The following is a 57,671-nucleotide window of genomic DNA, read 5'->3' as shown; positions in this document are numbered from 1 at the left end:
CAATATTTAAAACAAAATGAGATGTGGTCCAGTGATGCCCCGCCCAGTGAGGCGATGGCATCGGATATACCATTTGCCGCCGATACAATGACCTTCGAACAATGGTTGCAGTTTACGTTTTTGCCACAGATGTACCACTACAGCGAACACTACGAAAATGTACCGATTAATATGGCTGTAGCGCCCATGGCGCAACAAATGTTAGGCGCCGACCATAACAAGCTGGTTCATCTGCTTTTGACGTTAGACAACTTGAGCGAAATACAACATGGATGAATTATTACCGCATCAGCATCTTTCAGTCATTTACCAGGACGACTCCCTCATCGCCATCGATAAACCGCCAGGACTTCTGGTTCACCGCAGCCCTATCGATAAACGCGAGACACAGTTCGCTGTACAACAGCTTCGAGACCAGATAGGCCGACATGTTTTTCCGGTACACAGGCTCGACCGGCCAACCTCCGGGATATTATTGTTTGCCTACGATGGCAGCACAGCCAGCGAACTGGGCCAGCAAATGATGGCTCGGAAAGTCCAGAAAACGTATTTTGCCATCGTGCGGGGCTTTATTATTGGCAGCGGGTTGATCGATTATGCCCTGCGTTTCAAACCGGATAAAATAGCGGATAAACACCGGGGGGAAATCCCGCCTCAGCCAGCGACAACTGAGTATCATTCGCTGGCACATTATGAACTGCCCATTGCATCGGGGCGCTACGCGACCTCTCGCTATACAGCTGTGAAACTACATCCCGTTACCGGGCGTAAACATCAGCTTCGACGTCACCTGGTACATTTGCGGCATCCGATTCTGGGAGATACGACACATGGGGACGGAAAACAAAATAAATTTTTGAAATCACGGTTTGGTTTTGAAAATTTGGCCTTAACTTGTACCAGATTAGTGATTAAACATCCCGTCAGTGGCAAGGTCATTGAAATTAGCACCACGCCCCGAGAAGACATGCGCAATTTACTCTCAGGCTGGCGTGATTATCGGGTCAATCTTGAGATATAAAAGGAAACAAACTATGGCGAAACTGGGAATATTCTGTGGAAGTGTGTACGGCAATGCCCAGCACGTCGCAGAACAGGTGGAAGAAAACTTATCGACGCAGGGTTACGACTGTGAGTTATTTCAGGATGCTGCGGTCACGGACTTTACAGAGTCAGACGCGATTTTGGTGGTGACCTCTACCACCGGACAGGGTGACGTGCCCCCAAATCTTGAGTTCACTTATATGGATCTTAAGGATGAGTTTCCCTTATTGACGAACAAACCGTTTGCTGTGGCAGCATTGGGCGATAGCAGCTATGAAAATTTTTGCGGCGGTGGCCGGCACTTCCAGGAGTTGTTGACGGAGCTGCAGGCTAACCCGGTAGCCGATATGCTGGAAGTCGATGCTATTGAAACACTGGAACCTGAGCAGGATGTAGTTGACTGGGTAAACGGAATAAAAGATAAGTTATTTTCATCTGAGGCGTAAAAGATAAAAAAAGCGGTCAAAAAGACCGCTTTATCCAGCTTTACTCAGCGCTTCTCAACAGCGCATTGATACCAATCTTAGCGCGCGTTTTAGCGTCTACCTTTTTCACTATAATCGCTGCATACAGACTATAGTTACCATCCTTGCCGGGTAAGTTACCAGGCACGACAACCGAGCCTGCCGGCACACGGCCATAATGAATCTCACCGGTCTCCCGATCGAAGATCCGAGTGCTTTGTCCGATATACACGCCCATTGAAATAACCGCGCCTTCCTCGACAATAACACCTTCAACAATTTCTGATCGTGCGCCAATAAAACAGTTATCTTCAATAATGGTCGGATTCGCCTGGAGCGGTTCCAGTACGCCACCGATACCCACACCACCGGATAAATGCACATTTTTGCCAATCTGGGCACAAGAACCTACTGTTGCCCAGGTATCAACCATGCTGCCTTCACCCACGTAAGCACCAATGTTGACGTAAGAAGGCATCACAACGACATTCTTACCAACAAATGAGCCTGTTCTAACAGCTGCCGGTGGAACGATGCGAACACCCTCACTGGCAAACTGCTCAGCGGTATAATGACGATATTTAAGCGGCACTTTGTCAAAAAAGCGACTTTCGGCGCCATCAATAACATCGTTGTTATGTAAGCGAAAATACAGTAGTACAGCCTTTTTAAGCCATTGGTGGACCGTCCATTCACCATCAATTTTTTCCGCCACCCGAGCTTCGCCACTATTTAGCAAATCGATGGCTTTGGTGACTGCGTGCCTTACCTCGTCAGGAGCATCAGAAGGGGAGAGGGCATCACGATTATCGAATGCCTGTTCTATAATAGATTTTAATTCACTCATGGTATGTTGATATCTTCAAGTTGATCAAGTTTAAATAAAATTCGCTGTTTCAGCGCCACTTGTTGTTCCTGTGTCAGCGCTTTTCCATGTTCGTTACTGACGATAAAAATATCTTCCGCTCGCTCACCGATGGTGGCAATTTTGGCCAGCTTGAGGGTCACATTGCAGTCTACAAACGCATGTCCGACCTTCGCCAGAATACCCGGTGCATCCAGTGCTTCCAGTTCAACCAGAGTACTGTCCTCTAAAGAGAAAAACCGTACTTTGGTAGGCACATCGAGCTGTCGCATCTGGCGCGGAAGTTTGCGGGTATTGCTATGGGCAAAACCGGGCCGGTTTAGCTGCGCGATTATGGCTTGCTCTAAGTCACGGGTACGTGCATCGGATGATAAACGGCTGCCATCATTTTCCAGCACGAGCATACTATCAAAACAAAATCCGTCACGGGTGACAGTAATATGCGCATCGTGAATAGAGCAATTACGACTGTCTAAAACAGAAGCTACCTGCGCAAACAGAGCCTGACGGTCCTTACCGTAGGTGAGGATTTCAGTGCCGCCTTTAGCGATTCTGTCATTAGCCCGTATCAGCAGTGTATCTGGGTCATCCACAAAAAGGCTGGTTTCAGCATTGATTATTTCCAGCGTGTGCCAGGCAATCTGTGCCGGCTTGAAACGAACAAAGTAGTCATCGTCCATGCGCGTCCAGAAAACATCAACCTGCTGCTGATCAGCACCACTTTCAGCAAGCAGGCGTTTAGCCAGTTGTTTATGCATCTCGACACGTTCATCAAGTGTCGCCTGACATTGCAGCCCGTTATCCAGCGCTTTTTGGGTCATCAGATACAATTCACGCAGTAACGAGGCTTTCCAGTCGTTCCACAGATTGTCGTTAGTCGCCCGGATATCTGCCAGCGTCAATGCATAGAGCAGGTTCAGGTGATTCTGGCTACGTATTGTTGTAGCAAACTCGTTGATTACGTCCGGGTCATAGATATCCCGACGTTGCGCCACCATAGACATTAGTAAATGATTCTCGACCAGCCAGGCAATCAGTTTGCTGTCCTTGTCTTCAATCTCGTGATCTTTACAAAATTTTTCAACATCCAGAGCGCCGAGTTGGGAGTGGTCGCCATCACGTCCCTTTGCGATATCATGAAAAATAGCCGCGATATACAGCAGTTCCGGCTTATCCAGGTTTCTGACAATTCTGCTACAACGGGGAAACGCCTGATTGTCACGACTGAAGTATAGGTTGATAAATTTCACCAACCGATGGGTATGTTCATCCACGGTGTAGGCATGAAAAAGATCAAACTGCATCATACCCACAATATGATCCCACTCGGGAAGGTAAGCCTGCAAAATGCCGTACTCATGCATAATATTCCAGGCAAAATCAAAAAAACGCGGGTGTCTGAATAGGGACATAAGCCGTTCGCGACAAGCCGGACGATCGACAAAATACTGATGCTCAAATGCTCTGCGTGTATTGCGCAATTGTCGGATAGCAGCAGTGTCGAGGCCTTCTACCTCGGGTGTGTCTGCCACAACGCGTAAAAAATCCAACATGGCTTCCGGGCTGTTAATGACATCTTCCCTGCGCGGGGCAATCATTTTATCTAACAGCCAGTAATCAGCATTAATAATGCGTTGTTCTTTCACACTTTGGTTGAGCATGTCGTAACGAAATCGCTGCAACAACATTTTGTTCAACTCGCTGACCCGGCGTACAGTGCGAAAAAAGTCGCGCATCATTCGTTCAACCGAGTGTTTGCCATCCTGACCATAGTCGAGACGCTTGGCCACATCTGGCTGATAATCAAACAATAAACGATTTTCACTACGACCTGCTACCAGATGAAGCGCGCAGCGCATGCGCCACAGATGCATCCGACATCGTATCAGTTCGCTGTGTTCATCTTCGGTAAAATAGCCATGACCGACAAGATTCCAGCCGTCATATTCTTTGAAATGCTTTTTGGCTACCCAGCCAATAGACTGTATGTCCCGCAGACAGCCAGGATTTTCTTTAATATTGGGCTCAAGGTTGTACGAGGTACCGTGAAACTTAGCGTGCCTGGCTTTTTGTTCTTTATACTTCGCCGTAAAGAAGTCCTTGCTTGACCAGTAATTACGACCATTAAGCGCTTCCAGCAAACTTTCAAAAACGTACTCGTTGCCCACCAATAGTCGGCTTTCAACAAGATTAGTAGCAATTGAAATATCATCTTTTGCCAGGCTTACTGTTTCTTTGATGGTGCGCACTGCCTGCCCGACATCAAGCTTGATATCCCATAGCAAAGTAATGAACTGGCTGACCTTTTCCTGAGTGGGCTGGCTAAGGGGCTTGCGACTAAGAATAAGTAAATCAATATCGGAATAGGGTTGCAGGTGACCACGTCCATAACCGCCAACGGCACACAGCGTAATATCGTCGACTTCGTTTAGACCCAGCAGGTCCCACAGATGTAACAATAGCGCGTCAACAAACTGGGCGCGGCCGGTAACCAATTGATTGACAGCGCTGTGATCAAAGACTTCATCCAGCCATTCGTAGGAATTCTTGACACATTGTTTAATTGCAACAAGATCATCGACTGAGCCGATGTTATCTACTTGCTCGATGAGTTTCTGCAGGCTCAAGCTGTTTCCTTATTCATGTTAAACCGGACGCACCTTAGCATGAAATTCAGTGACTCGCAGTAGCTTGAGCGCGCATAGTTAAGGATGAAAAATGCATACTTATATAAAAAACGAATAAAAGTCGGCGTCAGTGCTGCCAGCCTTTTACCCGTGATTGATCACGCGTGGCAAATCTTCTTCTTCGCGCAGTGTGAGCACTTCAACACCTGTTTCGGTCACCAGTAGGGTATGTTCCCATTGCGCACTTAAACTGCGATCTTTAGTCACTACCGTCCACTGGTCAGGCAGTATTTTTGAATAACGTTTACCAGCATTAACCATGGGCTCAATAGTGAAGCACATTCCGGGAACTAACTCCTCACCTGTTCCTGGTGTACCGTAATGGACAATCTGCGGCTCCTCGTGAAAGCTGGCGCCAATGCCGTGACCACAAAACTCACGTACAATCGAATAATTATGCGATTCAGCATGGGTTTGGCAAAGGTGGCCGATATCGCCTAAACGCATACCAGGCTTAACTTCCTTGATGGCGTTGTATAAGCATTCCTGCGTTACACGCACAAGACGTTCTGCCAAGATAGACGGTTTGCCAACAATGAACATCTTCGATGTGTCACCATGGTAGCCATCTTTAATGACCGTTACATCAATATTAAGAATATCGCCGTCTTTCAGCTTTTTATCTGATGGAATGCCGTGACAGATGCAATGATTTACCGACGTGCATATTGATTTCGGGAAAGGCGGTTCACCATAGTTAAGCGGAGCAGGTGTAGCGCCCTGCTCGTTAACAATGTAGTCATGGCAAATAGTATTTAATTCATCTGTTGTTACCCCTTTTTTTACATAAGGAGTAATCATAGTCAGAACATCAGAAGCCAGTTTACCGGCTACGCGCATTTTTTCGATTTCTTCCGCGGTTTTAATTGTTGCAGCCACCGGATTCCTCAATTAATCGGTTAAAGATAAAAGCTAGATAAGTACGAAGTGTCAACTTATCAAGCATAGTCGTATGCCTATACTAACGGGTTAGACCCGTGGTGTATAGTTTGCAGACCATTATCAGGGAAGCATATCGAACGAAATTCTTGAGTTGGCAGGGGCATCATGGTATAAAGCGCCCGCCTGTTTTTTGAGTTCGTCTAAAAATTAAGATTTGGCGGCAAATCCAGGTACGAATTTTATCAATAACACACATATACCGACACTTGATTATCGGGGTGTCCAGCTCGCTGGATCGATACAAGGGGTATATGGAGGCCTAACCCCAATATAGAGGAAAAAATCATGGCTAATGTTTCAATGCGTGACATGCTTAAAGCAGGTGTTCACTTCGGTCACCAAACCCGTTACTGGAACCCAAAGATGAAGCCTTACATCTTTGGTGCTCGTAATAAAGTACATATCATCAATCTTGAGAAAACCGTTCCGCTTTTCAATGAAGCGATGAACTACTTGTCAGGTGTTGCGGGTAAAAAAGGAAAAATCCTTTTTGTTGGTACTAAACGTGCCGCAGGTGATGCTGTAAAAGAAGCTGCTGTTAAATGCGACCAGTTTTATGTGAATAAGCGTTGGTTGGGCGGTATGCTGACTAACTGGAAAACAGTTCGTCAGTCAATCAAGCGTCTTAAAGACCTTGAGCAAAAAAGTCAGGACGGGACGTTTGAAAAGCTGACCAAAAAAGAAGCGCTGATGCTTGAGCGTGAAATGGCCAAGCTTGAAAATAGCCTGGGCGGAATCAAAAACATGGGCGGTCTTCCAGATGCGATCTTTGTTATTGATGCTGACCACGAGCATATCGCAGTTACTGAAGCACGTAACCTGGGTATCCCTGTAGTTGGTGTAGTAGATACTAACTCTAATCCTGACGGCGTTGATTATGTAATCCCTGGTAATGATGATGCCATCCGTGCGATTCACCTTTATCTGGAAGCAGCGTCTGACGCTGTAAACGCAGGTCGCAATAGCAACCTGGAAGTACAGGCTGAGCAGGACGACTTCGTAGAAGCGGCCGAGTAATCGCAGCAGTACTTTTGACCGTGTTATGAATACTCACGATGCGGTCCTTGTTTCGAACAAATACTGTTAAGGGGCAGATGCCCCTTATATCTATTTAAAATATTAATGCTGAGGAATTGAAAAATGGCAGTGACTGCAGCACTAGTTAAAGAACTACGTGAACGCACAGGCGCGGGCATGATGGATTGTAAAAAAGCGCTGGTTGAAACCGACGGTGATATCGAGCTGGCAATCGAAAACATGCGTAAGTCTGGTCAGGCTAAAGCTGCGAAAAAAGCAGGTCGTATCGCCGCTGAAGGCGTGATTTTGACAAAGGTTGACGGTAATCGTGCAACCATGCTTGAGCTGAACTGCGAAACTGATTTTGTCGCCCGTGATGAAGGTTTCCTGAAATTCGGTAATGAAATTCTGAACGTTGCTCATGAAAAAGCGATTAGCGATATTGAGGCTTTGAACGACGCAGAAGTTAATGGCGAAAAAATCAGTTCAGTACGTGAAGCCCTGGTTTCAAAAATCGGTGAAAACATCTCACCTCGCCGCGTAATTACTGTTGAAGGTGATACGCTGGGTGGTTATGTACATGGCGGCCGTATCGGCGTTATCAGCCTGCTGGAAGGCGGTGATGAAGAGCTGGCGAAAGATGTGGCGATGCATGTTGCTGCAGCAAGCCCGCAGTACACCAAGCCAGAAGACGTACCAGCTGAAGTAGTTGAAAAAGAAAAAGCTATTCAGATTGAAATCGCGATGCAGTCTGGCAAGCCCGCTGATATTGCTGAAAAAATGGTTGCTGGTCGTATGAAGAAATTCACTGGTGAAATCAGCCTGACAGGTCAGCCGTTTGTTAAAGATCCTTCTGTAACTGTTGGCGAGTTGCTGAAAAGCAACAATGCCGATGCTATCAACTTCATTCGCTTTGAAGTAGGTGAAGGTATCGAGAAGAAATCTGAAGATTTTGCTGCTGAAGTTGCCGCGCAAATGGAAGCCGCTAAGAAATAATTAGGGCCATCTACTTTTGCCTGGCGCAATAGTCAGATACACTACTGGCACCTCTTCGGAGGTGCTTTTTTATAAGTGAATAATACAAATTACCAGGCGTTACCCGCCTTATTTGGACATCATAAGTAGCGTTTTAGTCGTTTTGTCCCATTTCTTGCAGGTTGGTTGTATACACATCAACGGCACGAGAAATCTGACAAGCCGAGTTCACGAGGACATATCACACAATGAGTATCACACCAAAATCAGCCTATCGTCGCATTTTGTTAAAACTCAGCGGAGAAGCCCTGATGGGGTCAGAAGGCTTCGGTATCGATCCGAAAGTGCTGGACAGAATGGCCCAGGAAATCAAAGAGCTTGTTGAGCTGGGCGTTCAGGTTGGCCTGGTAATCGGTGGTGGCAACCTGTTTCGTGGCGAAGGCCTGGCTAAAGCCGGAATGAACCGCGTAGTGGGTGATCACATGGGCATGCTGGCTACCGTAATGAATGGTCTGGCAATGCGTGATGCGCTTCACCGGGCGTTTGTAAATGCCCGGCTGATGTCAGCGATTCCGCTAAACGGTGTGTGCGATGCATATAATTGGGCAGAAGCTATCAGCTTACTGAAATCGGGACGTGTGGTTATTTTCTCAGCCGGTACCGGTAACCCGTTTTTCACTACTGATTCAGCGGCCTGTTTACGAGGCATTGAAATTGAGGCTGATGCGGTGTTAAAAGCCACCAAAGTTGATGGCGTTTTTGACGATGATCCGGTGAAAAATCCTGATGCGCAGTTATATCCAAAACTCACCTATCAGGAAGTGCTTGAAAAAGAACTTAAAGTCATGGATTTGTCAGCGTTTACGCTGGCCCGTGATCACGGTCTGCCAATCCGTGTATTTAACATGAACAAACCTGGTTGTCTCAAAGCCGTGGTAATGGGGTCCTCGGAGGGCACGTTAATTGACCACGCCGATAAACTATAAAGTAAATAATAGGAAATAATCGTGATTGATGAAATTGAAAAAGATGCGCGTGAGCGTATGGTAAAAAGCATCAGTGCGCTAAAAAGCCAGTTAAGTAAAATCCGCACCGGCCGCGCGCATCCAGCGTTACTTGATGGAATCATGGTGCCTTATTACGGTACTGATACGCCGTTAAAGCAGATTGCCAATGTGGTTGCAGAAGACAGCCGGACACTCGCGCTGACGGTGTTTGATAAAAGCGCAACACAAGCAGTTGAAAAAGCTATTATGCAGTCTGATCTGGGCTTAAATCCCATGAGTGCAGGTACTACGATTCGTATCCCAATGCCCGCACTTACTGAAGAGCGCCGTAAAGATCTTATCAAAGTTGTCCGCAGCGAAGCTGAGCAAGGCCGGGTAGCCATTCGCAATATTCGCCGTGACGCGAACAGCGACATCAAAGAATTGATGAAAGAAAAAGAAATCAGTGAAGATGAGAGCCGCGCCGCAGAAGAAAACATTCAGTCTCTGACCAATGACTATGTCAAGAAAGTTGATGAGATGCTGGCGGATAAAGAAAAAGAGTTAATGGAAGTCTAAGCGTTCTCATGTTATCAAAGCGGTCAAAAACCGCCCAGACTGAGGCGGTCCTGCCTGAAGTAGCCGGGCCGCGTCATGTCGCTATCATCATGGATGGTAACGGCCGCTGGGCACAGAAAAAAGGTAAGATTCGTACGTTTGGTCATAAGGCCGGTGTCGAATCTGTTCGTTCAGTGGTACGCTTTGCCCGTGAATCGGGAATTGAGTCGTTGACCCTTTTTGCCTTTAGCAGCGAAAACTGGAAACGACCTGAAGAAGAAGTCAGCGTATTAATGGAACTGTTCAACTTTGTGTTGAACAATGAAGTGAAACGGCTACATAAAAATGACGTTCGTCTAAAGGTCATCGGTGATACCTCAGCGTTTGATGATAAGCTTAGAGCGAAGATTCAAAAAGCCGAAGTGATGACGGAAGGTAATAGCGCGCTGGTGTTAAATATTGCGGCAAATTATGGCGGTCGCTGGGATATTACGCATGCAGCCCGAAAAATGGCTCAGGATGTAATGTCAGGCAGACAGGCACTGGACGCTATAGACGAAACAAAATTTGGTGAGTACATCTGTATGGCTGATCTACCTGAACTGGATTTGTTAATCCGGACGGGCGGAGAAAGTCGCATTAGTAATTTTTTATTATGGCAGTGTGCTTACGCAGAATTATATTTTACTGATGTTCTCTGGCCTGATTTTAACGAGGCAGTATTTCAGACGGCGGTAGATGATTTTAAGGCCCGTCAGCGACGGTTCGGTCTTACCGGCGAACAGGTCAGCACACCACAAAGCTAATCATCACAATGGCCTGCTGGTGGGCTGATATCAAGGAGCTTAATAGCCACTCATGCTAAAACAACGAATAATAACTGCACTCATTCTTGCGCCTCTGGCGCTTTACGCCATTGTTTATCTGCCAATCTGGGGGTTTCAAATAGCCATCGCTGCGGTGATTGGTTTGGGCGCTTACGAATGGGCCGCCATGTCAGGTATCAATCCGCGACCTAAGAAAGTCGCATTGATGATATCTGCATTTATTGTTTGCATGCTCTTGTCCCTGATAGTTGATGAACAGGAGATTTGGTACCAGGGGCAATTACACGGTGTTTACCATGTAATCCTGGGGATCGCGGCCGTGTGGTGGATCATTTCGCTGGTTATGATTATTGCATACCCAAAATATTCTTCCGTCTGGCGAAATAGTCGCGGCATTCGGGTCATGTTTGGTGCATTAACGCTTATCCCTACGTGGGTGGCGGTGGTTAGCTTACGTACCAGTTTGCATGATGTAGATGAATTTTATGGCTCCTCTCTGATTTTTTATGTCTTGGGTATTGTCTGGGCGGCGGATATCGGGGCTTTTTTCGTCGGTGTTAAGTTCGGGCGCCACAAACTGCGGCCAAATGTGTCGCCGGGCAAGACACTCGAAGGGTTATTAGGTGGGGTTACAGCCTCTCTTGCAATCATTGCGTTTGCTGCCTTGCATTATCAGGTCGAGCCATCCCGGATCTGGTTACATGTGCTTATTGGCTGTATTACGGTTAGTGTATCCGCGTTGGGCGATCTCAATGAAAGCATGCTTAAACGCTGTGCAGGTATCAAAGACAGCGGCAAGCTGCTGCCAGGCCATGGCGGCGTACTTGATCGCATTGATAGCCTCACCGCGGCCTTCCCGGTATTTGCATTCTGTTATGTAACCTGGATGGCGTAATGCAGACAATTACTATACTGGGTGCAACAGGTTCCATAGGTTGCAGCACACTTGATGTGATCGCCCGGCATCCGGATAAATATCGTGTTTTTGCAGTAACAGGTAATACGCAGCTTGAGCGACTGATGAGTCAGGCCAAAGCATGCTCCGCCCGCTATGTAGTGGTGGCTGATGAAAATCACTATGTCCGTGCTCAGGAACTGGCCAGTGCGATGAATGTGCCCGCGCAGATTCTTTGCGGTGCGCAGGCGCTGGACCATGTAGCCAGTGCGCCGGAAGTGGACGCTGTTATGGCGGCAATTGTTGGTGCGGCTGGTTTACTCCCCACGCTGGCTGCCGTGAAAGCCGGCAAGCGGGTAATGCTAGCTAATAAAGAAGCTCTGGTAATGTCAGGGGCATTATTTATGGATGCGGCACGCCAGTGCAACGCAACGATCCTCCCTATAGACAGTGAACATAACGCTATTTTTCAATGTCTGCCGGCGGATTTTAAATATGGAAGTCTGGAACAATCCGGCATCAGCAGTATTTTGCTTACCGGCTCCGGTGGCCCGTTCAGGGAGCGCCCTCTTGAAAGTTTTGCCGACATTTCAGTTGAAGAGGCTTGTTGTCATCCTAACTGGAGCATGGGCAGGAAAATTACGGTTGATTCTGCAACGATGATGAACAAAGGGCTTGAGTTTATTGAAGCCTGCTGGCTGTTTGGTACTTCCGCTGATCAGGTCAAGGTGGTTATTCATCCTCAGAGCACGATCCACTCGATGGTGCAGTATGTCGATGGCTCAGTGATTGCGCAGATGGGGAATCCCGACATGCGTACGCCAATCGCTTATGGTTTAGCCTATCCTGAACGAGTAGATGCCGGCGTTGAAGCCCTCGACTTTATGACAGTAGGCTCACTGACCTTCGACCAGCCCTGTCATGATCGCTACCCTAATTTGCAATTAGCCATCGACGCCTGTCGGGATGGACAGGCTGCAACCACGCGCTTAAACGCAGCGAATGAAGTGGCAGTGGCCGCATTTCTGAACAAAGAAATTGCATTTACCGATATTGCCAGAGTCAACAGCGAAACGTTGAATCAATTGGAACCAATCACGGTCTCTACACTCCAACAAATTCTCGAGCAGGACACCCTTGCCCGGGATAAAGCTTCAGCATTAATCAGAGGTTTACGCTAGTGTTTTCATTTTTGTGGAGCCTTGGAGCGTTTATTATTGCGCTGGGTATCCTGGTTGCCGTCCATGAGTGGGGGCATTTTTATGTTGCTCGTTTATGCGGCGTGCAGGTGGAGCGTTTCTCGATTGGTTTTGGCAAGCCATTGTGGCGCCGAAAAGATAAGAAAGGGACTGAGTTTGTAATTGCAGCCATTCCGCTGGGCGGCTACGTGCGGATGCTGGATGAACGGGTAGATACCGTTTCTCCGACCCTAAAAGATAAAGCATTTAACAATAAATCTGTCGCTCAGCGCATGGCGATTATCGCTGCCGGGCCGGGTGTTAACTTTATATTTGCCATCTTTGCTCTTTTTGTGATGTATCTGATTGGCCTGCAAACCGTCAAACCCGTCGTCGGGGAGGTTGCGCCTGCATCTATCGCGGCCGAGGCAAACTTGCCAACACAGGCCCAGATTATTGCAGTTGGAAGCCGGGACACAGCCGATTGGGAATCGGTTAATTTTGAACTGGTTTCGTATATTGGTAAAACCTCGGTTCCAGTAACACTACAAAATGCTGATCAGGGCACGATAACGCGAACCTTAAATATATCTGACTGGAACTTTGATCCTGAAAAAGAGTCTGCATTAGGCAGCCTGGGGATTACTCCGTTTCGGCCTGATGCCACACTTCGGTTAGCTGTTGTGGCCGACGAAAGTCCGGCCAAGCGAGCAGGTCTGCAGGTAGGTGACACGTTAATCAGCCTGAATGGAGAGCCCATCGAGAGTTGGGCATCGGTGGTTGCCCGAATCGGTGAAATGCCGGGTGAAAATGTAATGTTAACGGTGGATCGGGATGGACAAGCGCGTACGATTAATGCCACGATCGCCCGACGTGATACAGAACAAGGCCAAACAGGTTATCTGGGCGTCAGCCCTGAATTTGAAGATTGGCCGGAAGGTTATGTTTTTGTTCATCAGTACGGGCCGGGGGAAGCACTGGTCAGGGCAGGGGACAAAACATGGCGCTTAATAACACTAAGCGTATCAATGGTCGGTAAATTGTTAACCGGCGATGTGGCGCTTAACAATTTGAGTGGGCCTATCTCTATTGCTCAGGGCGCTGGAGTCAGTGCAGGGTATGGTCTGGTATATTTTCTGAGCTTTCTGGCATTGATCAGTGTCAATTTAGGCATCATCAATTTGCTCCCTCTTCCCATGCTTGATGGCGGACATTTAATGTACTTTGCCATTGAGGGAGTGACCGGAAAACCTGTCTCCGAAGCAGCACAAGAATGGGGATTCAGGATCGGAGGGCTGATACTGATAATGATAATGGGTATCGCCATCTTTAACGATATTAGCCGCATCGCCTGAAGAGGGTGCAGCGCTAAACGACATACATCAAAGCAACGCGGCGCAGGATAAGAAGAATAGATGAAGTTAAGACAGTTAGTAGCAGCCGGAGTCATTGTTTCCAGTGCTAGCTTAGCCAACGCGGCAACATCAGAACAGACCCAATTCGTCGTCGAAGATATTCGTGTAGAAGGTTTACAACGTGTTGCACTGGGTGCAGCACTAACCTATTTACCGGTTGAAGTTGGCGACAGGCTGAATTCATTTCGGGTTTCCCAGGCTATTCGTTCACTTTATTCCTCGACGCACTTTGAAAGTGTTGAAGTGCTTCGCGACGGGAATACACTGGTGGTGAAAGTTGCCGAACGTCCTACCATCAGTAACATCATTTTTGAAGGCAACGACGACATTAAAGATGAGCAGTTGCAGGAAAGTCTGGATGGCAACGGTATTCGAATCGGTGAGCCGCTGGATCGTACGGTGCTTACGTCTATTGAAAACGGCTTAAAGGATTTCTTTTACAGTATTGGCAAATATAACGCGGATGTGTCGGCGATTGTAACACCGCTACCGCGGAACCGGGTTGACTTAAAATTACTTTTTGAGGAAGGCGACGCGGCAGAAATCCGTCAAATCAATATCGTGGGTAATCAGGAGTTTACTGACTCTGAACTCATGGAAGATTTGGAGCTTCAGTTCGATACACCCTGGTGGGATTTTTTATCCGAGACACGTTATCAGCAGCAAACGTTGCAGGGTGATATGGAAACGGTAAAAAATCATTATCTTGATCGCGGTTATCTACGATTTAACATCGACTCTACCCAGGTTTCCATGACCCCTGAAAAAGAGGGGATCTATATCGCTTTGAATGTTTCAGAAGGCGAGCAGTATACGATTTCCGGGGTCGAACTGGTTGGTGATTTGCTGGGTAATGAGGAATATATTGGGAAAGTATTACCATTGACCGAAGGTGAGCTTTATAACCAGGCTGAGGTGACTTATACCGAAGAGTTTATCGCGAAATACCTTGGGCGTTTTGGTTATGCTTATCCGGAAGTAACCACGGTTCCTGAAATTAACGATGAAGATAAGACGGTACACTTAACACTGTCTGTCGATCCGGGCAAACGTATTTACGTAAGGCGGATTAATTTCAATGGCAATACAGTCACAGCGGATGATGTACTTCGTCAGAATGTTAACCAGATGGAAGGTGCCTGGTTATCAAACAATCTGCTTGAATCGTCAAAAAATCAGTTGTCACGACTGACCTATATGAAAGAGGTCGAATTTGAAACCACTCGGATTCCGGGTCAGGAAGACAAGGTTGACGTTGATTTCAACGTACAAGAGCAGCCTTCTGGTTCGTTCAACGCTGGTATTGGTTATGGCGACAGAACAAAACTGAGTTTGCAGGCGGGTATTCAGCAGGATAACTTTTTGGGAACTGGTAAGCGGGTTGGCTTAAATCTGAGCACGGTGTCTTATCAGAAGTCGGCCCAGATCACCTACAATGATCCGTTTTTTACTATAGATGGCATCAGTTTGGGTGGCTCCATCGGATACAGCGAGTTTGATGGCTCTGATTTTAACGTTATTCAGTATAATTCAAAGCGGATATCGGTGGGTGCCAACGTCGGTTACCCCATTGATGAAATCAATCGCATCAACTTTGGTATGACATATTCAAATGTCGAACTGTATAACACTGGCTATTATGAGCAGACCGAACAGTTTTATGATCAATTCCGCGGCGGCGACCCTGAAGCGCCTATAAAATATGACAGCTATCTGGCGAGTGTGAGCTGGAGCCGAAATACACTCAATAGAGGACTATTTCCAACCGCAGGCTCCTCTCAGCGGGCTACGTTTAGTGTTACGACGCCTAACTCGGACGTTAATTATTTTAAAACGGTATTTGATACTAAGTTTTATTTCCCACTATCCAGAAATCAAAAGTGGTCAGTGCTTGCGCGTCTGCGCCTTGGCTATGGTAATGGTTACGGTGACGTAGATGGTGATGAACAGATATTGCCTTTCACGGAAAACTTTACCGCAGGTGGTGCAGACACCTTGCGCGGTTTTGAAAATAATACGGTAGGTCCTCGTGGTATCCAGCTATTTACTAATGGACGGTTGATTGGTCCGGATGGTGAAACATATCCGGGCGACCCTTCGGATGCACAAATCGCTATTTCACCACGCTCGCTTGGCGGGAACGCCATGGCGCTGGGTGGATTGGAGCTTATCGTGCCTACACCTTTTGTCGATGAGGAAATGGATAACTCAGTCAGAACCAGTATATTTTTCGACGTAGGTAATGTCTGGGACACGGAGTTTGATTATTCAAGGTACGAAGGTTTAACCCAGGCGAATTTACAACGATCAGGCCGGTTAATAGACTATTCTGACTGGAAGCAGTATCGCAGTTCGGCTGGTTTGTCTGTACAATGGATTTCTCCGATGGGCCCAATGGTATTTAGTTTTTCTAAAGCCATCCAAGAACGTGAAGGCGATGACGCAAGATTCTTCACCTTCAATATCGGGCAAACATTCTAATTTAAAAAAATGATAACAGCGTCTCATAAATAATTAAAAAGGAGCTCCTTTTGAAACAGTTGGCAAAACATTTTGTAGCAACCGCGATATTAGGCAGTGCGTTGGTTAGCGGTTCGGCCATGGCTGAACAGAAAATCGGCGTTGTAGATGTACAAAGCGTGTTTCAGGCAATGCCTCAGGCTGCTGAAATCGCAAATAACATTCAGATGGAATTTAAAGACCAGATCGACGAAGTTAATCAACTTCAGCAAGATGGTCAGTTCTATGCAGAACGCTTACAGCGTGATGCGGCCACCATGAGTGACCAGGAGAAAAAAGAACTGCAACAGAAAATTCAGAGTGTTCGTCAGCAACTTGCAGAGAAAGGCCAGCCACTGCAGCAGAATATTCAGCGTCGTCAGAATGAAGAGCGTAATAAACTGTTGGGCCTGATCAAACAAGCCATCGACGGCGTTGCGGATAAAGGCAACTTTGATCTGGTACTCACCTCAAATGCGGTATCGTTCACTAAAGAACAGTATGACATTTCTGAGCAGGTACTTAATCAGGTTAAAAAAACCAACTAAGTGACTTACCTCCATTGAGGCTGACACAGTTGATTTTTCAAAAAACAGGTCCGACCGACCCGCATCAGGTGTTGGTCTGACTTGTTTTTTGCGTTAAAAAGCGTATGGTTGCCGCCGATTTCAAATTCCAGTCAGTCAACCTTCCGGCGATTGCTACACCCATTCAATATCAATGAAAATAGTGTCGCTGCGAGCCGGTATAATAACGCTTATCTATCTTGATGAATCGTGTACTTGAGATTTAACAGGGCATAAGCGACTATTATCCGAAAGGTAGGCGACGACAGCATACCGCCTGCGCCGACAAAAGATAGCAGCGGTCAATGGCATAGGAGAGACTTTTGGCCAACTCACTTAATACAATTGATATTCAGGAAATTCTTGAATTACTTCCCCATCGATACCCATTTTTATTGGTAGACAGAGTTACTGATTATAAAATTGGTGAATCCATCAAAGCTTATAAAAATATCACCATGAATGAACCCTGCTTTACCGGGCATTTTCCGGATCGGCCAATATTTCCTGGCGTGATGATTCTGGAAGCGATGGCGCAGGCGGCAGGTGTACTCGGTTTTAAAACCATGGGTAAGTCGGACAAACTTTATCTTTACGCTGGCATCGACTGTGCGCGATTCAAACGGCCGGTGGTACCAGGGGATCGCTTGGATTTTGATGTAAGTCTAATTAAAGAGCGCAGAGGAATTTGGAAATTTAAGGGTACCGCGAGCGTGGATGGTGAGAACGCTTGTGTCGCCGAATTTATGTGTGCAATCAGAGAGATCGTATAACGTGATTCATTCTACTGCCGTCATTTCAGACACCGCTAAAATTGGCAACAATGTCAAAATCGGCCCGTTCTGCTACGTTGGAGACAACGTAGAGCTGGGTGATGACTGTATCCTGGAAAGCCATGTGGTAATAAAAGGACCGAGTAAAATTGGTAAGGCCAATCGCTTTTTCCAGTTTTGTTCCATCGGCGAGGACTGTCAGGACAAAAAATATGCCGGAGAACCCACAGAGCTTGTCATTGGTGACCATAATGTATTTCGTGAAGGTAGCACCGTACATCGTGGAACGGTACAGGATGACGGTATTACGATCCTGGGCTCTTACAATCTGCTTATGGTAAATGCCCACGTCGCCCATGATTGTGTGTTAGGCGACAATGTCATTCTGGCAAATAATGTTTCGTTAGCGGGCCATGTCCATCTTGGTGATTTTGTTATCTTTGGTGGTGGCGCTGCTATCCATCAGTTCGGCAAAGTGGGAGACCATGCTTTTGTTGGTGCCGGGGCCATTGTGCTTCGCGATGTACCGCCCTACGTGATGGTCAATGGGCAGAAAAATGTCCCGGCGGGTATCAATTCTGAAGGGTTGCGCCGCCGCGGTTTTAGCTCAGATGCCATTATGGCTATAAAGCGCGCATATCGTACTATTTATCGTGCTAATAACACCATAGAAGAAGCCATTGAAAAGCTTAGTGACAGTGCTAAAGAAACGCCGGAAGTTGCTACTCTGGTTGAATTTTTAGAGCATGCTGAACGTGGAATTATCCGCTAGATGAGTGATGACCGACCGCTTAGAATTGGTGTAGTGGCAGGGGAGCCCTCAGGCGATGTATTAGCGGCCGGCATGATAGCGGAGCTTAAGCGTCGTCATCCTGATGCAATTATTGAGGGTATCGGCGGTGACAATATGCTTGCCGCTGGTTGTCACTCACTGTTTGACATGGAAACCTTATCGGTCATGGGACTGGTGGAAGTGCTGGGGCACTTGCCTGCTATCCTGAAAATCAAAAAATCACTGGTGGCGCATTTTAAACAAAACCCACCGGATATCTTTATCGGTGTCGATGCCCCTGATTTCAATTTGCGGGTAGAAACTGAGCTTAAACGCGCAGGGATTAAAACAGTTCACTATGTCAGTCCGACAATTTGGGCATGGCGCGAAAGCCGGATACATAAGATTGCAAAAGCTGCAGATTGCGTACTTGGTTTGTTCCCGTTTGAAGCGCAGGTTTATGCCAAATATAACGTGCCTTATCGTTTTGTAGGCCATACTCTGGCTGATGCGATTGCACTTTCACCAGACCGAAGTCTGGCAAGAACCAGTCTTGGCTTAGCGCAGGAAGGCACGGTTCTGGCGGTATTACCAGGCAGCCGTAACGGTGAAATAAAAACACTGTTACCCATTTTTGTGGAAACTATGGTGATGGTTTCCACTCAGATCCCTGATTGCAGGTTTGTCATTCCCGCGGCCAACAAGCATCGATACAAAGATATCAGCGATTATCTTGATGAGCATTTGCCGGCTGGGCTTGAGCGTGCTCAGATCACACTAACCCACGCAAATGCGCGGGATGCGATGATAGCCAGTGATGCAGTGCTGCTTGCCTCTGGTACTGCGACCCTCGAAGCAATGCTATGTAAGAGCCCCATGGTTACCGCATATAAGCTTTCTCCACTGACTCACAAGATTATGCAGTATCTGTATAAAGCCCCGTTTTTCGCATTACCTAACTTATTAGCCGGTCGTCAAATCGTGCCGGAATTGCTACAGGAAGATGTAAATCCTCATACCCTGAGTGAGCACCTACTGGCGCTTTTAAAAAACGATAACCGGGCACTGATAAAAACATTCTGTGAATTACATGAAACATTAAAGCAAGACGCGGATAAACAATCTGCATCTGCCATACTGGACCTTATTGATGCCTGAATATATTGCCGGAGTCGATGAAGTCGGACGCGGACCTTTGGTGGGAGATGTTGTTACTGCCGCTGTGATTTTAGATCCTGACCAGCCGATTGAAGGTCTTACAGATTCAAAAAAACTCAGTGCAAAAAAACGCGAACATTTTGCCGCGCTAATTAAAGCGCGGTCACTGGCCTGGTCCATTGGCCGAGCCTCGTCTGAAGAAATTGATGCGATTAATATTCTTCAGGCGACAATGCTAGCAATGCACCGGGCTGTAGAAGGGCTGCATATTGAACCTGATTTTGTTTATGTAGATGGCAATCGCTTACCAGCATGGCACTATCCGTCCGAGGCCGTGGTCAAAGGTGACACTATGTATGCGCAAATATCCGCAGCTTCAATTCTTGCCAAGGTTGAACGGGATGATGACATGGTAGCCCTTGACCGGGCGTACCCGCAGTACGGTTTCGCCGCGCACAAGGGGTATCCTACCAAGGCACATTTTGCAGCATTGGCCGAATACGGGCCTCTGGCGTGCCATCGCAAAAGCTTTCGGCCGGTACAGGCCGCGTTAAAGTCCTAATCAGTTTATAAGTAGGTTTTATGACATCGCCCTTTATTCACCTTCGTGTACATAGCGATTATTCAATGATGGATGGCCTGAATAAGGTTAAACCGTTATTGGAAAAAGTGTCGGATATGAATATGCCGGCTGTGGCACTGACTGATCAGATGAATATGTGTGGTCTGGTGAAATTCTATTCAGAGTGTCACGCCCGCGGGATAAAGCCCGTAATAGGCACTGATTTTTGGGTCACTAATGAAGCATTTGGTGATACACCTTTCAGGCTGACGTTGCTGGCAATGAATAACGAGGGTTATAAAAATATAACCATCCTGATTTCAAAAGCTTATTTGCGAGGTCATATTGCTCACCGGGCGGTGATTGATCAAAGCTGGCTGGCAGAGCATGCTGAGGGTGTTATCGTACTTTCCGGGGCCCAGGCCGGTGATGTAGGTGTCGCCCTGACAAAAAACAATCAGGCCCTGCTGGATGCTTCACTGGACTTTTATCAAACTCACTTTCCGGATCGGTTTTACCTGGAGTTACTTCGCACCGGCCGGCCGGGCGAAGAGGACTATTTGCATCGCGCCGTTGATTTGGCCGACCACGTCGGTTTACCGGTAGTGGCGACCAACGAAGTCTGTTTTGTCAGTTCAGAAGGCTTTGATGCCCATGAAATTCGCGTTGCGATCCACGATGGATATACCCTTGAGGATGTACGCCGGCCTAAAAAGTACAGTGAACAGCAGTATCTTCGCTCTGCAGAAGAAATGGTCGAGTTATTCAGTGATATCCCTGAAGCGATTGAAAATACTGTAGAAATTGCTAAGCGGTGCAATGTTACGGTTCGGCTGAATGAATACTTCCTGCCGCAATTTCCCACCGGCGGCATGACCACTGAAGACTTTCTGGTAAAGGTCTCCCGTGAGGGGTTAGAAGAGCGTCTGGCTTTTTTGTTTCCCGATGAAGTACAAAGAGCGCAGCAGCGGCCAGCCTACGATGAGCGACTGGACATTGAGTTAGGCGTTATCAATCAGATGGGATTCCCCGGGTACTTTCTCATCGTAATGGAATTTATCCAGTGGAGTAAGGACAACAATATACCGGTAGGACCTGGTCGCGGCTCAGGCGCGGGGTCGCTGGTTGCTTATGCCCTTAAAATTACCGATCTGGACCCACTAGAATTTGATTTGCTCTTCGAACGGTTTTTGAACCCGGAGCGGGTCTCCATGCCCGATTTTGATGTTGATTTTTGCATGGATCGGCGCGATGAAGTTATCGAACATGTCGCCGAATTATATGGCCGCCAGGCAGTTTCACAGATTATTACTTTCGGTACTATGGCAGCTAAAGCAGTGGTGCGGGATGTGGGAAGGGTGTTGGGCCATCCATACGGCTTTGTCGACCGTATTTCCAAACTGATACCTTCTGATCCAGGCATGACCCTGGGCAAAGCATTTGAAGCTGAGCCACGCTTACCTGAGCTGTATGATGACGATGAGGAAGTAAAAGATCTTATCGATATGGCGAGGATCTTAGAAGGGGTGACCCGCAATGCCGGCAAACATGCTGGTGGCGTTGTCATCGCCCCGACCACAATTACTGATTTTGCCCCGCTTTACTGCGATGATGAGGGCAAGAATCCGGTTACCCAGTTTGATAAAAACGATGTGGAAACCGCTGGGCTGGTAAAGTTTGACTTTCTGGGCCTGCGCACACTGACCATTATCCAGTGGGCTATCGACATGATTGAAGAAGGAAAGGGTGAGAAAATCGACATCACCGCGATTCCTTTAGAAGACGCTCGTAGCTTTCGTATGTTGCAAAAGGCAGAAAGTACTGCGGTGTTCCAGCTTGAATCCCGAGGCATGAAAGAGCTTATTAAACGGCTCAAACCGGATTGCTTTGAAGATATCATCGCTCTGGTAGCCCTGTTCCGGCCCGGGCCGCTGCAATCTGGCATGGTTGATAACTTTATTGATCGAAAGCATGGACGCGAAGAAATTTCGTTTCCGGATGCTGATTATCAACACGACTGTCTCAAACCCATTCTTGAGCCAACTTACGGTATTATCCTGTACCAGGAACAGGTTATGCAGATTGCCCAGGAAATGGCTGGCTATTCGTTAGGTGAAGCTGACCTGTTGCGCCGTGCGATGGGTAAGAAAAAACCGGAAGAAATGGCCAAGCAGCGTGCGGTGTTTGCCGAAGGGTCAAAACGCAATAATATTGATCCTGATCTGGCAATGAAGATATTCGACCTGGTTGAAAAATTCGCCGGCTACGGGTTTAACAAATCGCACTCTGCTGCTTATGCACTGGTGTCTTATCAGACATTGTGGCTAAAGGCACATTATCCAGCTGAGTTTATGGCAGCGGTTATGTCGGCAGATATGGACAATACCGACAAGATTGTAACGTTGGTGGATGAGTGTCAGCGCATGGGACTGGAAATTTTGCCTCCAGATCTTAATGCTGGCCGGTACAAGTTTACCGTCGATGAAAAAGGGCGCATTGTTTATGGGATCGGCGCCATCAAAGGGGTGGGAGAAGGTCCCATTGAAGCGATTATCGAGGCGCGGGAACAGCATGGCAAATTTTCCGATCTGTTTGATTTTTGTGCTAAAGTGGATATCAAACGCGTAAACAAACGTGTACTGGAAAAGCTGGTTCAGGCTGGTGCTTTAGATAATCTGGGACCGCACCGTGCCGCTTTGATGGCAAGTTTGCCTGAAGCTATCGCCGCGGCCGGTCAGCATGCAAAAGCAGAATCTTTTGGCCAGTCAGATATGTTCGGCCTGCTTACTACAGAACCAGAAGAGGTTGAACAGGCATTTGCCGATGTGCCGCAATGGCCTGAAAAAGTCTGGCTTGAAGGTGAAAAAGACACCCTCGGGTTGTATCTTACCGGGCATCCCATCAATCAGTACGCCCGGGAGATTCGACACTATACAGACGGCAGACTGGTGGATCTTAAACCCACGGGTAAAGAACACCTGGCGTCAGCGGTGGGCCTTGTGCTGAGTGTTAGGGTGTTAACAAATAAACGCGGACGGCGCTGGGCGATTGTGACACTGGACGATAAAAGTGCCAGAATGGACGTCCGTTTTTTTCCGGATATGTACGAGCAGTTTGAAAGTATTCTGGAAACAGACAGAATTTTGCTGATAAAAGGACAGGTCAGCTTTGATGATTTCTCCGGGGGCAATACAATCACGGCCCGGGACGCTATGGATATTGTGCAGGCGCGGGAACGAAACGCGCGGGCACTTTCACTGCAAATTGATGCACAGCAATGGCAGGAAGATAAGCTGACAGCCTTGCAAGATATTTTACAGCAATTCAATGGTGGCAGTTGCCCGGTTGAGTTACATGTATTGCATCCGGATGCCGAAGCAGTGCTGACATGTGGCGCCCAGTGGTATATCACTCCCGAGGACCAGTTGTTGCACGATTTGAAGCAATGTCTGGGAGAGCAGGCGGTTACCCTCAGCTATCATTAGTCTGACCGGGGTGAGTGGCAGTAACAATAGGACACAGAATGAATATACAGTTTTTGGAATTCGAACAACCCATAGCCGAACTAGAAGCAAAAATTGAAGAGCTGCGGTTGGTCAATCAGGGCGGTGAATTCGACGTCAGTATTGAAGAAGAAATAACTCGTCTGCGCGCCAAAAGTGCCGAACTGACGAAGAAAATTTTCTCAGATCTGGGAGCCTGGCAGGTTTCTCAGTTATCACGACATCCTATGCGTCCTTACACGAAGGATTATGTCGGACGGGTGTTTACGGACTTTGACGAACTCGCTGGTGATCGGGCTTTTGCTGATGATAAAGCGATAATCGGTGGTCTGGCGATGCTCGATGATCAGCCTGTCATGCTGATTGGACATCAAAAAGGTCGGGATACCCACGAGAAAGTTAAACGTAATTTTGGTATGCCTAAACCCGAAGGCTATCGTAAGGCGTTACGCCTGATGAAAATGGCTGAGCGATTTAACCTGCCGGTTATCACGTTAATTGATACGCCCGGGGCCTATCCTGGTGTGGGTGCAGAGGAACGTGGTCAAAGTGAAGCCATTGCCCGTAATCTGATGGAAATGGCAGAGCTTCGGGTACCTATTATTTGCACAGTAATTGGCGAAGGGGGCTCTGGCGGGGCGTTGGCTATCGGCGTGGGCGACAGAGTCAATATGCTGCAATACGCTACGTATTCGGTGATCTCCCCGGAAGGATGTGCGTCAATTCTCTGGAAAAGTGCTGAAAAAGCGCCGCAGGCGGCCGAAGCCATGGGAGTGAGTGCTAAGCAAATTAAAGATCTTGGTCTTATCAACAGCATTATCGACGAACCCTTAGGTGGCGCGCATCGTGACTTTGATGCAATGGGCGCAAATCTTAAGGCAACGTTGAAACAACAACTAAGTCAGCTGCAGTCGCTGGATACTGAGGCATTAATGAGCGAACGCTATGATCGACTTATGTCTTTCGGATATTGCTGATTAAGTGGTTCTGACCACCTGTGTCCATTCCATCGCTATATCATCAGATTCAGGCATCACTGTCTGACTTGTTACTACAAAGCCCGGAACGCCGGGCTTCTTGTTTTGTGGTCGGTTTTAGCGGCGGTGTCGACTCAACGGTATTACTTCACGCACTGCTGGCCGACAAGCCGACGCTGCCTGTGCACGCGGTTTATATCAATCATGGGCTAAGTGTAAATGCCGATAAGTGGCAGAACCACTGTCACGAGGTATGCCGCTCGCTGGACATACCATTTACGGCTATCCCCGTGTCCATCGACAATAGTCCCCGCACCAGTCTTGAAGCCCAGGCCAGAGAGCTCAGATACCAAAAACTCATAGAATACTGTCATCATCATCAGGGCATCTTACTATTAGGACAACATCAGGACGATCAGCTCGAGACCTTTTTATTACAGGCAAAACGCGGCGCCGGCCCGAAAGGGCTGGCCGGTATGCCAGCATTAACCTGGCGAGAGGATATATTGATTTGTCGGCCGTTATTATCGGTTTCTCGCCAGGATATTGAGTCTGAGGCACATTATCAGAGGCTGAAATGGATTGAAGATGAGTCAAATCAGGATAATCAGTTTGACCGCAACTTTTTGCGCAACAGTATTATTCCCGCCCTCACTGCCCGCTGGCCAGTGCTGGCCAAGACAGTATCACGCAGCGCACGACTTTGTGCACAGCAACAGGCCTTATTAGAAGAAGCTGTGGATGAGAAGCTCGCCGGAATGGTGGATGAAGGCGCGCTTGATATAGTCGGTTTGCAATCTTTCAGTCACGCCTGGCAACAGCAGATTGTCCGGCGCTGGCTTGAAAGTGCCGGATTGGCACTCCCCAGTTATAAACAGACAGAGCAACTATTGGCACTAACCGAAGCTCGTGATGATGCGCAACCGATATTATTACTACAGGGATGGCAGGTACGACGCGCTCAAGGCAGATTTTGGCTGGCCAGAGTACTTTCCTCTCCCCCCAGGGAAGTGATTCAGGTAAAAGCCCTGGAGCGCTGCGACTTTGATTGGTCTGCCACACCGCCATTCCAGCTAAACCAGGATGCCCGGGTTCAGGCGAATATGCCGTCTGTACGATGCCGGGAAAATATAAATGGTGTCTCCAAGCCCCTTAAAGCGTGGATGAAACAATGGGGAATACCCGCGTGGCAGAGATCGCACCTTCCAGTGGTTTTTATTGACGGCAAACCAGTGGCTATCGTGCGCCCCCGTGATGTGATTTACTTTACTGATGCGCCTGCTGGGTTTCAGGTTATTATAGAAAAGTAACAAAGCGGCAAAGTTATGCCGCTTTGCGTTACGCAATTATGCTGCAGCAAACGCATTTTTGCCATTTGCTTTGACCGCATAAAGCGCACCGTCTGCACGATCAAATAAACTGTTAATATCATCGCCTGATTGATAGGCTGCGCCCCCGATACTGCAGGAAACATGACGTTTAACAAGCAGTTCGTCTTTGTTAATTTGATCATGGATACGTCTGGCTATACCGTTAATGCACTGTTCATTTGCACAATCCAGCAAACAGCAGAACTCATCCCCACCGAAGCGAAAAGCTTCATCTTCACAGCGCAGAGTGCTTCGGATAATGGAAGCGACGCGCTCCAGTACAGAATCTCCTTCGTTATGACCATAGGTATCATTGACCTGCTTAAAATTATCCAAATCAATGACCAACAGTGCAAAAGATTCGCCATACCGCGCCGCTCGACTGATCAAACGCAGGCTACTTTCATTAAAGCCATTGCGATTGCCCAGGCCAGTGAGGGAATCTTTGGTGGCCATTTGCTTTAGTTGCTTAAACGTCAGTGCTTGTTTGAGTTGCTGTGCAAAAATGAAATGTAATTGCCCAAGCAGATTGCGTTCGCCTCGGGTTAAAGTTCGTGTAAAGTAGTAAGAGCATATGTCATCGGCATGCTCAGCAGAACTTTTGCCAATGTTTAAGTCAATTTTGGTCGGCCTATGAATATTCGGATGGTCGGCGCCAATAACTAAGGTTGGGTCGATAGTTTTGAGACACAAGCCGCGCGCTGGTAAATGCAGACAAAGCTGATGAAAATACACAGAACAAAGGCTGCCGGGATCAAGCGTCGAAAGTATTTTGTGTACAAACGTCTGTAACTGACCACTGGTCATTGACACTGTGGGTGCGGTTAGCAAGTAATTTGTTTCTGTCGGGCTGTCGTAACCGGTATCGAGAAAGTCCATGGGGTTGCCTTAAAACCTTTGCCACTTCACGGCGTTATTAAAAACGTATCGTCAAAATGTTGTCGTTTACGTATTTAGTACTAGATCATAATTTGGGTAAGCAATATGCATGCCCGTAGTTAGTGACAGGGAGGAGGAATTTTGTTGGAAAATGGGTTTGCCGACATCGTGATCTTGATGACCCTTGCAGTAGCCCTTGTAGCTACCTTCCGACGTATCCGCTTGCCGGCAATACTGGCATACCTGGTGGTTGGAATTATTGTTGGGCCTTCTGTAACAGCATTATTTACCAATGCTGATGATATGCATCTGCTGGCAGAAATAGGCATTGTTTTTTTACTTTTTTCCCTTGGGCTAGAGTTCTCTTTGCCCCGACTTCTCGCCATGCGGAATCTTGTCTTTGGGGTTGGCCTGGGTCAGGTTCTGCTTACCTCAGCCTGCTTTTCTGCTATAGCCTTCATCTATTCTGCTGAGCTGCCCGCAGCCATCATAATTGGTGGCATGCTGGCGTTAAGTTCCACGGCAATTGTAATTAAACAAATTACTGAATTAGGCATAATCAATCAACAACGTAGCCAGCTCGCTATTAGCATTCTGTTATTTCAGGACATCGCCGTGGTGCCGTTGCTTATTGCGGTGCCGCTTATGGGAAGCGACTCGGATGCCAACCTCAGTGTTGCTTTGGGGCTGGCCCTTGTCAAAGGCGTGGTGGTAGTTGCCTTACTGCTATCCATAGGTAAGTGGTTACTTCCCTGGCTATTTCGTGAGGTAGCCAGAACCCGCACCGATGAGTTATTTGTACTGACCACCATTTTAGTGGTCCTTTTAGCCGCCGGGTTGACCTACGTATTTGGCCTTTCGATGGCATTAGGGGCTTTTCTGGCCGGTATGATGCTGGGTGAAAGTCAGTATAAATATCAGCTGGAGGCTGACATTCGGCCATTCAGAGATATCCTGATGGGATTATTTTTTATTACCGTGGGCATGCAACTGGACCTTTCTGTGATGCTGGATCATTTATCACTGGTGATTGGCGGCGTCACGGGCATCATGATTATTAAGGTGATAATGGTGCGGGCCGCAGCCTGGCTGGCACGGTGTGAATCTCAACAGGCCTGGTCAGCTGGTATCAAGTTGTGTCAGATTGGTGAGTTTAGTTTTGTTATTGCAGCACTGGCGGCGCGCCATAATGTGATTACACAGGAACAGTCGTCAGTTCTGGTGAGTATGGGTATCATCAGTATGGCTGTCACACCGTTTCTGGTCTCCAGAAGCTGGTATTTTGCCTCTAAAATCGCGCCTGCCCGTCAGCTAAATCAGGTAGCAGATACCCCCTGTGTGGCCTCCCAGCCCCAGGCCGGACATGTGGTCATCGCCGGGTTTGGCAGAGTAGGGCAGTCCGTGGCACGAATGCTTAAAATGGAGGGCCTGGAATTTGTCGTGGTGGATGTAGACCCTATTCGTGTGCATGAGAGCAGAAGTGCAGGCGAGCCGGTAATATTTGGCGATGCCTCACATAAAGATATTCTACAGTCGGCGGGGGTGGCCACCGCGAAACTTCTGTTGATTAGTTTTGACCGGCCAGATGTTGCCGCTGGTGTCATTAATGCTGCCAGGCAGCTTCAGCCGGAGCTGCAGGTTATGGTACGTACTAAGCGTGACTATGAGTTAGAGGGACTTTACGCAGCAGGTGCCTCTCAGGTAGTGCCTGAGTTGCAGGAAGGCAGTCTGATGCTTATTTCGCAGGTACTGCACTATTCTGGCGTACCTATGTCGCGAATCCTTAAACGGGTAACTCAGGAGCGCAAAGGAAGGTATGATCATTTGCACGGCTTTTACCCGGGTGAAACCACCGAAATTTCCTATGGTACCGAAGACAAACTTGAATTTATCCACGCTATTTCTTTGCCGGGACATGCGGCCTGTCTCGGCAAGTCTATTTCTCAATTAACCGTTTTACAAAAGCGCGTATCCATCCGGGGGCTTCGTCGGGATGGACGCGAAGTGAGCGACCCTGACGCCACTACCCGCCTGCAGGCGGGGGATGTTTTGATTATTGCAGGCAAGCCCCGGCGAGTGGAACGTGCAGAGCGATACTTGCTGGAAGGTACCTGAGGATCAGGCAACTCTGTCGTCGTCTAAATCTTTGAATTTTTTCTTAAGATCATAACCGTCATCAGTCACAATGGCCTCGAGGGTCTGAACGCGCTCTTTTAACGCAGCAATTTCTGCTTTATGAGCCTCAAGATCTTTTTTAAGGTCAGCTTTTTTACCGGAATACTTCTCGCCGGCTCCGGTGAGTTTTATAATGGTGGTCGCAATAATGGCAACGATGATAATGGCGGTTAAGTTCATAGTATGTCTCCTGCCCTCTGGCAATCCATTTAGTGTATACAGTTCTAATCAAAAATGCTGCTTTTTCGCTCGTAATTTGGCTAATTGATGTCAGATTTTGATTAACATACTATCTAAGGCAAATATCTGGCCTAAATTTAAAAAAACATAATTTTCAGTGTGTTAAATTTTTCTGTAATTTAGAAATGAGTAAATAAACTATGAATTCGTCAAATTCACCAGCTGATGAAACATGCGTCAGTGAAGATGAAAAATGGATGCGCTATGCGCTGAAATTGGCAGAGAAAGCGCAGGCGATTAACGAGGTGCCGGTGGGAGCGGTGATTGTAAAAGAGGGGCGTATTCTCGGCGAAGGCTTCAATTCTCCCATTCAGGACCACGATCCCAGTGCCCATGCTGAAATGAATGCCATTAGAATGGCGGCCAGCAATATTCAAAATTACCGATTAGTAGACGCGTCGCTGTACGTCACACTGGAACCCTGTCCGATGTGTGCAGGGGCCATTATTCATGCTCGCCTGGCGCGTGTGGTATTTGGTGCCAGCGACTATAAAACCGGCGCAGCCGGATCAGTCATGCAGTTACTGCAAAGCGAAAAGCTTAATCACAAGTGTGTCATTAACGGCGGTATTTTGAAGGCAGAGTGCGCAGAAACCATTTCTGCTTTTTTCGCGTGGCGTCGAAGCCAGATTAAAGCAGCTAAAGCAGCCGCTAAGATTGGCGACCCGACACAGGCTGTAAAGTAGCCATTAAATCGCTGGTGACAAATAGTCGACGACGCTGAAGCATCTTTTGATGAGAGCGCTTGAACATCAGGCGACGGCGATTGTTGTTTTTAAGGGTACGTCTGGTTTTCATAGTCCGGTTTCTTTTCATTCACTCTCCTGATTTATATTGTCTTGAGGCAGAGTCGTGGATCACAATATGATGGCCTGGATTTATACTCTGGCATATTGAGATAAAGCTTATATGACCGTTTTTCAAGTCGCCGGTGCAGAGCGGGCGCTTAAAAAATCGGTATTTTCATCAAGGTAGAGAAGCGTATCATAATAACGGCGGATATTTTCTACATACTGACGCGCCTCATGCCCGCGGGCAAACCCATAGCGCGTGGTTTTGTAATAACGCTTTTGTTCCAGCTGGGGCAAACGACGCTTAACATCTACCCATAAGTCGGGGTTTCCGCCCTGCCGCTGAGTAAGCGTTCTGGCATCCTCTAAGTGTCCCATACCAATATTATAAGCGGCCAGAGCCATCCATAGTCTGTCCGGTGATTTTATGCGTGCCGGGATGCGGGATAAAAGATTACTGACGTACCTGGCGCCCCCTTTGATGCTACTTTGCGCATCAGTCCGAGAATCGATATTCAGCTGTCTGGCGGTATCCTGGGTTAGCATCATCAGCCCTCGCACCCCAGTATAGGAAGTCGCCTGCGGGTCCCAGTGACTCTCCTGATAACTCATCGCGGCCAGAAGTCGCCAGTCGACATCAGTAGCATATTGTTGGAACCAATGTGCATAATCAGGCAAAACGGCTTTTGCCGACTCGATAAAAGCGCGGGTATCCACATAGTTGAAATCCCTGACATGACCAAAATACTTATCTTCGAGGGCTTTGAAAATGCCTGTTTGCTGAATACTACCAAAATATTCAATAACAGCAGCGCGGAGTGAGTCATCCTGCTGCTGATTCATCAGCCATGCGATAGGAACCAGTCGTTTAAGCGTAAAACCGATACTTAACTGAGGATATTGGCGTCGTTGTAATGACAGTGTATTGGTATCCACCAGCGTATACGGCAGCCGGCCATTTGCTACGTCATCCAGCAACTCCCAGGTATCCTTATTGTCTGTGGTTTTCCAGTCCAGAGTAGGGTGAGAACTGTTTAGCTGCTGCAGTAAATGGGCGTTACTACTGCCTTTAACGACTACCAGGGGCTCCTTGAGATCATCAATATTACGGGGACGCTGATTTCCCTGTAAAAATACCAGTTTGTGGCTAACCTGCTGATAGACCGGCCCCAGCTTATACTGCTGTTCGACCGAATCCGGCACCGCATCGCCGGCAGCGGCAACATCAATACGCCCCTGCTTAAGCTCCTTCATCAAAGCCTGATAGGAGTAAAAAGGATAAATTTGCACTTCAACGCCAAGATAATTGGCAAAACCCTGGGCCAGTTCATATTCAAAACCGCGAGGAGATTCATTACCGTAGTAAAATGTCGTTCTGCCAAATATTGTTCCAATTTTCAGCACTCCATCATCCAGCACATTTTGTAATGCGCTGCGCGGCGATACGGGCTGACAACTGACTAACAACAGTACAGTAAGCAGCATAATCATCAACCGTGCACAAGCTAGTGTTGCGGCAATAAACGAAAGTCGAGGGCGTTTGCTTAAGGGCTTGTACATACTTTTCGGTCTAAAAAAATCCTGCTGATTCTCGGCCATGAGGTTATCAATCGGGCAGAATTCATCTATAATCCGCGCCGAAACCCGTCAACCTAAAAGATAGTCACTGTTCACAGTACACGCTATCATTAAACTATCAGGTAAAGCGATATGTTGGTCCTTCGAGGCGCTCCCGCACTGTCTGAATTTAGACAAGCTAAACTTATTGAACGGCTGGGTCAATCCGGCATTACGATTAACCAGGTTCATGCCCAGTTTATTCATCTGGTTTGCACCCGGACCCCGCTGAGTGATTCTGAACAGGCGGTTCTGGACAAGCTTCTCACTTACGGTCCAAAAAACGCTTCCACTTCCTCAACCGGTACACTTTTTTTTGTCACTCCCCGTCCCGGCACGATTTCTCCCTGGTCCTCAAAAGCAACTGATATAGCGCACAACTGCGGTTTGGCGCAAATCGAGCGTATTGAGCGAGGCTGTGCTTACTTTGTTGAGCATGAGGGGGAGTTGAGCGTATCTGCCCGAGATAATATTGCAGCGCTATTGCATGATCGAATGACAGAGTTCGTGTATGACGACATAGAGTCAGCACGAGAATTGTTTAGTCACACTAAAGGCGAGTCATTTGAGTCTATTGATGTGTTAAGCAAAGGCAAGTCGGCCCTTGATGAGGCCAACCAACGTCTTGGCCTGGCACTGGCACAGGATGAAATTGAGTATCTGGCTGATAGTTTCAGTAAACTGGGGCGAAATCCCAGTGATGTTGAACTGTATATGTTTGCGCAGGCCAATTCTGAGCACTGTCGGCATAAGATATTTAATGCCAGCTGGACCATCGATGGTCAGGAACAGGAAAAGTCGCTGTTCAAGATGATCAAGAACACCTATGAGTTGTGTCCGGACCATGTTCATTCGGCTTATAAAGATAACGCGGCGGTTATGCAGGGCTGGTCAGCGGGTCGTTTCTTCCCGCACCCGCAGTCTCATCAATATGAGTTTTCTCATGAGATGATAGATATACTTATGAAGGTGGAGACCCACAATCATCCAACGGCCATTTCGCCGTTTCCCGGCGCCGCAACAGGTTCTGGCGGTGAAATCCGTGATGAGGGAGCTACCGGCCGAGGCTCCAAACCCAAGGCAGGTCTGGTGGGCTTCAGCGTCTCCAACTTACGCATTCCGGAGGCACTTCAGCCCTGGGAGAATGACTACGGCAAGCCCCAGAGAATTGTCAGTGCACTGGATATTATGCTGGATGCGCCGCTGGGTGGCGCCGCCTTCAATAATGAGTTTGGGCGACCAAACTTGTTAGGTTATTTCAGAACCTACGAGCAACAGGTTAACAGCTTTAATGGCACCGAAGTGCGCGGCTATCATAAGCCCATTATGCTCGCTGGCGGTTTGGGTAATATCCGTCATGACCATATTGAAAAAGGTGAAATCACCGTCGGCGCTAAACTCATTGTGCTGGGCGGACCGGCCATGAATATTGGTCTGGGTGGGGGCGCTGCCTCATCCATGACGTCAGGGCAGTCAAATGAGGATCTGGATTTTGCCTCTGTACAGCGTGACAACCCGGAAATGGAACGTCGGTGTCAGGAAGTTATCGATGCCTGCTGGCAACTTGGTGACAATAATCCTATTCAGTTTATACATGATGTGGGAGCAGGTGGCCTGTCAAATGCACTGCCAGAACTGGTGAACGATGCCGGCCGCGGTGGTAATTTTGAATTGCGTAAGGTGTTAACCGACGAACCCGGCATGTCGCCGCTGGAAATTTGGTGCAATGAGTCGCAGGAGCGTTATGTATTGTCAGTTGCTCCGGCGGATCTTGAGCGTTTCGATGCGATCTGTAAACGGGAAAGGGCACCTTATGCGGTAGTCGGGGAAGCCACAGCTGAACAACATTTAACACTAAACGATGAACGCTTTAATAATAAGCCCATCGATATGCCGCTGGATGTACTACTGGGCAAACCACCTAAAATGCATCGCGATGTTACCACCTGTCAGGTCACCGGAACATCACTGACCACCGCTGATATCAGTGTGGCAGAGGCGGCCTCAAGAATACTTCAGTTGCCTGCAGTAGCAGAAAAGACGTTCCTCATCACGATCGGCGATCGTTCGGTTACCGGTCTGGTTCATCGCGACCAGATGGTGGGACCCTGGCAGGTTCCGGTTGCTGATGTTGCAGTAACAGCCACTGCCTTTGATACTTATCATGGTGAAGCGATGGCAATGGGAGAGCGAACCCCCACCGCCTTATTGTCTCACGGAGCATCGGCGCGTCTTGCAGTGGGCGAGGCGCTGACAAATATCGCTGCTGCTAATATCGGCGATCTGCAGCGCATTAAGCTGTCGGCAAACTGGATGGCCGCAGCGGGTCATCCGGGCGAAGACGCCGGCCTCTACGAAGCAGTTAAAGCCGTTGGCGAAGAGCTGTGTCCCGCGCTGGGGTTAACTATCCCGGTAGGTAAAGACTCGATGTCCATGAAGACTGCATGGAAAGATGAAACTGGCGCTGACAAATCAGTGACTGCGCCATTATCGCTGGTCATTTCAGCGTTCGGCGCGGTAAAAGATATCCGTAAAACGCTGACACCTCAGCTTCGTACCGACAAAGGGGCTACTCGTCTCATGGTGCTGGATCTGGGCAATGGTCAGAATCGCCTGGGCGCGTCTTCGCTGGCTCAGGTTTATGGCCAGTTAGGTGATGTCCCTGCTGACGTGGATGACCCGCAACAGCTTAAACAATTCTTTAACGCAGTGCAGACACTGATTGAACAGGATCTGTTGCTGGCTTATCACGATCGCGCCGATGGCGGGCTATTTACCACCGTTGCAGAAATGGCCTTTGCCGGCAAAACCGGTGTTGATATCGAGATGGACGGGTTAGGCGAAGATGCGCTGGCCGCATTATTTAGTGAAGAGCTTGGCGCTGTGATTCAGGTTAAAGAGAGTGACCTGGAGACAATCCGCGGCATTCTGACTGATTTTAAGCTGACTGATATCAGTCACGATATTGGCACATTAAATACCCGGGATCGCGTGACTTTCAGGCGTAACAATAGTGTAGTATTTGATGACAGCCGCGTCAGTTTACGCACACAGTGGGCGCAGACAACTCGTCACATGCAGCGATTGCGCGATAATCCTGCTTGTGCTGAACAGGAATTTGAAACCAAAAAAGATACTACTGATCCGGGTTTACATGCCAATCTGACTTACGCAACTACCGAAGACGTTGCTGCACCATTGATTGCTTCCGGTGCTCGCCCCAAGGTTGCCATTCTTCGTGAACAAGGCGTCAACTCACACAGTGAGATGGCTGCAGCATTTACCCGTGCAGGCTTTGCGGCGATAGATGTTCACATGAGTGATATTCTGGCGGGCCGCGTCAGTCTAAGCGGATTTAGCGGTCTTGCTGTATGTGGTGGTTTTTCCTATGGCGATGTATTAGGTGCCGGCGAAGGCTGGGCCAAGTCGGTATTGTTTAACGAACGGGCGAAAACCGAATTTAGCCAATTTTTTGCCCGCCCGGAAACATTCAGTCTCGGGGTGTGCAATGGTTGTCAGATGTTATCCAATCTGAAGTCTCTGATCCCTGGCACCGAGCATTGGCCCCACTTTGTCAGCAACCAGTCTGAGCGGTTTGAAGCTCGGGTTGCAATGGTGGAAGTAATGGAATCACCCTCTGTGTTGTTACAGGGTATGGCCGGTTCAATGATGCCTATTGCCTGTTCCCATGGCGAGGGACGTGCTGAATTTGCTACGCAAAGCGCGATTGGTCAGCTCCAGCAGGCTAATCAGGTCGCATTGCGTTTTGTAGATAACTACGGCCAGATGACAGAGCAGTATCCGGCAAACCCGAATGGCTCGCCACAGGGAATAACCGGCCTGACTTCTGCTGATGGCAGAAGTACCATTATGATGCCGCATCCGGAACGTGTTTTCCGTACAGTGGCTAACTCCTGGTATCCAGAAGATTGGCAGGAAGATGGTGCCTGGATGCGAATTTTCCGAAATGCGAGAGTTTTTGTCGGTTAATCGTCAAAAATTAGTGGTAAGGCGTCAATATTTTGAATCGACGCCTTGTCATTTTTTAGTCAGTCTATTAAAGTGATTAGCAGCCAGGGGGGCGGAAAAGCTACAGGGATCTACATTAATTCGATCGTTTCACGATGATCGCAGTTATAACAAGAGACGACTATGAATCGTTCATCACGAGGATTTGGCCTGACAGGGGTAGCTGTTGCAGTGATTTTCATGATTGTTACAGCAGTTTTCAGTTCCTCTGCAAACGCCAGTAATAGCGCTATCAGTGCCTGCGAAGTTAAGACGGGCCAGTAACATTTCTGTCGTACGCCGGGCCACCGGCGTACGATGAAACTATCCTTTTTTGTTTTTCTCTCTGTTGATAATCTTTTGTTCCGGATGTTTTTTGAGCAGCACATAGGTTGCTGCCAGTCCGCCGTGTTGACGCACAGCGGTGTGATAAGCAATCACCTCATCTAACTCATCCAGCCAGTGTTTGACATAGCTTTTTTTTAGCGCGGGGAAGGGTGTGCTGTTTTCTCCCTTACCATGCTGAATCAACATTGCACGAGTGCCATTGTTGTGGCATCTCACAACAGTACTGTAAAAAATCTTCCGACACTCTTTTAATGTTAGTCCTTTCAGGTTAAGACGATATTCAATCGCATATTTCCCCAGCCGGAGATTTTTAAATACACCATCCTGGATACCTGGCTGCTGATAGCTGATAAAGTCGTCAGGTGCGACGGGCTTAACCCCTTCCATGCTCAGCGGATTATAGGAGGCAGACTGGGTGGTGACCTGACGGGCCCGGGCACGTTTTTCTCTGATTTGCTGTTCGGGCGAATTCAATTGAACCCTATCATCCGCGCTGATAGGTCTGACGCCTTCCATCTCTTTAAAAAACGAATCGATTTCATCGTCGTGGTTTTGCATACTAACCTCTTGCCTAACGACTGACTTTAACCAATTACGTGTCAGGTTTTGAGGCAGTTCATTAGGTTTTTATGGTATCAGCCAAAGGGTGTAATATCTTGAAGCTTTGTACTTGTGTAAAATACGGCCAGGCTTCTGGACCCGGTACCGTCAGCTAATGTAGATATGGGGTGGAAGAAGAAAATTGCAATAAAGGAAACAGTAAAGCGCCTCGTTAAACGAGACGCTATCTGCCATTAAGCGCCCAGTTTTTGGATGGGCTCTATATCGGTCTTGTTGTTTTTAATAAAGTCAGCAACATCAGGAATTTCCTCATGACTGAACCCAAGTTGTGCCTTAATAGAAACCTTTCCATTCGGATGTTCTGTAAGCACAAACTGGTTTACCCCCAACATTCTTGAGAACAGAGTATGTACACGTTCGTTGTTGATATCTACTACCTTCACTTTGGTCGAGGTACGATAAAAAGCAAGCGGGCCATCCGGTGTATTTATCCAGCTGATCGACCAATAATAGTGGCTGTAATTTGGCAAGCCCAGTTTAGTATATAAAGACTCTTCAAAATCGACGTCAGAACACTTATTCACATAGTCATTCTGTCGCTCACACCCTGAGTACTCGGCGATATTCTTGCCTTTGACATTAACGTCCAGGGGCACAGGTCTGGCTTTATCCAAATTAACCAGAACATAGTGATCAACCTGATTCAGCCCAAGGGTATTGCCCAGATCGGAAAAGGAATCCATCAGGCCGCCCACTTTATCATTTTCCTGGCGCGCGTCTTTTTCCAGCAAAATGTAACCTGTAGAGGCGGCATCGCCATTTTGATACTGCGCAATATGGTAGCCGTCCAGTAAATTAATATCTGGAGCACGTTCTTTTCCAATCACATAGCGAAATGCAGAACCAGCGCGACCAACAATAAAGCCATCCGATGTTGGAATGACCGTACTACCTGTGAACGTACGACCGGTTACAGTGCGAACCTTAAACGACGCCCCCCGTTTATAGACGGTGGCTATCTTCATTGGTGCTTTCTCTGAATTGGCTTTATGATATTTCAGGCCGAAGGAACCATCGAAGTTTTTGATCGAGTAGGTAAATTCACCGGTAAGCTTATTACCGCCAAAATTAGCAACGCTACCTTCGTAGTCATTGAAAATTTCACCGTTGATAGAAATACCATCTTTCTTACGGAAGAAAACTGCGGGGCCTCCCGTGGCATCAATCTCATGTTTTTTGGCCAGTAGTTCAACTTCAGATATAACCGGTTCAGGGGCGGGCTGGGGCGCTTGCTGTTGCTGAGGCATATTTCGGCCAAGCAGTGCCTGGGCGCCACCAAGTTCCTGCACTTTGCCTAAAAGTGCTTGTTGCATTTTGTTCATCATTGCTGTTTCTTCTGGGGTGGGTGGTGTTGAACCACAGCCAGTGAGCAAGGTTGTTGCAATCGATAGGCAGAGGAATGTTTTTTTATTCATTGTAATCTCTTACTACAGTGGATTAGCGCTAAACCTACTGGGTTAAGCGGGTAATGTGCACGCCATGCAAAGCTAAAAAGGACAACATAAGCGTGAATTTACTGTGCAAGAGCAAGTTGTCACATCCTGTGAAAAGCCATCCTTTATTAGAATATTATTGCTGGCTAACAACGCGAAGTAATATATATGAAATAAAATATAATAACAATCTGCAGGCCAGCAGTAAGTCCAACGCGGTACTGGGAAGACAGGAATCCATTCGCTTAACGTGGGAGTCGACTGGTGAGCCAGGTTAAGCGATTTTTCTACGCAAAGCTGCGGTGGGTAAAGAATGCAGAAATGGCGTCCCCAGCTGGAATCGAACCAACATCTAAGCCTTAGGAGGGCCTTGTTTTATCCATTAAACTATGGGGACGAGCAGGCATTATAACGTTTCAGTTAGTAAACTGAACCCTTAACGCTTTGCAACAAAATCATTCGGCTGAATATTCATCAAAATACCATCATCTTTGGCCTCTACGGTGGCTGATTCAGCATAAGCTGCTTTGACCGTCACTCGGGTGGGGTAGACATTGTACTGAAGGAAGGTATCACCGGAAGGGCTGTGTACCTGTTTAGTCTGATACAAAAATAACTCGTCGCCCACCTGAAGACCATGGGAACGACCAATGGACACTTCAAGCGTATTTCCCGCAACCTCCAAGACCCGGCCAGTAGCAGGCTGGCAAGCCAGTTTCGCCGCCATATCCTGTGTGATGTTCTGCAGCGTCTGAAGGACAGTTTCACCGTAGGAGGATTGCCAGAAATGCGCGCCGGTGGCGTCGATATCTGCAAAACGATCGAATGACCAGGGCGCCTGTGTCTGATAGGTTTGCTGCATTAAGGTTCCGCCATGGACGCCATCAATTAACGCGATATTCAGGGCAAAATGGCGCTGCGTCTGTTCCCCTTTCCAGAAAGAAAATATAGGGGCTGGCTCGCGAACCAGACTCAAGTCGGTAATGGTGCCTGCGATGACATACTGAGTGCGACTTTGTCTGGCCAGGGCAGGTGCCTGACGGCGCAAGTCCTGTCGACGCCAGTCGATAGGATAGTCTGCAATCTGTGAAATAGCAGCAGCATCAGTATGAGAGGCCAGCGCAGCCTGCAATTTTCTTGGAATTACAGCAGTAAGTTCGTGAATCTGCCCATCTTGCGCCTGTGCTGGAGAAGCAATAATAAATTCAGTGGTAGCAATGGTTTTTAAAAAACCGGCGGCCTCACAGGCGGAGGGTTTAGGAAAAATATCTGCCCGTACGCCTACAGTTACATAATCGTCCCGCCAGACTTCATCAATCAGCTCAACGTTCTTAACTTCTGCATTTGCAGTGACAGTCAGCTGTTCATTTTTTAAAAGTCCGTTGGCCAGAGTCTGAACACTTTGTACCGAGGCGCCAGAGAATAACATCGCTTGTCGCAACGCTTCGCGGATTGCCTTTTGTCGGGCCTGTTCCTTATCACCATTTACGACTAGTGCCTGCCCCTGTGCTTCAAACCAGGCGGCAGAAACCTGCCACGGTAAGAACAGCGCGGCCATTACCACACCTAATAGCCAGTGCTGAAGAAATGAACGTTTTACGAAAAATGAAGGGCCAGTTATTTGAAAAAGCTTTTCCATAGAGTGTCTGAAAACCGTCGCTATTAGCTAAATTGGGTGAGGTATACAGGCATTAGCATTTTCTATTCCAGTTTAGAAACTAACGTAGCCGGCCTTCTACTATGCATATCAGGAACGATACTTGCTATTACCTGCTGGTAAAATAAACCTTTTCTCATTAGGTTGTCGGATTTTTGTCGTCACTTAATTTACCACAGGTTATATATGAAGAAGTCATTAATAAGTTGCGCAGCGGTGGCGCTGTCCTTCAGCCTGACAGGCTGTACCTCTATGTTCAACAAGCATGTAGAGTGGGAGGTTATTGAACCTGAGAACTATCCGGTGCTCACTGCCGTTGGGTATGCGCCGGTGACATCCCAGCAGGGTCAGACAGATGCGCAGCGAACTATGATGGCTATGCGTGCCTCTAAGCTTGATGCGTACAGGGAGCTCACCGAGCAGGTGTATGGTCAGCAAATTGACGGTGAACAGACGCTGGCAAATATGGTTGTGACAAATAGTCAGTTAAAAAGCTCGGTGGAAGGGGTTATTCGTGGCGCTAAAGTGGTAAAAGCCTATCCGGTGGGAGAAGATACTTATGTGACTGAGCTGGCGCTGGATATGCAAAGGGTTTACGATCTTTACTTATCGACTGCGAAGCCGCAACGCATCAAAAATGTTACGTACTACTAAAATCACCGACATTGCTGATAGTGCTCAGGCGCTAATTCCTGAGCCTAACTTGCCACCTGAGGGCTTGCCTTTCTTGTCGTAAGTCAACGATTCTTTAGCGCGAACTTCAAGCATCAGGTTTCGCAGGTGGGTTAATCGCAACTGACCCTGCTCAACCGCTTTCTGGTTGATTTGGGTCAGATACTGACACTGCTCCAGAGATTTTTGCGCTTTGTCCAAACGCTCCTGAACATCGTCGGGGCGCTCTTCTGCTGACAGCTGAGCGTGGTAGTGGTGCTTAATCTCGCTGTCAATTGACTGAATGCTATCTAAGGCTCGCTCTTTTTCGGTCAGCAAAGCCATTAATTCTTCGGCATTTCTGGAGCTGATTAAATGCAGTTCTTTATCCAGAAGGATGGCCAAATTTTCCAGGTGGGCAATTTGTGAATCCAACATCGATGGTAATGACTGCATAGTTTCTACCTTATGATTTTATCCCGAAAACCTGCGCTTCAAGGCGAGAGATTTTTCGTGCCAGTGATTCCGGGTCTACGCGATAGTCGCCCGTTTCAATGGCTCTTTTCAATTTGTCCACTTTGTCCTGATCTACAGGGGCCTCAGCACTTTTTTTCTGCACTTGAGCTAATTGTTGAGCAGACTGTGTCAACGACACAGAATCCTGCCGTGCCGGCTTGTCTCCAGCCTGTGATTTAGCCGCTTCCTGCTGGGCAGCTGTCTGGTTCTGCAACTGCTGAGACATCTTAGTATTATCTAACGGCGCTTTAGGAACGCCGTTGTTGTTTACATTGTTAATAGCCATAATTTTTTCCACTACCTACAAACACCATATTGGTGTTATCGGCAGTACCAACAGGTTCTTTAATTCTATTTATGATATATTTTCATACGGTTGTTTATTACAAACGAACCACAACTTTTTCAGTGCTGGCAACTTCAGCGACCACAGTTTTATTGGAACTGGCATTCACCACGGTAATTGTATCGCCGATAACGCCATCTTGCTGGGCAATGCCCGACGTCTTTACCTGCATGCCACCCACTTCAGCACTTATTGTAATCCTATCGCCTTCACATACAAAGCATAACATATTTGATTGCACAGGTTGACCCTGCCGCACGCGACGCTTGATACGGGCGCCAATGAGTTTATTTACCTCGTGGTACGCGGTGTGACGTAAACGGTTTGTCTCTACCTGCATCACTGTCAGATTAGCCGGGCTGAGCACGGTGCCCGGACTGAGCATACCTGCTGTCACCACGACCGGCTGTGTTTTCTGAATTTGCGCATTGGCAAACAAATACCATTGATTGTTATTACAACTCACCCGCACGGAAACATAGGACTGGGACAATGCCTGATTATCGGCGAAATATTCAAATCCCTGAGGGCAATCTGGTACCTTAATGCGATTATCAATATCATTAACTTCAACATGAATATTCTGGCCGTTGGTTTTATCTTCCAATTGCCCTTCGAGATAAGTTTTCACACCTTGCTGGATTTGGGCATGATTACTGCTATCTTTTGTCTGGGATGATGCCGCCATGCTTATAAACAGTCCGGTAGCTAACAACAAAATTTTACTGGCTTTTTTGATAATCATAACGGTATGTTCACTTTTTGTATTCGTTCCGGCTTAATTTGTCTATTATGAAAGCTTCAATCGTTGGTACAAACCTGTACATCGTCACTTTTTTGGCGATTTTAATGTGCAGCAGGGTGTGGCAATCTTAAACGCAATGTTCGTGCCCGATTTATTTTAGAGGTGATGTATGTCAGGTATTCTCGACTCCGTTAATCAGCGCACTCAGTTGGTAGGTCAAAACCGCCTGGAGTTGCTGCTGTTTCGTTTAAATGGCCGCCAGCGGTTTGGTATTAATGTTTTTAAAGTGCGCGAGGTATTGCAGTGCCCGCCGCTTACCTCCATTCCTAAACTCAATTCTCTGGTTCGCGGCGTCGCCCATATTCGGGGGCAAACTATCTCTGTTATCGACTTAAGTATGGCCACGGGAGGCAAACGCATAGAAAACCTTGATAATGCGTTTATAGTCATTGCTGAATATAATCGTTCTGTTCAGGGGTTCCTCGTAGGTGCTGTTGAGCGGATCATCAATACCAACTGGGATGCTATAATGCCGCCGCCCAAAGGCACCGGACGCGCCAGTTATCTTACCGCGGTAACTGAAATAGAAAATGAGCTCATTGAAATTTTAGATGTAGAAAAAATTCTCAATGAAATCTCTCCTTTAGGTACAGATGTCAGCGACGAAGTCGCCGCTACGCTGACCACCGAGGGCAGCGAAGGTAAAATCATTTTTATTGCTGACGATTCTTCGGTCGCCAGGAGTCAGGTTAAGAAAGCACTGACGACACTTGGTCTGGAGATAGAACTGGCAAAAAACGGCATGGAAGCATTGCGACGTTTAAAAGTGCTGGCAGAAGAAACCGGCGATGTTACCGATAAAGTCGGCGTGCTGGTCTCCGATATTGAGATGCCCGAAATGGATGGATATACCCTGACTGCCGAAATTAAAAATTCGCCAGAATTGCAGAATCTTCATGTGGTTCTGCACACGTCGCTTAGTGGTGTATTTAACGAGGCGATGGTGAAAAAAGTCGGCGCTGATGACTTTATCGCAAAGTTTCACCCCGATGAGCTGGCAACCGCTGTCCAGCGCTGGCTGGTAAATACGGATAAGTAATGGAGCGGTGTTCGCTTGAAAAATAAAGAGGTATCGCTGCAGTGCTACGAGCAGTTTAGCGCGTTTCTCGAAAAACAGTGCGGCATCGTGTTAGGAACGAATAAGCAGTATCTGGTGCGAAGCCGCCTCTCGCCGCTACTTTATCAACATCCTTATGATCAAATCGACGATCTTATCCGTGCAGTGCTGGCTCATCGTGATCGTGGGCTGTTGCAAGATGTTATTGATGCGATGACCACTAACGAAACTCTCTGGTTTCGGGATACGTACCCTTTTGAGCTTTTAAAAACGCATTTATTGCCGCAACTTAAATCAGCCAAACGCCGCATCCGAATCTGGAGTGCGGCCTGCTCTTCAGGCCAGGAACCGTACTCCATCGCGATGACTCTGATGGAGTACAAGCGTCAGCATCCTGGCGCGTTACCTCATGGCGCTGAAATCGTGGCTACTGATTTGTCCTCCTCCATGCTGGCAAAATGCCAGGAGGGGATTTACGATGAATTATCGCTTGCACGGGGTTTATCACCCGAACGCCGGCAACGTTTTTTTAGTAATCACGCCAGTGGTATGATGCAAATTAATCAGGATATTCGGGCCATGGTTTCATTCCGCTCAATTAACCTGCTGCACTCATATGCCGGCCTGGGGCGCTTTGATATTGTATTTTGTCGTAATGTGCTGATTTATTTCGCCCCCCTTGTTAAACAACAAATACTGCAACAAATTGCCGCTCAATTGCAGCCAGGCGGCATGCTTTTCCTCGGCGCTTCTGAATCTATTGGTAATGCCGGTGAACATTTCACTATGCATCGCTGCCAGCCAGGCCTCTACTACCAGCGCAAAGACTAAACTATCCCGATAAAATGAAGTGTCAAAAAATATTTGGCACTTCACTTGCAAAGCACTCCTGTGCAAATGAGGAGTGTCATTTATGGCAATAAATCTGGATAAACTTGTCGGTTTCCACCAGCGAGCAGTCAATATACGCGAAGACCGTATGGAAGTGATTGCCGGTAATCTAGCTAACGCAAATACGCCAGGCTACAAAGCGAAAGATATCGACTTTAACAAAGCTATGTCGTCAGCCCGGGAGCATCAGCAAGGCACAATGACCCGAACCAGCGATAAACATTTCGCCGGAAAAATGACAGCCAGTCAGTTTGATATGCAATACCGAATACCCAATCAGCCAGATACCGGTGATGGTAATACGGTAGAGGTGCAGACAGAAAGAAATGCGTTTTTGGAAAACGGCATGCGCTACCAGGCCTCCTTACAGTTTCTGGACGGTAAATTAAAAGGCATGAAAAAAGCGCTTAGCGGAGGCCAGTAATGAGTCTATTTAATGTAATGAATATCTCCAGCACCGGAATGGAAGCGGAGAATGTAAGGTTGAACACTACTGCCAGTAACATTGCTAACGCCAATACCGTTAGCAGCAGTTACGGTGAAACCTATAAAGCGCGTCATCCTGTATTTGCAGCAGAATTGCAGCGCGCGACAGATAATCAGACCAAGGGAATGGGTGTACAGGTGAAGGGGATCGTTGAAAGTGATGCGCCTTTGAATGTTGAGTATGCACCCAACAACCCGATGGCTGATGAAAAAGGCTACATCTACAAGCCCAACGTGAATGTGGTGGAAGAGATGGCGAATATGCTCTCTGCTTCTAAAGGTTACGAGACAAATGTACAGGTCGCGGATACCACCAAACGGTTATTCCGTCGTGTATTGCAGCTTGGCCAGGGGCAATAGGTTCAGGTAAAGGAAAGCACGCGTGAATACAGTAGATAACAAAGGCCTGATCAATGATCTGTACTGGCAGGAAGAAAAGAAGCCAGTCGCTGATGGCAGTGAACAGAAATTATCGCAGGAAGATTTTTTCTCGTTGCTGACGGAGCAGCTTGCTCATCAGGATCCCAGTAAGCCGGTCGACAACGATCAGATGGTTTCTCAGATGACGTCGTTTTCAATGGCTGAGGGCATCACTGACTTAAACAGTAAGTTTAAAGATTTTGCGGCTTCGATGACCTCTAATCAGGCGTTGCAGGCTTCCAGTCTTATTGGCCAGAATGTCTTGGTAGAAAGTAATATCGGCTATATGGGGCAGGCTGGCTCAGGGTTCTCCGGCGTGGTAGTCAACGATGAGACGGTTCAGGACATGAAAATCACCATAAAAAATGCTAATGGTGAAATCGTCAAATCCATTGATGCGGGTACCCAGGGTGCTGGCAATGTTCAGTTCGCCTGGGATGGTACCGACCAGCAGGGCAACGCTATGCCGCCAGGACAATATGTGGTTAGTGCATCAGGCCAGGCGCGTGGTGAAGGGGTTGCAATTCCTACGGCAATGAATCGTCATGTAGGTAGTGTCAGTATGGCCGGTAGCGGTCAGGGCGTAATTTTGAATTTGGATGGCGATGTCAGTATCAATCTGGATGATGTCATCCAAATCAGTAGTTAGCAGGAGAAGTAAAAAATGTCTTTTAACATTGCACTAAGTGGCGTATCCGCTGCGCAAAAAGATTTGGATGTCACTTCAAATAACATTGCCAACGTCAACACCGTTGGTTTTAAAGAGTCTCGGGCAGAGTTTGGTGATGTTTACGCCTCCTCGCTGCTGGCAGGTAGTAAAACCAAAGTGGGTGATGGTGTACTGACACAACAGGTCGCACAGCAATTTTCCCAGGGAAGTCTGCAATTTACCAATACTGCGCTGGATCTTGCGATTACCGGTAACGGTTTTTTCGCAACGGTCCCTGAAATCAATTCACGGGACTTTTCATTCACGCGTTCAGGGCAGTTCAAGCTGGATGAAGATAATTTTGTAGTGAACAGCAACGGTGACAACCTGCTGGGTTTTCCGGTCAACAAAGATGGCACCAGCGCCTCTGTAGCATTGAGCACTACTGAGCCTGTGCGTATTCCTGACTCTTCGGGATCTCCTCAGGCCACCAGAGAAGTCGATATCCGAATGAATCTGCCAGCCAATGAACAAGGCAAGGATCCGGCTAAATTTGACCCGGATGACCCGCTCACTTACAACGCTGCCACCTCAGTCACGACCTATGACTCGCTGGGTGACAGCCATGTGATGACTTACTATTACATCAAAGACAATACCCCTGGTGTTGATAATGAGTGGTATGTAGCCACCTCTGTGGATGGTCAGATGGTAGATGTGGTTAACTCAGATGGCACTGATGCCGACCCAACGACCGCGGCCAACACTGTCGGTGCGGATACGGGTAATCATACTACTGCGGCACGCATGAAATTCAGTGCCGGCGGGGATTTTATCGGTATTGAGTCTGCTGACGGTAACCCCCAGCCAAACTCTAAAATCCAGACCGAGGCTTTAGGAGATACGATTCTTAGCAACGGTTCAGACGCAAGTCAACAAATTACAGTAGATTTTAACCTGGATGAAAACAATGCTACGCCTAATGAGCCGACACAGTTTGCTTCCAGCTTCGAAGTAACGTCACTGGAGCAGGACGGATTACCGGTAGGACGTCTTACTGGCATTGATATTGGTGCGGATGGTCTGGTGCGGGCAACATTTTCTAATGGTACTTCCGAACCGATTGTTCGGGTGGCCTTAGCACGCTTTGCCAATGAACAGGGACTGACCCAGGAAAGCAGTACGCAATGGAAGGAAAGCCTGGAGTCTGGTGAAGCACTGGCAGGTGAAGCCACCACCGGCACATTTGGTGAGATAAACTCGTCAGCGCTGGAGCAAGCCAACGTTAATCTGACTACCGAGCTGATTGATTTGATTATCGCCCAGCGTAACTTCCAGGCCAGCTCCAAAGCACTGGAAGCCAATAATCAGCTTAACCAGACAATTTTGAATATTCGTTAATTCCCTTTACTTATTACCAGCCAAAGGCCGCGTCACGCGGCCTTTTTACTAATAGCCTTTCAATTTAAATGCTTTTGGCACTACCTTTGCAAAGTCCTGGGTAACTTAGCATAAAAACGTCAAAAGTCAGTCATGGATAAACTTCTTTATATTGCTGCAAGCGGCGCCAAACAAGACCTCCTGGCTACCGGTATTAAAGCCAATAATCTGGCGAACGCCCAGACCAGCGGGTTCAAAGCACAGTTAGAACAGGCAAGGGCAATGCCGGCCTACGGCGAAGGTTTGCCGACCCGGGTCTTCTCAATGACCGAAAGTCCCTCGAACAATTACGAGGGCGGGGCGATGGTCCAGACCGGACGGGATCTTGACGTTGCGATTCAGGGAAACGGCTGGTTTGCCATGCAGGATCCTGCAGGTAACGAAGCATTGTCCCGGGATGGAAGCTTTCAGCTTGGCCCTGACGGAGTTTTGACGGATATGCACGGCAATATTGCTATGGGCGATAACGGCCCTATCTATCTGCCGGTACCACTGGATAACCTGAATATTGCTTCTGACGGCACGATCTCGGTCCGCCCGGTAGGCGCTCCGGAAACCGTGTCGCAGGAAGTAGGACGTCTCAAGCTGGTCAATCCCGATTTGAAAAGCATTCAGCGTGGTGATGACGGCCTGTTCCGCACCAAAGACGGCAATATCTTAAACGCCGATCCACAGGTTCAGGTGCGCTCGGGTATGGTGGAGGGCTCTAATGTTAACGCCGTCAATGAAATGGTGGATATGATCAGCCTGCAGCGACATTACGAAATGCAGGTAAAAATGATGAAAAAAGCTGACGAGCTGGCAAGCCAGGGCAACATGCTTTTAAGAATACTGTAAACGAATAATATCAAGCCCGGCGGCCGTGTCGCCTTAAGTGCTTCAGGAGTAAAGTATGCATCCAGCATTGTGGATTAGTAAAACCGGTTTAGACGCTGCACAAACCGACGTGTCCGTGGTCTCTAACAACCTCGCCAACGCGTCAACCATCGGTTTCAAAAAAGATCGCGCGGTCTTCGAAGACTTGCTGTACCAGAACATCAATCAGCCTGGTGGCCGTTCCTCTGCGGATACTGAGCGTCCCTCAGGTTTGATGCTTGGTTCAGGTTCAAAAGTTGTTGCTACGCAAAAAGCACACACGCAGGGCAACATTCAAAGCACAGAAAATTCGCTGGATATGTCGATCCAGGGCCGTGGTTATTTTGAGATTCTGCAGCCTGATGGTTCCATTGCCTATACCCGTAACGGCCAGTTTTCTTTAAATGACCAGGGGCAAATTGTCACCGCAGGTGCCGGATTTTTGCTTCAGCCGGAAATTGCAGTTCCCGAAGACGCCCAGCAGATTTCCATTTCTCAGGATGGTGAAGTATCCGCGTCAGTGCGCGGTCAGGCTGAGCCACAGGTGCTTGGGCAAATTAATGTGGCAGACTTTATCAATCCCACCGGATTGCAGCCTACGGGTCAGAATCTCTTTGTGGAAACAGCTTCCAGTGGCGCGCCTATTCAGGGCGTTCCAGGCTTACAGGGCCTGGGGACCATTTCTCAGGGCACGCTGGAGACTTCCAACGTGAATGTCACCGAAGAGCTGGTCAACCTGATTGAAAGCCAGCGTCTTTACGAAATGAACTCTAAGGTTATTTCGTCAGTGGACCAAATGCTTGGTCAGGTTATTCAGCAGCTATAACGAGTAGTATTATGCGTATTTTTGTTGCCGTTTTAAGTGTGTTGGTACTGGCCGGATGCAACAGTACACCGAAGGCTCCGATTCAGGCAAATGATCCCTCATTTGCCCCGGTAGTGCCCAACATCCCCCGTGAGCATATTGTTGAAGATGGTTCACTGTTCAAGCCTTACATGGCTAATAGTCTTTATTCCGATGTCACTGCACGTCGGGTGGGCGATATCATCACGGTTACTTTGCGCGAAAATACCAACGCTACCAAATCTGCCGGCACCACCACATCTAAGGAAACCGGTGTCGATGTTCAGCCTATTATTGGGCTGGGCGGCAACCCGATAAATATCGGCGGAGAAACCATTCAGCTGGGTGTCAACGCCGCCAGCGAGTTCGCCGGCGACGCGCAGGCTAACCAGCGCAACAGTTTATCCGGTGCGATTTCAGTCACCGTCGTGGATGTGTTGCCAAACCAGAATCTGGTTATACGCGGAGAAAAATGGCTGACCCTGAATCAGGGCGATGAATACATCCGTCTGACGGGGATAATTCGTCCGGCCGACATCAGCCCTGAGAACCAAATTGTCTCTACCAAAGTGGCTAACGCGCGCATCCAGTACAGTGGTACCGGCAGTTTTGCCAGAGCTCAGGAAAAAGGCTGGCTCACCCAGTTTTTCGCCTCTGATTACTGGCCCTTTTAAGGAGTTGTCATGAACGTTTTAAAACTTATGGTTGCTCTTATTGCACTGGTTACCGCTGCACAGGTATCAGCACAACGAATTAAAGATGTTGCCAACATTCAGGGCGTACGGTCTAATCAGCTCATTGGTTATGGCCTGGTGGTAGGCTTGCCAGGTACTGGGGAGCAAAGCCCGTTTACCGAACAAAGCTTTCGTACCATGCTGACCAACTTCGGTATCAGCCTTGACCCTAACGTTAAACCTAAAATTAAAAATGTTGCAGCAGTTGCTGTGCATGCTGAGCTACCAGCGTTTACCAAGCCGGGGCAGTCTATTGATGTCACGGTCTCTTCAGTGGGCGAAGCAGCGAGTCTTCAGGGCGGCACGTTGCTGCAAACCTTTTTAAAAGGGGTGGATGGCAACGTTTATGCGGTTGCTCAGGGAAGCCTTGTGGTCAACGGCTTTGGAGCTCAGGGCAATGATGGCTCCAAAATTGTTATCAACACGCCTACCGTGGGTAGAATTCCTAATGGCGCGATGGTCGAAAAAGCCGTACCCAGCGGGTTTGCATCAGGCGATTCGCTTACGCTTAATCTTCATTATCCTGATTTCACCACGGCCAAACGTCTGGCTGATACCATCAATCAGCGCCTTGGCGCTGATCCGGATAAGGGCTACAGTATTGCCACACCGATGGATGCTGCATCTGTGCGGGTGACCGCACCACGGGATCCGGGTCAGCGCGTAGGTTTTTTAGCTGTACTGGAAAATTTTGAATTTGAAGTGGCCGAAGCACCAGCCCGGGTGGTTATCAACAGCCGTACCGGCACCATTGTCATAGGCCAGAATGTGCGGCTGTTACCTGCCGCTATTACCCACGGCGGGCTGACGGTTACCATTGCGGAAAATCAGCAGGTCACCCAGCCCAATGCGCTGGCCGACGGCAATACAGTCGTTACTGCGCAGTCTATTGTGGATGTAGATTTATCCGACAGCCGGATGTTTAAATTTGAGCCCGGCGTCACCTTAGATCAACTTGTCAGAGCGGTTAATGAAGTGGGTGCTGCACCGGGCGACCTCATGGCCATTCTTGAAGCATTACGTCAGGCCGGCGCATTGCGCGGCGAGCTGGTGGTGATCTGATGGATACTCTGCATACCCGCAATCAAATGGAAATGGCGCGTAATGCGCACGATGTTGGCAGCCTGAATACGCTGCGCGAAGCCATCGCCAGCGGTGAAGACCAAAGTGCACTGGAAGAAACGGCGAAACAATTTGAAGCTATTTTTGTTCAGATGATGATGAAGTCCATGCGTAAAGCGCAGGAAGCTATGGCGGATGAAGACAGCCCGTTCAATTCCCAGCAGGTGAAATTTTACCGTGACATGCACGACCAACAACTCGCCGTAGACCTGAGTTCAAATGGCGGGCTGGGGCTGGCGGATATCATTGTGAAACAGCTGGGTCAGAATAACCCTGATTATACCCCCGCCAGTGTCATTCGCGCAGACGCAAACCTGTCGTCGATTAACCGCAACACTATCGAGCAGGTACAGTCAGCACAGGAAAACATGTTATCTGCTGCGCCCACCAAAGCGGCTTCTGCATTTAAAGCGCCGATTGCTGAAGATCAACAGGCGTTTATACAGGCCCTTTATCCTCATGCGCAAAAAGCGGCTGATCAGCTTGGCGGTGATCCCAAAGCTATCATCGCCCAGGCGGCGGTCGAGACTGGGTGGGGCCAATATGTCATTCATGACAGCAACGGTACGCCCTCGTATAATTTATTTGGTATCAAAGCCGACAGAAACTGGCAGGGTAAGCAGGCGATGGTTGACACGCTGGAGTTTTCCAACGGCATGCCGCAAAAACAAAAAGCAGCATTTCGCGCTTACGATTCTATTGGTGATGCAATGCAAGACTATGTGAGCTTCTTGCAGTCCAGCCCGCGCTATGAAAAGGCGGTATCAGAAAGCCAGAACAGTCATGCCTATTTCGAGGCATTACAGCAAGCCGGCTATGCGACCGACCCGGCATATGCAGATAAACTTAAGTCAGTGTACCGTGGCCGGACACTCAATGGCTTTCAGCCTCAAGCTGGTAAAGGATAAATTCAATGATTGACTTGTTTTCGATTGCCAGCAGTGGGGTAAATGCCAGTAACAAATTGCTGCAGACTACCTCCAATAATATTGCCAACGTCAATACCGACGGGTACGTCCGCGAACAAACCATCTTTACTAATGACAATGTAATGGGGGTAGGTCGGGGAGCCACTGAACGGGTTATTAATACCTTTGCCCAAAACCAGCTACGCCGCGATATTACTGCAGTGGGTGAGCTGGAAGCATTCACACAAAAAACCAGTGCAATTGATAATCTTCTGGCCAGCGAGGCCAACGCATTATCTACTGGTCTGAGTAAGTTTTTTTCGGCATTACAGACAGCGGCGGATGACCCTACTAACCTTGCCTCCCGTGGAGCTGTATTAGGCGAAGCGCAAGGTCTGTTGCATCGGATGGGCACCACCTCTGACTATTTGCTGGCTAAAGAAGACGAGCTTAATCTGGAGTTCGATGCGCAAATCAGCGAGGCCAACGAGCTAATTCAAAATATCGGAGATTTAAACCGCAAAATCCTTAGTTCGAAGGGAGGGAGTAATGATCAGCCCAATGCATTACTCAATGAACGGGATAAGGCAATTAACAAGCTTGCCGACATTATGTCCATCGAGGTGCGGGAAACAAAAAATGGTGCCAAAGCAGTAAACCTTAGCTCCGGTGAGTCACTGGTCCTGGAAAATGGCAGCTTCAGTGTATTACAACTAAAAACCGGCGCCGATACAGGGCAAAAGCATCTTCAGCTTGCATTAAACAAAGAAAACCAGGCAAATCCTGTTGGTGTGCCGATTACCGAGGACCGTCTCGGTGGCAGTCTGGGTGGTCTGTTTCGTTTCCGAAACGAGGTATTGAGCCCGGCCCAGCGGGATATCGGCCAAATCGCCGTTGCCATGGCCGATGCGGTTAATACCCAGAACCGTCTGGGCATGGACATGGATATGCAGCTGGGCGGGGATATTTTTAGTCTGCCGTCACTTACCGGGTTAAACTTCGATAACTCCGACAACTCGCTGACCATGGCCGGACAATTCACCCCGGGCAAGGGCAGTGAAGTGACAGACGCTGACGTTAAAGTGGTTGTTCAGTCAGTCGATGGCGTCGGTGCGCCGTTGACCTTCGATGTTCATATGCTAAACGCGGACGGCTCACCCAAGCTCGATTCTAATGGCGATGCTATTATTCATACAGGTCAGGCCGTTGCACCAACCGGATTTACTGAAATTCCCGGCGGTGTGGAAATCAATTTTGATTCACCCGGTGCCTATGCAGTTGACGATGCATTCTTATTGCAACCTGCAAAAGCAACGGCTTCAGAACTCACTCTTACCACGCAGCGGGCTGAAACATTAGCGTTTGCCTCACCGTTACGGGCAGAGCCGGCAACGGCTAACCTTGGGGATGCCAGAGTCGCCTCGATAAGGGTGACCAACACAGACTACGATATATCCGCATTTGATGGCGCCGGAGGCATAGCGACACCACCCAGTGCTGCAACAGAAGCACCGGTAGCAGTTGTATTCACCTCAGATACAGATTTCAATGTGATAGATAGCGCTGGTAACACCATTACATCTGCTACAGTGGGGGATAATTACAATAACCTGCTGGAACAGGCAGGTTTTGGTGCAGATTACCCCGGCTATGATTTTTCGCTCTCAGGCAAGCCAACCGCCGGAGATAGCTTTACCCTAAGCTACAATTCACAGGGTATAAATGATAATACCAACGCTGTAAAGCTCGCAGAGATCCAGAAAAAAGGCGTGGTACAATTGAGTACAAACAACGCTAATGCACCTCGCAGTCTGCATGAAGCGTACTCTTCATTAGTGGGGCGGGTGGGCGAAAAATCCTCTACAGCGGATATATCCTTACAAGCTGCTGAGGCAATGAAAAATCAGTCACAGTCGTGGTTTGATTCAGTGTCAGGGGTAAGCCTGGATGAAGAGGCGGCCAACCTGATTCGGTATCAGCAGTCATATGCGGCATCGGCGCGGATTCTGTCCACAGCGCAGGAGCTCTTTGACACAATATTATCAGCAGCCAGGTAACAGTTTATGCGTATTTCAACAAATCAGCTTTTTGATAGGAATATCCGATCTATTATGGATAACCAGCGTGATCTATCGGAAACGCAAAATGCGCTGAGCACAGGAAAACAGCTGAACAAACCCTCTGACGATCCGGTTGGCGCTGCCAAAGTGATTCGCCTGACGGAAGAGCTGGATAAGCTTGAACAATATCAACGCAATAACGACCTGTTGACGAACTCCTTAGAACAGCAGGAAGCCGTATTAGATAACATCAATAATACTGCGTTACGTGCCCGAACGCTTATTTTGCGTGCTGGCTCTGGGGTGATCAACGATGGCGACAGAAAAGCCATTGGCACAGAGCTGGCACAAATTCGCGATGAAATGCTGGGCATGATGAATACCCAGGATGCCAACGGCAATTATATTTTTGCCGGCCATCAGTCACAAACTCAGCCATTTGTGTTCAACGGTGGGTCTGTAGACTCTGTGACCTATCAGGGCGATGGTGGCTACAATACTGTAAAACTGGCAGACGGCGTAAATGTTCAGCGCTCTGTCAGTGGTCAGGAGGTATTTGAGAATGTTTTTGCTCGCCGTACTTTTAGTATTGCCGGCACCCCTACTGCGACAGTAGAAGATAGTAGTATCGATAGCCAGCAATCCTTTGATGCTTTCAGTAAAGCGAATTACGATCCTGTAACTCCGGCTAATAATACATTTCAATTGGAAATCACCGGACCCAATCAGGTGGAGTTGACTAACCCCAACACCGGGGCAGTGATAGGTAGTACGTCTTTTTCAGCGTCGGAGCCTTTTTCCATCCAGGGAATGTCCTTTACCCTGAATGGAAGCCCTGGTGATTCAGTAGAATTCACGCTTGAAGCGCCACAGAAAAAGAATATCGCGGAAACACTGCATGAAATTTCCACCATTCTTTTGGATGACACACAGCCTGAAAGCGCCGTTAAAAATGCCATGGATGACGCATTGGTCGGGTTAGATAACGGGATGGAAAAAGTGGGTCTTGAGCGCTCTTCGGTGGGAGGTCGGCTGAATATTGCCAGTTCCATATATCAAACCAACCTTGATTTAGAAATAGCAGCTAAAGACGCGCGGTCGTCTATTGAAGATACTGACTATGCTAAAGCCTCGGCAGACTTTGCAAAACAGGAAGCCGCACTTAATGCTGCTATGGCGACCTTCCCTAAATTAGCTAATTTGTCCCTATTTGACTATATAAGATAATTATATAGCCTCAATAGTTATTACTTTTTGATACAGTCTCTCAGACAGCGCAAAAATTGCGCTTAGCGCTGTCAAGCGAAACCAGCCCTCTACGCCTACATTATACCTTCCGGCCTCAATTGTTGCCGATAAATATAAACGCTGTCGCAGCGTTAACTCTTCTACTCTTTTAACTTCAAAACACTGCCTTTTATTTCAAGGTTTTGATTTAAAAGAAAATTTATCCGATTAATGGTTTTTCTATGAATTTAGTGAAATTAATCGTGTTTTTTCCTAAAGGGATTTTTCAATGCGTCGATAAAGTATTTAAGAAGGGCAGCTCACTTAAACAAAACAAAGTGATAACTGCAGAAATTGTAAACCGCCGAAAAGTCTGGTTCAACAAATTGCTGGACTGAAGTGTAGGAGAGACCCATGTCTTTATTTGTAAATACCAATGTATCTTCACTCAATGCGCAACGTCAACTGTTTAGTTCTGGCAATGCACTGACAACATCTTTCGAGCGGTTGTCTTCTGGCTCACGTATCAACAGTGCGGCAGATGACGCGGCCGGTCTGCAAATCAGCAACCGTATGACTGCCCAGATTCAGGGGCTGAACCAGGGCGTAAGAAACGCGAATGATGGTATCTCAGTACTGCAAACTGCTGAAGGTGCGCTGGATGAAACCACCAATTCTTTACAACGTATCCGTCAGCTGGCAGTTCAGTCAAACAATGGCGTAAACGATGGCGCTGACCAAACAGCGTTGAAACAAGAAATTGACGCGCTGAAAGAAGAAATTGACCGTATCGCTTCAGACACAGAATTTAACGGCGTAGCACTGCTTGACGGCAACTATGGGGCTGATTTTCAGGTAGGCGCCGAAGGTGGTCAGTCAATAAATGTCACGATAGACAGTGGTACGGCGACTACGGGTTTTAATTCTACTGACCTGGGAATTGCGGGCGATGTAACTACTGGTGGCGCGGATGCACTTATCACCGAAGTTGATGCGGCATTAGAGAGAGTTGGTGCTGCGCGGGCAGAAATGGGTGCAACGCAAAACCGTTTCGAGTCCAGTATTCGTAATCTGAGCAACATCTCTGAAAATGTCTCTGCTGCTCGTTCAAGAATCAAAGATGCAGACTTTGCAACCGAAACGGCTAATTTGTCTAAAAACCAGATTCTACAGCAGGCCAGTACTACCGTACTAGCGCAGGCTAACCAGCGTCCTCAGGCAGCTTTGTCTCTGTTAGGTTAATCATTCGCAACAGGAAGTCATAGCCAGGAGGTAGTGAGCCAGGTTGTTTCTAAGCGAAATAGGAAGGTCGGGATAATCCCGGCCTTTTTTTGTTTTATTATTTACCTTTGTCTGTTTTTTCATTCATGAATTCCATTCGACTTTAATGAACAGGTCAAAGTGTAAAAAAATCCGTCAAAAAAAAGGTGTCGGTTTGATGTCGCCGCAAGAAAAGCTGCCAATTTTATGGCGGGGGATAAAGAGAAAAGCTGGCCAGCGGAAATAACGCCAGGAGGTAGTGAGAGGTATGAGGTCTGGTACATCACTCCCGCTGCCAGCAGTCAAAAAGCAATTAGTCTTTCTGACGTTCCAACTCAACTAAGAGTTAAAGTCAAAGTAGTGTGCTTCGACCATTACTATAAAGCACTTTTAGTGCCAGTTTTAATCGTTTGGTGTAATTTGAGCTTGGTCAAGCTCGCTCGCGTTCTATGCAGCCTCAAACAAACTCATGGTTTTTAATTTCAGGCTTGAAGCATAGTTTGGCATCGGATTCATACATAGGTTCTAAGTTGTATACGTTTGTCGCTAAGCCGCGGTATTACGGCAGAATATTGCAGGTTATGGGGCAGCGCATTGCCAGGTAGCGCGGGGTCTGGTTCAATACTATTGGGTCGCGATTAAATTTAACCTATTGATAGTTAAAGGTATGTTTTATTTTTTTTGGGATCTTGTCGCTATGAGCAGAAACACCTTTTAAATCTACCCTCATGAAAAAGTTCTAAAGATTCGATACACCGCGTCGATAAATATTGTCGAGGGGTAATTTATTTACTTATTGAGGAAGTTAGTTCGGAGTAGTGACCTTACTAACATTAACTGGTTGGATTTAGCGTTTTTTATGCGCTTTATTCATTGGAGGTAGTACCATGTCTATGTACGTAAACACCAATGTGTCTTCATTAAATGCACAGCGGCAATTATTCAATACAAGTAACTCGCTAAACACCTCGTTTGAGCGCTTATCATCTGGTTCAAGAATCAACAGTGCATCTGATGATGCGGCGGGCTTGCAAATCAGCAACCGTATGACCGCCCAGATTCAGGGGTTGAACCAGGGTGTAAGAAACGCCAATGATGGTATCTCAGTACTGCAAACTGCTGAAGGCGCGCTGGATGAGACCACCAACTCTTTGCAACGTATTCGTCAGTTGGCGGTTCAGTCAAACAATGGCGTAAACAGCACCGAAGATAAGGAAGCGCTAAAACAAGAAATTGATGCATTAAAATTGGAAATGGACCGTATAGCCACAGATACCGAATTCAACGGTGTAGCATTGCTTGATGGCTCCTATGGTGCTGACTTTCAGGTTGGCGCTGAAGGTGGTCAGTCTATAAATGTCACCATCGACAATGGGACTGCTTCAACTGGTTTTGATTCTACCGACCTTGCTATAGCTGGCGATGTAACTGCTGCTGGCGGTGCGGACACATTGATAGGTGAAGTAGATGCAGCATTAGAGCTCGTAGGCGCTGCGCGCGCGGAAATGGGTGCTACCCAGAACCGTTTTGAGTCCAGCATTCGTAATCTGAGCAACATATCTGAGAATCTTTCAGGCGCCCGTTCACGCATCAAGGAT

The 57,671-nt window shown here is 47.8% G+C and carries 52 protein-coding genes and 1 tRNA gene (2 of these 53 cut by a window edge); 40 read left to right on the top strand and 13 right to left on the bottom strand.

The features are described from left to right. The 3 genes in view from F458_RS0111095 to F458_RS0111085 are tightly spaced (at most 13 nt apart) and all read left to right on the top strand, a layout consistent with a single transcriptional unit that may run on beyond the window. A protein-coding gene (locus F458_RS0111095) for a YqcC family protein (RefSeq protein WP_018983496.1) crosses the window boundary here: on the top strand, positions 1-276 show its 3' portion. The gene continues 45 nt to the left of window position 1, outside the view; only the last 276 of its 321 coding nucleotides appear in the window; its start codon lies off the left edge, out of view; it ends in the stop codon at positions 274-276. Further along, positions 269-1,021: a tRNA pseudouridine(65) synthase TruC gene (locus tag F458_RS0111090; protein ID WP_018983495.1), complete on the top strand. Its 753-nt coding sequence runs from the start codon at positions 269-271 to the stop codon at positions 1,019-1,021. Before F458_RS0111095 ends, F458_RS0111090 begins: the two co-directional genes overlap by 8 nt. A 13-nt stretch (positions 1,022-1,034) precedes the next feature. After that, positions 1,035-1,490 (top strand): flavodoxin, encoded by a 456-nt coding sequence (locus F458_RS0111085; protein WP_018983494.1) that lies wholly within the window; start codon positions 1,035-1,037, stop codon positions 1,488-1,490. A gap of 40 nt (positions 1,491-1,530) precedes the next feature. Here the strand turns inward: F458_RS0111085 and dapD are convergent, their stop codons facing one another. The 3 genes from dapD to map all read right to left on the bottom strand — a co-directional run bounded on the left by dapD (position 1,531) and on the right by map (position 5,939). Beyond that, the gene (gene dapD, locus F458_RS0111080) at positions 1,531-2,355 is read right to left on the bottom strand and encodes a 2,3,4,5-tetrahydropyridine-2,6-dicarboxylate N-succinyltransferase (RefSeq protein ID WP_018983493.1); all 825 of its coding nucleotides are present in this window, start codon (positions 2,353-2,355) and stop codon (positions 1,531-1,533) included. Then, a complete protein-coding gene (gene glnD, locus F458_RS0111075; protein WP_018983492.1) occupies positions 2,352-5,000 on the bottom strand; it encodes a [protein-PII] uridylyltransferase in 2,649 nt (882 codons plus the stop codon). Before glnD ends, dapD begins: the two co-directional genes overlap by 4 nt. 144 nt (positions 5,001-5,144) lie before the next feature. Further along, the gene (gene map, locus F458_RS0111070) at positions 5,145-5,939 is read right to left on the bottom strand and encodes a type I methionyl aminopeptidase (RefSeq protein WP_018983491.1); all 795 of its coding nucleotides are present in this window, start codon (positions 5,937-5,939) and stop codon (positions 5,145-5,147) included. Between the two features lie 348 nt (positions 5,940-6,287). On the opposite strand from map, the gene rpsB reads away from it, so the two are divergent. The 17 genes from rpsB to tilS all read left to right on the top strand — a co-directional run bounded on the left by rpsB (position 6,288) and on the right by tilS (position 25,973). Next, positions 6,288-7,019 (top strand): 30S ribosomal protein S2, encoded by a 732-nt coding sequence (gene rpsB, locus F458_RS0111065; RefSeq protein ID WP_018983490.1) that lies wholly within the window; start codon positions 6,288-6,290, stop codon positions 7,017-7,019. Between the two features lie 123 nt (positions 7,020-7,142). Further along, the gene (gene tsf, locus F458_RS0111060; RefSeq protein ID WP_018983489.1) at positions 7,143-8,015 is read left to right on the top strand and encodes a translation elongation factor Ts; all 873 of its coding nucleotides are present in this window, start codon (positions 7,143-7,145) and stop codon (positions 8,013-8,015) included. Between the two features lie 227 nt (positions 8,016-8,242). Beyond that, on the top strand, positions 8,243-8,980 hold the full coding sequence (pyrH, locus tag F458_RS0111055) for a UMP kinase (protein WP_018983488.1): 738 nt from the start codon (positions 8,243-8,245) through the stop codon (positions 8,978-8,980). A 21-nt stretch (positions 8,981-9,001) separates the two neighbouring features. Further along, complete coding sequence (frr, locus tag F458_RS0111050) at positions 9,002-9,559, top strand: ribosome recycling factor (protein WP_018983487.1); 558 nt, start codon at positions 9,002-9,004, stop codon at positions 9,557-9,559. 8 nt (positions 9,560-9,567) lie between these two features. Beyond that, positions 9,568-10,344, top strand: a complete 777-nt coding sequence (uppS, locus tag F458_RS0111045; protein ID WP_018983486.1) for a polyprenyl diphosphate synthase — start codon at positions 9,568-9,570, stop codon at positions 10,342-10,344. A 52-nt stretch (positions 10,345-10,396) separates the two neighbouring features. After that, positions 10,397-11,260, top strand: coding sequence for a phosphatidate cytidylyltransferase (locus tag F458_RS0111040; RefSeq protein ID WP_018983485.1), 864 nt, complete (start codon positions 10,397-10,399; stop codon positions 11,258-11,260). Beyond that, on the top strand, positions 11,260-12,441 hold the full coding sequence (gene ispC / locus F458_RS0111035; RefSeq protein WP_018983484.1) for a 1-deoxy-D-xylulose-5-phosphate reductoisomerase: 1,182 nt from the start codon (positions 11,260-11,262) through the stop codon (positions 12,439-12,441). Before F458_RS0111040 ends, ispC begins: the two co-directional genes overlap by 1 nt. Continuing rightward, positions 12,441-13,793, top strand: coding sequence for a sigma E protease regulator RseP (gene rseP, locus F458_RS0111030; protein ID WP_018983483.1), 1,353 nt, complete (start codon positions 12,441-12,443; stop codon positions 13,791-13,793). The genes ispC and rseP overlap by 1 nt, the downstream gene beginning before the upstream one ends. A 60-nt stretch (positions 13,794-13,853) precedes the next feature. Continuing rightward, positions 13,854-16,334 carry an outer membrane protein assembly factor BamA gene (gene bamA / locus F458_RS0111025; protein ID WP_018983482.1) on the top strand — a complete coding sequence of 827 codons (2,481 nt, stop codon included), beginning with the start codon at positions 13,854-13,856 and terminating at the stop codon, positions 16,332-16,334. 50 nt (positions 16,335-16,384) lie between these two features. Further along, positions 16,385-16,900 (top strand): OmpH family outer membrane protein, encoded by a 516-nt coding sequence (locus tag F458_RS0111020; RefSeq protein ID WP_018983481.1) that lies wholly within the window; start codon positions 16,385-16,387, stop codon positions 16,898-16,900. Between the two features lie 341 nt (positions 16,901-17,241). Further along, positions 17,242-17,691, top strand: coding sequence for a 3-hydroxyacyl-ACP dehydratase FabZ (fabZ, locus tag F458_RS0111015; RefSeq protein ID WP_018983480.1), 450 nt, complete (start codon positions 17,242-17,244; stop codon positions 17,689-17,691). Between the two features lies 1 nt (position 17,692). Continuing rightward, positions 17,693-18,463, top strand: coding sequence for an acyl-ACP--UDP-N-acetylglucosamine O-acyltransferase (lpxA, locus tag F458_RS0111010; RefSeq protein ID WP_018983479.1), 771 nt, complete (start codon positions 17,693-17,695; stop codon positions 18,461-18,463). After that, positions 18,464-19,621, top strand: a complete 1,158-nt coding sequence (gene lpxB, locus F458_RS0111005) for a lipid-A-disaccharide synthase (protein WP_018983478.1) — start codon at positions 18,464-18,466, stop codon at positions 19,619-19,621. Further along, complete coding sequence (rnhB, locus tag F458_RS0111000) at positions 19,614-20,183, top strand: ribonuclease HII (RefSeq protein ID WP_018983477.1); 570 nt, start codon at positions 19,614-19,616, stop codon at positions 20,181-20,183. The genes lpxB and rnhB overlap by 8 nt, the downstream gene beginning before the upstream one ends. Positions 20,184-20,203: 20 nt before the next feature. After that, positions 20,204-23,668 carry a DNA polymerase III subunit alpha gene (gene dnaE / locus F458_RS0110995; protein ID WP_026294628.1) on the top strand — a complete coding sequence of 1,155 codons (3,465 nt, stop codon included), beginning with the start codon at positions 20,204-20,206 and terminating at the stop codon, positions 23,666-23,668. A 38-nt stretch (positions 23,669-23,706) separates the two neighbouring features. After that, a complete protein-coding gene (gene accA / locus F458_RS0110990; protein WP_018983475.1) occupies positions 23,707-24,663 on the top strand; it encodes an acetyl-CoA carboxylase carboxyl transferase subunit alpha in 957 nt (318 codons plus the stop codon). Between the two features lie 20 nt (positions 24,664-24,683). Continuing rightward, positions 24,684-25,973 (top strand): tRNA lysidine(34) synthetase TilS, encoded by a 1,290-nt coding sequence (gene tilS / locus F458_RS19410; protein WP_083928622.1) that lies wholly within the window; start codon positions 24,684-24,686, stop codon positions 25,971-25,973. 36 nt (positions 25,974-26,009) lie between these two features. Here tilS and F458_RS0110980 read toward each other — a convergent pair whose 3' ends face one another. After that, entirely contained in the window at positions 26,010-26,912 is a 903-nt protein-coding gene (locus F458_RS0110980; protein ID WP_018983473.1) for a GGDEF domain-containing protein, read from the bottom strand. Between the two features lie 144 nt (positions 26,913-27,056). On the opposite strand from F458_RS0110980, the gene F458_RS0110975 reads away from it, so the two are divergent. Then, on the top strand, positions 27,057-29,027 hold the full coding sequence (locus F458_RS0110975) for a monovalent cation:proton antiporter family protein (protein WP_018983472.1): 1,971 nt from the start codon (positions 27,057-27,059) through the stop codon (positions 29,025-29,027). 3 nt (positions 29,028-29,030) lie between these two features. Here F458_RS0110975 and F458_RS0110970 read toward each other — a convergent pair whose 3' ends face one another. Next, positions 29,031-29,267, bottom strand: a complete 237-nt coding sequence (locus F458_RS0110970; protein ID WP_018983471.1) for a hypothetical protein — start codon at positions 29,265-29,267, stop codon at positions 29,031-29,033. Positions 29,268-29,467: 200 nt separating this feature from the next. Here F458_RS0110970 and tadA point away from each other — a divergent pair, with 200 nt between their 5' ends. Then, entirely contained in the window at positions 29,468-30,013 is a 546-nt protein-coding gene (gene tadA, locus F458_RS19405) for a tRNA adenosine(34) deaminase TadA (protein ID WP_018983470.1), read from the top strand. Between the two features lie 234 nt (positions 30,014-30,247). On the opposite strand, the gene mltF is transcribed toward tadA, so the two are convergent. Beyond that, positions 30,248-31,678 (bottom strand): membrane-bound lytic murein transglycosylase MltF, encoded by a 1,431-nt coding sequence (gene mltF / locus F458_RS0110960; RefSeq protein ID WP_156824225.1) that lies wholly within the window; start codon positions 31,676-31,678, stop codon positions 30,248-30,250. 150 nt (positions 31,679-31,828) lie between these two features. Here mltF and purL point away from each other — a divergent pair, with 150 nt between their 5' ends. Next, complete coding sequence (gene purL / locus F458_RS0110955; protein WP_018983468.1) at positions 31,829-35,725, top strand: phosphoribosylformylglycinamidine synthase; 3,897 nt, start codon at positions 31,829-31,831, stop codon at positions 35,723-35,725. A gap of 162 nt (positions 35,726-35,887) precedes the next feature. Continuing rightward, positions 35,888-36,028 carry a hypothetical protein gene (locus F458_RS20870; protein ID WP_018983467.1) on the top strand — a complete coding sequence of 47 codons (141 nt, stop codon included), beginning with the start codon at positions 35,888-35,890 and terminating at the stop codon, positions 36,026-36,028. Between the two features lie 39 nt (positions 36,029-36,067). Here F458_RS20870 and smrA read toward each other — a convergent pair whose 3' ends face one another. From smrA to F458_RS0110935, 4 genes are all read right to left on the bottom strand, one after another. Then, positions 36,068-36,649, bottom strand: a complete 582-nt coding sequence (smrA, locus tag F458_RS0110950; protein ID WP_018983466.1) for a DNA endonuclease SmrA — start codon at positions 36,647-36,649, stop codon at positions 36,068-36,070. Positions 36,650-36,885: 236 nt separating this feature from the next. Next, positions 36,886-38,127, bottom strand: a complete 1,242-nt coding sequence (locus F458_RS0110945) for a hypothetical protein (RefSeq protein ID WP_026294627.1) — start codon at positions 38,125-38,127, stop codon at positions 36,886-36,888. A gap of 340 nt (positions 38,128-38,467) precedes the next feature. Beyond that, a tRNA-Arg gene (locus F458_RS0110940) sits at positions 38,468-38,542 on the bottom strand. A gap of 39 nt (positions 38,543-38,581) precedes the next feature. Next, positions 38,582-39,784, bottom strand: coding sequence for a flagellar assembly protein T N-terminal domain-containing protein (locus F458_RS0110935; RefSeq protein WP_018983464.1), 1,203 nt, complete (start codon positions 39,782-39,784; stop codon positions 38,582-38,584). Positions 39,785-39,988: 204 nt separating this feature from the next. Here F458_RS0110935 and F458_RS0110930 point away from each other — a divergent pair, with 204 nt between their 5' ends. Next, on the top strand, positions 39,989-40,456 hold the full coding sequence (locus F458_RS0110930; RefSeq protein WP_018983463.1) for an LPP20 family lipoprotein: 468 nt from the start codon (positions 39,989-39,991) through the stop codon (positions 40,454-40,456). Positions 40,457-40,480: 24 nt separating this feature from the next. Here the strand turns inward: F458_RS0110930 and flgN are convergent, their stop codons facing one another. From flgN to flgA, 3 genes are all read right to left on the bottom strand, one after another. Beyond that, a complete protein-coding gene (gene flgN, locus F458_RS0110925) occupies positions 40,481-40,909 on the bottom strand; it encodes a flagellar export chaperone FlgN (protein WP_018983462.1) in 429 nt (142 codons plus the stop codon). Positions 40,910-40,919: 10 nt separating this feature from the next. Beyond that, the gene (gene flgM, locus F458_RS0110920) at positions 40,920-41,255 is read right to left on the bottom strand and encodes a flagellar biosynthesis anti-sigma factor FlgM (RefSeq protein WP_018983461.1); all 336 of its coding nucleotides are present in this window, start codon (positions 41,253-41,255) and stop codon (positions 40,920-40,922) included. A gap of 97 nt (positions 41,256-41,352) precedes the next feature. Next, positions 41,353-42,060, bottom strand: a complete 708-nt coding sequence (gene flgA, locus F458_RS0110915; protein WP_018983460.1) for a flagellar basal body P-ring formation chaperone FlgA — start codon at positions 42,058-42,060, stop codon at positions 41,353-41,355. A gap of 169 nt (positions 42,061-42,229) precedes the next feature. Between flgA and F458_RS0110910 the strand changes: the two genes are divergently transcribed. From F458_RS0110910 to F458_RS0110830, 15 genes are all read left to right on the top strand, one after another. Then, positions 42,230-43,159, top strand: a complete 930-nt coding sequence (locus F458_RS0110910) for a chemotaxis protein CheV (RefSeq protein ID WP_018983459.1) — start codon at positions 42,230-42,232, stop codon at positions 43,157-43,159. Positions 43,160-43,174: 15 nt separating this feature from the next. Beyond that, complete coding sequence (locus F458_RS0110905) at positions 43,175-44,008, top strand: CheR family methyltransferase (RefSeq protein ID WP_018983458.1); 834 nt, start codon at positions 43,175-43,177, stop codon at positions 44,006-44,008. Positions 44,009-44,090: 82 nt separating this feature from the next. Further along, on the top strand, positions 44,091-44,492 hold the full coding sequence (gene flgB, locus F458_RS0110900; RefSeq protein WP_018983457.1) for a flagellar basal body rod protein FlgB: 402 nt from the start codon (positions 44,091-44,093) through the stop codon (positions 44,490-44,492). Continuing rightward, entirely contained in the window at positions 44,492-44,914 is a 423-nt protein-coding gene (gene flgC / locus F458_RS0110895) for a flagellar basal body rod protein FlgC (RefSeq protein WP_018983456.1), read from the top strand. The genes flgB and flgC overlap by 1 nt, the downstream gene beginning before the upstream one ends. Before the next feature lie 22 nt (positions 44,915-44,936). Beyond that, positions 44,937-45,623, top strand: a complete 687-nt coding sequence (locus F458_RS0110890; protein ID WP_018983455.1) for a flagellar hook assembly protein FlgD — start codon at positions 44,937-44,939, stop codon at positions 45,621-45,623. A 15-nt stretch (positions 45,624-45,638) separates the two neighbouring features. Next, positions 45,639-47,024, top strand: coding sequence for a flagellar hook protein FlgE (gene flgE / locus F458_RS0110885; RefSeq protein ID WP_018983454.1), 1,386 nt, complete (start codon positions 45,639-45,641; stop codon positions 47,022-47,024). A gap of 132 nt (positions 47,025-47,156) precedes the next feature. Then, positions 47,157-47,900 carry a flagellar basal body rod protein FlgF gene (locus tag F458_RS0110880; RefSeq protein ID WP_018983453.1) on the top strand — a complete coding sequence of 248 codons (744 nt, stop codon included), beginning with the start codon at positions 47,157-47,159 and terminating at the stop codon, positions 47,898-47,900. Between the two features lie 55 nt (positions 47,901-47,955). Further along, positions 47,956-48,744, top strand: a complete 789-nt coding sequence (flgG, locus tag F458_RS0110875; RefSeq protein ID WP_018983452.1) for a flagellar basal-body rod protein FlgG — start codon at positions 47,956-47,958, stop codon at positions 48,742-48,744. An 11-nt stretch (positions 48,745-48,755) separates the two neighbouring features. Then, a complete protein-coding gene (flgH, locus tag F458_RS0110870; RefSeq protein WP_018983451.1) occupies positions 48,756-49,436 on the top strand; it encodes a flagellar basal body L-ring protein FlgH in 681 nt (226 codons plus the stop codon). Positions 49,437-49,445: 9 nt separating this feature from the next. Further along, entirely contained in the window at positions 49,446-50,558 is a 1,113-nt protein-coding gene (locus tag F458_RS0110865; RefSeq protein WP_018983450.1) for a flagellar basal body P-ring protein FlgI, read from the top strand. Continuing rightward, positions 50,558-51,526 (top strand): flagellar assembly peptidoglycan hydrolase FlgJ, encoded by a 969-nt coding sequence (flgJ, locus tag F458_RS0110860; RefSeq protein ID WP_018983449.1) that lies wholly within the window; start codon positions 50,558-50,560, stop codon positions 51,524-51,526. The genes F458_RS0110865 and flgJ overlap by 1 nt, the downstream gene beginning before the upstream one ends. A 5-nt stretch (positions 51,527-51,531) precedes the next feature. Next, complete coding sequence (gene flgK / locus F458_RS0110855; RefSeq protein ID WP_018983448.1) at positions 51,532-53,583, top strand: flagellar hook-associated protein FlgK; 2,052 nt, start codon at positions 51,532-51,534, stop codon at positions 53,581-53,583. A gap of 6 nt (positions 53,584-53,589) precedes the next feature. Beyond that, positions 53,590-54,813 (top strand): flagellar hook-associated protein FlgL, encoded by a 1,224-nt coding sequence (flgL, locus tag F458_RS0110850; protein ID WP_018983447.1) that lies wholly within the window; start codon positions 53,590-53,592, stop codon positions 54,811-54,813. Between the two features lie 414 nt (positions 54,814-55,227). Then, positions 55,228-56,055, top strand: a complete 828-nt coding sequence (locus F458_RS0110840) for a flagellin N-terminal helical domain-containing protein (protein ID WP_018983445.1) — start codon at positions 55,228-55,230, stop codon at positions 56,053-56,055. 905 nt (positions 56,056-56,960) lie between these two features. After that, positions 56,961-57,671, top strand: the 5' portion of a protein-coding gene (locus F458_RS0110830) for a flagellin N-terminal helical domain-containing protein (RefSeq protein WP_018983442.1). It continues 120 nt past the right edge of the window; the window shows 711 of its 831 coding nt (coding positions 1-711); its start codon is at positions 56,961-56,963; its stop codon lies off the right edge, out of view.

This window comes from Salinimonas chungwhensis DSM 16280 (assembly GCF_000378185.1).
Lineage (GTDB): Bacteria > Pseudomonadota > Gammaproteobacteria > Enterobacterales > Alteromonadaceae > Alteromonas > Alteromonas chungwhensis.
Note: the sequence above shows the minus strand (reverse complement) of the source record. Positions and strands in the feature narration are given on the sequence as shown.

What these genes read in the sequence shown, in the direction of transcription:
- F458_RS0111090 (WP_018983495.1), top strand. Translation starts at nt 269, where the DNA reads ATGGATGAATTATTACCGCATCAGCATCTTTCAGTCATTTACCAGGAC.
- F458_RS0111085 (WP_018983494.1), top strand. Translation starts at nt 1,035, where the DNA reads ATGGCGAAACTGGGAATATTCTGTGGAAGTGTGTACGGCAATGCCCAG.
- dapD (WP_018983493.1), bottom strand. Translation starts at nt 2,355, where the DNA reads ATGAGTGAATTAAAATCTATTATAGAACAGGCATTCGATAATCGTGAT.
- rpsB (WP_018983490.1), top strand. Translation starts at nt 6,288, where the DNA reads ATGGCTAATGTTTCAATGCGTGACATGCTTAAAGCAGGTGTTCACTTC.
- tsf (WP_018983489.1), top strand. Translation starts at nt 7,143, where the DNA reads ATGGCAGTGACTGCAGCACTAGTTAAAGAACTACGTGAACGCACAGGC.
- pyrH (WP_018983488.1), top strand. Translation starts at nt 8,243, where the DNA reads ATGAGTATCACACCAAAATCAGCCTATCGTCGCATTTTGTTAAAACTC.
- uppS (WP_018983486.1), top strand. Translation starts at nt 9,568, where the DNA reads ATGTTATCAAAGCGGTCAAAAACCGCCCAGACTGAGGCGGTCCTGCCT.
- F458_RS0111040 (WP_018983485.1), top strand. Translation starts at nt 10,397, where the DNA reads ATGCTAAAACAACGAATAATAACTGCACTCATTCTTGCGCCTCTGGCG.
- ispC (WP_018983484.1), top strand. Translation starts at nt 11,260, where the DNA reads ATGCAGACAATTACTATACTGGGTGCAACAGGTTCCATAGGTTGCAGC.
- bamA (WP_018983482.1), top strand. Translation starts at nt 13,854, where the DNA reads ATGAAGTTAAGACAGTTAGTAGCAGCCGGAGTCATTGTTTCCAGTGCT.
- lpxB (WP_018983478.1), top strand. Translation starts at nt 18,464, where the DNA reads ATGAGTGATGACCGACCGCTTAGAATTGGTGTAGTGGCAGGGGAGCCC.
- rnhB (WP_018983477.1), top strand. Translation starts at nt 19,614, where the DNA reads ATGCCTGAATATATTGCCGGAGTCGATGAAGTCGGACGCGGACCTTTG.
- dnaE (WP_026294628.1), top strand. Translation starts at nt 20,204, where the DNA reads ATGACATCGCCCTTTATTCACCTTCGTGTACATAGCGATTATTCAATG.
- accA (WP_018983475.1), top strand. Translation starts at nt 23,707, where the DNA reads ATGAATATACAGTTTTTGGAATTCGAACAACCCATAGCCGAACTAGAA.
- F458_RS0110980 (WP_018983473.1), bottom strand. Translation starts at nt 26,912, where the DNA reads ATGGACTTTCTCGATACCGGTTACGACAGCCCGACAGAAACAAATTAC.
- F458_RS0110970 (WP_018983471.1), bottom strand. Translation starts at nt 29,267, where the DNA reads ATGAACTTAACCGCCATTATCATCGTTGCCATTATTGCGACCACCATT.
- tadA (WP_018983470.1), top strand. Translation starts at nt 29,468, where the DNA reads ATGAATTCGTCAAATTCACCAGCTGATGAAACATGCGTCAGTGAAGAT.
- mltF (WP_156824225.1), bottom strand. Translation starts at nt 31,678, where the DNA reads ATGTACAAGCCCTTAAGCAAACGCCCTCGACTTTCGTTTATTGCCGCA.
- purL (WP_018983468.1), top strand. Translation starts at nt 31,829, where the DNA reads ATGTTGGTCCTTCGAGGCGCTCCCGCACTGTCTGAATTTAGACAAGCT.
- F458_RS20870 (WP_018983467.1), top strand. Translation starts at nt 35,888, where the DNA reads ATGAATCGTTCATCACGAGGATTTGGCCTGACAGGGGTAGCTGTTGCA.
- smrA (WP_018983466.1), bottom strand. Translation starts at nt 36,649, where the DNA reads ATGCAAAACCACGACGATGAAATCGATTCGTTTTTTAAAGAGATGGAA.
- F458_RS0110945 (WP_026294627.1), bottom strand. Translation starts at nt 38,127, where the DNA reads ATGAATAAAAAAACATTCCTCTGCCTATCGATTGCAACAACCTTGCTC.
- F458_RS0110935 (WP_018983464.1), bottom strand. Translation starts at nt 39,784, where the DNA reads ATGGAAAAGCTTTTTCAAATAACTGGCCCTTCATTTTTCGTAAAACGT.
- F458_RS0110930 (WP_018983463.1), top strand. Translation starts at nt 39,989, where the DNA reads ATGAAGAAGTCATTAATAAGTTGCGCAGCGGTGGCGCTGTCCTTCAGC.
- flgN (WP_018983462.1), bottom strand. Translation starts at nt 40,909, where the DNA reads ATGCAGTCATTACCATCGATGTTGGATTCACAAATTGCCCACCTGGAA.
- flgM (WP_018983461.1), bottom strand. Translation starts at nt 41,255, where the DNA reads ATGGCTATTAACAATGTAAACAACAACGGCGTTCCTAAAGCGCCGTTA.
- flgA (WP_018983460.1), bottom strand. Translation starts at nt 42,060, where the DNA reads ATGATTATCAAAAAAGCCAGTAAAATTTTGTTGTTAGCTACCGGACTG.
- F458_RS0110910 (WP_018983459.1), top strand. Translation starts at nt 42,230, where the DNA reads ATGTCAGGTATTCTCGACTCCGTTAATCAGCGCACTCAGTTGGTAGGT.
- flgB (WP_018983457.1), top strand. Translation starts at nt 44,091, where the DNA reads ATGGCAATAAATCTGGATAAACTTGTCGGTTTCCACCAGCGAGCAGTC.
- flgC (WP_018983456.1), top strand. Translation starts at nt 44,492, where the DNA reads ATGAGTCTATTTAATGTAATGAATATCTCCAGCACCGGAATGGAAGCG.
- flgE (WP_018983454.1), top strand. Translation starts at nt 45,639, where the DNA reads ATGTCTTTTAACATTGCACTAAGTGGCGTATCCGCTGCGCAAAAAGAT.
- F458_RS0110880 (WP_018983453.1), top strand. Translation starts at nt 47,157, where the DNA reads ATGGATAAACTTCTTTATATTGCTGCAAGCGGCGCCAAACAAGACCTC.
- flgG (WP_018983452.1), top strand. Translation starts at nt 47,956, where the DNA reads ATGCATCCAGCATTGTGGATTAGTAAAACCGGTTTAGACGCTGCACAA.
- flgH (WP_018983451.1), top strand. Translation starts at nt 48,756, where the DNA reads ATGCGTATTTTTGTTGCCGTTTTAAGTGTGTTGGTACTGGCCGGATGC.
- F458_RS0110865 (WP_018983450.1), top strand. Translation starts at nt 49,446, where the DNA reads ATGAACGTTTTAAAACTTATGGTTGCTCTTATTGCACTGGTTACCGCT.
- flgJ (WP_018983449.1), top strand. Translation starts at nt 50,558, where the DNA reads ATGGATACTCTGCATACCCGCAATCAAATGGAAATGGCGCGTAATGCG.
- flgK (WP_018983448.1), top strand. Translation starts at nt 51,532, where the DNA reads ATGATTGACTTGTTTTCGATTGCCAGCAGTGGGGTAAATGCCAGTAAC.
- flgL (WP_018983447.1), top strand. Translation starts at nt 53,590, where the DNA reads ATGCGTATTTCAACAAATCAGCTTTTTGATAGGAATATCCGATCTATT.
- F458_RS0110840 (WP_018983445.1), top strand. Translation starts at nt 55,228, where the DNA reads ATGTCTTTATTTGTAAATACCAATGTATCTTCACTCAATGCGCAACGT.